Genomic DNA, 46,279 nt, shown 5'->3' on the forward strand with positions numbered 1-46,279 from the left:
TTGGGTGGGGTGAGAGTTCCTCCAGCCCACCCAACGCAGTCGGCAGAGACAAGGAAGACACCCGTGAGCGACGTCCGTAACGTGATCATCATCGGCTCCGGGCCTGCGGGCTACACCGCCGCGCTCTACACCGCCCGTGCCTCGCTGAAGCCGCTGGTGTTCGAGGGCGCCGTCACCGCCGGTGGCGCACTGATGAACACCACCGATGTCGAGAACTTCCCCGGCTTCCGTGACGGCATCATGGGTCCGGACCTGATGGACAACATGCGGGCCCAGGCCGAGCGCTTCGGCGCCGAGCTGGTGCCCGACGATGTCACGGCCGTGGACCTCTCGGAGCCCATCAAGACCGTCACGGACTCCGCGGGCACCGTCCACCGGGCCCGCGCCGTCATCGTCACCACCGGCTCGCAGCACCGCAAGCTGGGGCTGCCCCGCGAGGACGAGCTCTCCGGCCGCGGTGTGTCGTGGTGCGCCACGTGCGACGGCTTCTTCTTCAAGGACCAGGACATCGCCGTCATCGGCGGCGGCGACACGGCCATGGAGGAGGCGACCTTCCTCTCCCGGTTCGCCAAGTCCGTCACCATCGTGCACCGCCGCGACACCCTGCGTGCCTCGAAGGCCATGCAGGAGCGCGCCTTCGCCGACCCGAAGATCAAGTTCGTGTGGGACAGCGAGGTCGCCGAGATCCACGGCGACAACAAGCTCTCCGGCCTGACCCTGCGCAACGTCAAGACCGGCGAGACCTCCGAGCTCCCGGTCACCGGCCTGTTCATCGCGATCGGCCACGACCCGCGCACCGAACTGTTCAAGGGCCAGCTGAAGCTGGACGACGAGGGCTACCTCAAGGTCGACGCGCCCAGCACGCACACCAATATCCAGGGCGTCTTCGCCGCGGGCGACGTCGTGGACCACACTTACCGCCAGGCGATCACCGCTGCCGGTACGGGCTGCTCCGCCGCCCTGGACGCCGAGCGCTTCCTCGCCTCGCTGTCCGACAGCGAGCCGGCCGAGCCCGAGCAGACCCCGGCCGAGCCGGAGCAGACCCCGACCGCCTGAGTCCGAACGTCAGCAGTTCACACCCACCCAGTAAGGAGAACGCCATGGCCGGTGCCACGGTGACCGTCACGGACGACAACTTCGAAGAGGTCGTCCTCAAGAGCGACAAGCCTGTACTCGTCGACTTCTGGGCCACCTGGTGCGGCCCGTGCCGCCAGGTTGCCCCCTCCCTGGAGGCCATTGCCGCGGAGCACGACGAGATCGTGATCGCCAAGCTGAACACCGACGAGAACCCCGCGACCACCGCCAAGTACGGCGTCATGTCGATCCCGACCATGAACGTCTACCAGGACGGCGAGGTCGTGAAGACCATCGTCGGCGCCAAGCCGAAGGCCGCGATCGAGCGGGACCTGGCGGACTACCTCGCCTGACCCCTCGCATGTTTCACGTGAAACGGGCCCTCCCTCCGGGACGGGCCCGTTTCGCTGTCCGGCTACAGGGGCCGGAGCACCGGCTCCTTCTGGACGGCACCCAGCAGCCGGTCCAGCGCGAGTTCCACGTCTTCCTTCCACGACAGGGTCGTGCGGAGCTCCAGCCGCAGCCGCGGATAGCGCGGGTGCGGCCGTACGGTCTTGAAGCCCACCGCGAGCAGATGGTCGGCGGGCAGCACGCACGCCGGCTCCGTCCACTGGGCATCGCCGAACGCCTCGATCGACTTGAAGCCCCGGCGCAGCAGATCCTTCGCCACCGTCTGGACCATGACCCTGCCCAGCCCCTGTCCCTGGTAGCCGGGGATGAGCCAGGCGGTCATCAGCTGCACGGCGTCGGGGGAGACGGGGCTCGTCGGAAAGGCCGTGGAACGCGGCACGTAGGCCGGAGGCGCGTACAGCACGAAGCCGACCGGGACCTCGTCCACATAGACCACGCGGCCGCAGGAGCCCCACTCCAGCAGCACCGCCGAGATCCAGGCTTCCTTCTCCAGCTCGGGCCGGCCGCTCTTTACCGCGGCTTCGCCGCTGACGGGGTCGAGCTCCCAGAAGACGCACGATCGGCAGCGCTTGGGGATGTCCGGAAGGTTGTCCAGCGTGAGCGGTACGAGCCGACGCCCCATGAAGCCAGGTCCTCACTTCCCTCGCCCACCGCACTTCCCGGCATGGTCCGCGGGACGCGCTCGCGGAGCAGTCCACCGACGAAACCGCCGACTGCGCCCAGGCCGAACCCCGCTGCCATCAATCCGGTGCGGCTCACCGATCGCATGGCCTCTCCTCGTCGTGAGGTGACTCCGAGTGGATGTGTGCCATACCCGAACGCATCGTAACCGGGACAACATGAACCGGGGTACCGCGGAAGGCAAAGGGCGGGCCGCATTCCGGTCACTGGACCGGAACACGACCCGCCCCAGGGGGACGGCGCGTCACTCACGCCTCGTCGCCGTCCTCCTCCTGGTGCTTGTCCAGCACCCGGCCCTCGCCGGGGGCCAGCGTGCCGAGGATGCGCTCAAGATCGTCTATCGAGGCGAACTCCACGACGATCTTGCCCTTCTTCTGGCCGAGGTCGACCTTCACCCGCGTCTCGAAGCGGTCCGAGAGCCGGGAGGCGAGATCGTTCAGCGCGGGCGAGACACGGGTACCGGCCCGCGGCCCCTTCGCCCGCGACGTGCTCTTGGGCTCGGACCCCATCAGGGTCACGATCTCCTCGACCGCGCGGACCGAGAGGCCCTCGGCCACGATGCGGTGCGCCAGCCGGTCCTGCTCCTCGGAGTCCTCCACGGACAGCAGCGCCCGCGCATGACCGGCCGACAGCACGCCCGCCGCGACCCGCCGCTGCACCGACGGCGACAGCTTCAGCAGCCGCAGCGTGTTGGAGACCTGCGGACGCGACCGCCCGATCCGGTCCGCCAGCTCGTCATGCGTGCAGTTGAAGTCCTTCAGCAGCTGGTCGTAGGCCGCCGCCTCCTCCAGGGGATTCAACTGCGCCCGGTGGAGGTTCTCCAGCAGCGCGTCCAGGAGGAGCTTCTCGTCGTCCGTCGCCCGGATGATCGCCGGGATCTTCTCCAGCCCGGCTTCCCGGCAAGCCCGCCAGCGGCGCTCGCCCATGATGAGCTCGTACCGCTCCGGGCCGATTCGCCGTACGACGACGGGCTGGAGCAGGCCCACCTCCTGGATGGAGGTGATCAGCTCCGCCAGGGCGTCCTCGTCGAAGACCTCGCGCGGCTGCCGCGGATTGGGCGTGATCGAGTCCAGCGGAAGTTCGGCGAAGTGCGCTCCAGCGACCTCGTTCTCCTGGGGGGCCGCTGCCGGCTCGGCCGGCGCCTCTGTTTCACGTGAAACAGGCGCGTCCGGGATGGCCGCCACCTTGGCCGCGGCCACGCCCCGCTCCGGCGACATGACCGGCACCGCCGACGGCGACGTCGTCCCCCGGCCCACCGCGGGGCCGGCATTGTCCGAACCCTGCGGTGCCGCGGGGATCAGCGCACCGAGCCCGCGGCCCAGCCCTCTACGTCGTTCGCTCACTGATTCCCCTCCGACATGCTGTGCTGTGATTCATAGGTCACGCTGAGCCCCTGACCCGCCGTCCCGGACACCCCGCGCAGCGCGATCTCCCGCGCCGCTTCGAGGTAGGACAGCGATCCGCTGGAGCCCGGATCATAGGTGAGCACCGTCTGCCCGTAGCTCGGCGCCTCGGAAATACGGACCGAGCGGGGAATGCTGGTTCTCAGCACCTCGCTGCCGAAGTGGCTGCGCACCTCGTCGGCGACCTGCGAGGCGAGCCGGGTCCGGCCGTCGTACATGGTCAGCAGGATCGTCGACACATGCAGCTTGGGGTTCAGATGGCCACGGACCAGATCGACGTTGCGCAGCAGCTGGCCCAGACCCTCCAGCGCGTAGTACTCGCACTGAATGGGGATGAGCACCTCGGCGCCGGCCACCAGGGCGTTGACCGTCAGCAGGCCGAGCGAGGGCGGGCAGTCGATGAGGATGTAGTCCAGCGGCTGTTCATAGGCCTTGATGGCCCGGTCCAGCCGGCTCTCGCGGGCCACCAGCGAGACCAGTTCGATCTCCGCGCCGGCGAGGTCGATCGTGGCGGGCGCACAGAACAGCCCCTCCACGTCCGGCACCGGCTGCACCACGTCGGAGAGCGGCTTGCTCTCCACGAGGACGTCGTAGATGGAAGGGACCTCGGAGTGGTGGTCGATCCCCAGGGCCGTGGAGGCATTGCCCTGCGGGTCCAGGTCGACCACCAGCACCCGTGCCCCGTGCAGGGCCAGTGAGGCGGCCAGGTTCACGGTGGTCGTGGTCTTGCCGACCCCGCCCTTCTGGTTGGCCACCACCATGACCCGGGTCTGCTCGGGGCGCGGAAGCCCCTCTCCCGCACGGCCCAGCGCCTGGACTGCCAACTGAGCAGCACGACCGATCGGGGTGTCGTCCATCGGGGACGGCGTTTCACGTGAAACGTCTTCCCCGAGCGACTCGCTACGGGGACCGGGGACCGGATCGGTCATCGGTCCCGCGATGTTGGCGTCGGACCGCAAGGATTCACTCTCCTCGACTTCAGGCTCGCAATGCTCAGAGCCTGCCATGGTTTCGGTGCCGCGAACCAGGGAGGCCCTGTCTCCTGTGGATGAATCCTCCTCTGTGGATACATCCGTGACCCGACCGGGTCGGTGGCCACGCTGTGCGGCAGCCGCACGACCTCGGCTGATGATTCCATGCAGCAGGGAGCGACGTTTCACGTGAAACACGATGCCAGCGCCGTGTCCCATTCCCCCGCGACACTCCGGCTTATGTCGTTTTGGTGGGTTGTATGGAGCATGGACCTGGTCGGTTCGGGCGACGCCCCAGCCGCACACGACAGGAGCGCTCCCCGTCGGCGGACGGAAAGCGCTCCTGTCTGCGTCTGGTTTTGTACTGCGGGAAGCTAGCGGCGCCGCCCCCTGGGCGCCCGGTTGGCGCGGTTCGCCTTGGCGCGCTTGGCCGCGAAGCGGACACCGCCCGGGCTCTCGCCCACCTCGACGCGGACGACCGTGGACATCGGGTCCACCACGCCCTCGCCGACGTGCACCACCGAGGTCTCCACCACGCCGAGCTTGCTGAGCGCCGCCCGGGCGCCCTTCAGCTCCTCCTCCGCGGTGTCCCCCTTGAGCGCCAGCATCTCGCCGTACGGCCGCAGCAGCGGCACGCCCCAGCCGGCCAGCCGGTCCAGCGGCGCCACCGCACGCGCGGTCACCACGTGAACCTGGGGAATCTTGCCCATCACCTCTTCGGCCCGGCCCCGCACCACGGTCACATGGTCCAGGCCCAGCAGCTCCACGACCTCCTGCAGGAAGTTCGTGCGCCGCAGCAGCGGCTCCAGCAGGGTGATCTTCAGATCCGGCCGGACCAGCGCCAGCGGAATGCCGGGCAGGCCGGCGCCGGAGCCCACGTCGCACACCGAGACGCCCTCGGGAACCACCTCGGAGAGCACCGCGCAATTCAGCAGGTGCCGCTCCCACAGCCGCGGCACCTCACGCGGACCGATCAGCCCGCGCCGCACACCCGCGTCGGCGAGCAGCTCGCCGTACCGTACGGCCTCCGGGAAGCGCTCACCGAACATCTCCCGCGCCGCCTCGGGCGCCGGGGGAAGCTCCGCCGCTGACTCCGTCACGGTTACCGCCCTTCCTCTGAACTGCTGATACTGCCGGTGCCCGGTCGGATGCCGGTCCACGCGGAAGGCTGACAAGACATGGCCCCGCCTGCGAACAGACGGGGCCAAGGGACACGCGCGAGCGCCGGGGGTCAGGCCGGGAGCACGACGACCCGGCGCTGGGGCTCCTCGCCCTCGGACTCGCTGCGCAGCCCGGCCGCCGCGACGGCGTCGTGCACGACCTTGCGCTCGAACGGCGTCATCGGCTTCAGCTTCACCGGCTCGCCCGAGGTCTTCGCTTCCTGGGCCGCCTTGGCGCCCAGCTCCGCGAGCTCCTCGCGCTTGCGTGCGCGGTAGCCGGCGATGTCCAGCATCAGACGGCTGCGGTCGCCGGTCTCCCGGTGCACCGCCAGCCGGGTCAGCTCCTGGAGCGCCTCCAGCACCTCACCGTCGCGGCCCACCAGCTTCTGCAGGTCACGGCTGGTGGAGTCGCTGATGATCGACACCGCGGCGCGGTCGGCCTCGACGTCCATGTCGATGTCGCCGTCGAGGTCCGCGATGTCCAGCAGGCCCTCGAGGTAGTCGGCCGCGATCTCGCCCTCCTGCTCCAGCCGGGACAGGGTGTCGGTGCCCTCGGCGGCAGGGGTCGTGTCCGTCACGAAGAACTCCTTCTACTTCTTGGACGGGTGCTTGGGCCGCTGCTGGCCCTTGCGCTGTCCGGACTTGGCGTTACGGGAGGAACCGGCGGCGGAGCTGCCCTTGCCCTTGCCGCCCTGCGACTTCTGCGCGGCGTTCTTCTTCGCCGCGTCCGCCTTCTGGCCCGAGTCCTTCTGCAGCGACTGCTTCGCCTCGCCGTCCGTGGCCGTGGAGCCCGTCCCCTGCGTACCGGCACGGGCCCGGGCGCGGGCCTGCGTGCCGCCGGCGGCCGGGGCCGCGGTCTGGCGCTGGGACTTGCTCTGGCGCTTGGGCTGCTGGCGGTTCTGGCGCGCCTCCTCGACGGCCTTCTTCGCCTCGACCTCCGCCGGGTCCTCCTTGAGCTTGCCCTTGGCGCGCAGGCGCTCCTGGCGCTCCTTGTAGGCCCGGCTGCCCGGAGTGGGGTTACGGCGGATGACGAACATCTGCTGGCCCATGGTCCACACGTTGGTGGTCAGCCAGTAGACGAGGACACCGACGGGGAAGTTGATGCCGAAGACGGCGAACATGATCGGGAAGACGTACATCAGCATCTTCTGCTGCTGCATGAACGGCGTCTTCACCGTGAGGTCGACGTTCTTGGTCATCAGCTGGCGCTGCGTGTAGAACTGCGACGCCGACATCAGGACGATCATGATGATGGTCACGACGCGGACGTCGGTCAGCGAGGCGCCGAGCGCCTCCACCTTCGAGGCCGAGTCCATGAACTTCACGGACAGCGGGGCACCGAAGATGTGCGCCTTCTGGGCGCTCGCCAGCAGCGGTGCGTCGATGAAGCCGACGGTCTGGTTCTTCGCGATGTGGCTGAGGACCTGGTACAGCGAGATGAAGAACGGCGACTGCGCCAGAATCGGGAGACAGCTCGAGAGCGGGTTGGTGCCCGTCTCCTTGTAGAGCTTCATCATCTCTTCGGACTGGCGCTGCTTGTCGCTCTTGTAGCGCTCCTGGATCGCCTTCATCTTCGGCTGGAGCGCCTGCATGTTCCGCGTCGACTTGATCTGCTTCACGAAGAGCGGGATCAGGCAGATCCGGATCAGCACCACCAGCGACACGATGGACAGACCCCACGCCGCGCCACTGTTCTTGTCGAAGATCAGGCTGAAGAACGAGTGGAACTGGACGATGATCCAGGAAACTGCGTAATAGAGAGGCTTCAGGATCGTGTCCACGAATCAAGCTCCTTGGGCGTTGGGCTGAGTCTCGGGCTGTGCGGCGGGCTCATCATGGACGGCGGGCCCGCTCAAGCGGCTCCTCAGCCGCTGGTGCCAGACCGGATGTTTCCGGGGCGGTACATGGTCGACACCACCGAGCGACCACGGGTTGCAACGCAGGATGCGCCAAGCGGTCAGCGCGGTCCCTTTTACCGCGCCGTGCCGGTCGATGGCCGTGTAGCCATAGTGCGAGCACGACGGGTAGTACTTGCAGACCGGACCCAGCAAGGGGCTGATGGTCCACTGGTACAACTTGATCAACAGCAGCAGCGGGTACTTCACGGAGCGCCCCCTCCTGGGTCCCGCCGGGGGGTCCTCAGCAGGCGCTGCAGCGCGGCGTCGAGATCGTGGGCGAGTGCTTCGTACTCCGCCTGGCCGGCGCCGGGCAGCGCGCGTACGACCACCAGGCTACCGGCGGGCAGCCGGTCCAGGCGGTCGCGCACGAGGTGCCGGAGACGGCGCTGGACCTTGTTCCGGACCACGGCGTTGCCGATGGCCTTGCTCACGACGAAACCCGCACGCGCCGGGGGAACCATTTCCCCCGGTACGTGCGGGTCCGTTGCACCGCTGCGTAGGTGGACGACGAGGAGCGGGCGCCCGGCCCTGCGTCCTCGGCGTACCGCGGCCGCGAAGTCCTCGCGCCGCCTCAGCCGATGCTCGGTAGGCAGCACGACATGGACCTAGACCGGGCCGTCAGGCCGACAGGCGGGCGCGACCCTTGCCGCGGCGGGACGCGAGGATCGCGCGGCCGGCACGCGTGCGCATGCGCAGGCGGAAACCGTGGGTCTTGGCGCGGCGACGGTTGTTCGGCTGGAAGGTGCGCTTGCTCACTCGGGGGCTCCAGGAAAGATTGTTGCCTCTTGCGAGACAGGTGTGGGGCGTCGACTGGCTGTCACCGTGCGCCCACGAGTAGCTCGCATACGCCCGAGTGCACCGCTACACGATCGCTGGGCGCGATCTTTGCCCATCGGAGGCAGGCGGCAGCAGCCATCGACAACTCGACCTGGTCACGGTACGCGGGGCCGCATCATCCGGTCAAACCGGCTCCATGACGGGACACGCTGTACACAGGCTGTGGACAACAACTTGAACACGCGCGGGTCAGCTGACTACCGTGGCTGAACTCCGATTCCTTCCCGCCCGTCCTGAGAATCACACATTCGTGGGACCTGTGAGAGAGCGTGCTCTGTGGCTGACGTCCCTGCAGATCTTGCCGCAGTGTGGCCGCGGGTACTCGACCACCTGCTCCGGGCGGAGAGCGACAGCCTCAAGCCCAAGGACCAGGACTGGCTCAAGCGGACCCAGCCGCTCGCCCTGGTCGCCGACACCGCGCTGCTCGCCGTCCCCAATGAGTTCGCGAAGGGCGTCCTCGAGGGCCGGCTCGCGCCCCTCATCGGGGAGGCGCTGAGCCACGAATGCGGCCGCCCGATCCGTATCGCGATCACCGTCGACGACACCTCCGAGGCGCCGCAGCCCCCCGCCCCGCCGCAGCAGCACCTGCCTTCGCAGCAGCCGCAGCTCTCGCACGACGCGTACGACGGCTACGACAACCGCCAGGGCTACGGTCGGCAGAACGGCCATGAAACCGGTCCCCAGGGCGTACCGCAGGGTGGACACGGCGGCCATCAGAACGACGAGCTGCCCACGGTGCGGCCCGCGTACCCCGAGTACCAGCAGCAGCACCAGCAGCCGCGGCCCGCGCCCGGCGCCTGGCCGCAGCACACGGAGGACCGGCGTTCCGGCCTGCCCGACGACTCCGGGCGGCGCGAGGACTACGGCTGGCAGCAGCAGCGGCTCGGCGGTTTCCCCGAGCGCGACCCCTATGCCACGCCCTCCCACCTCCAGCAGCACGGCAGGCCGGGTCCCGGCGACTATCGGTCGCAGAACGACGACTACCGGTCACAGAGTGACGACTACCGCTCGCAGAGCGATGACTACCGCTCGCAGAGCGGTGAGGACTACCGCCGGCAGGGCACCGACCGCCCGCACTCCGATGCTCCGCGTCCGTACGAGCAGTCCCCGCAGCACCGTGACACCGAGGGGCACCAGCCGGGCGGCCACGGCCGGCACGCGGCACCCGGCGGCCCCGGCAGCAGCCTGCCCGCGCCCAGCGGCGCGCCGGGCCCGCTCGCCGCGCAGCCCGCGCCGGCCACCGGCCCCGGAGAGCCCACCGCGCGGCTGAACCCGAAGTACCTCTTCGACACCTTCGTCATCGGCGCGTCCAACCGCTTCGCGCACGCCGCTGCGGTCGCCGTCGCCGAGGCCCCGGCCAAGGCGTACAACCCGCTGTTCATCTACGGCGAGTCCGGGCTCGGCAAGACGCACCTGCTGCACGCGATCGGCCACTACGCCCGCAGCCTGTACCCGGGCACCCGGGTCAGATACGTGAGCTCGGAGGAGTTCACCAACGAGTTCATCAACTCCATCCGCGACGGCAAGGCGGACGCGTTCCGCAAGCGCTACCGCGACATGGACATCCTGCTGGTCGACGACATCCAGTTCCTGGCGAGCAAGGAGTCGACGCAGGAGGAGTTCTTCCACACCTTCAACACGCTGCACAACGCCAACAAGCAGATCGTGCTCTCCAGTGACCGGCCGCCCAAGCAGCTGGTGACCCTGGAGGACCGGCTGCGCAACCGCTTCGAGTGGGGCCTGATCACGGACGTCCAGCCGCCCGAGCTGGAGACCCGTATCGCGATCCTCCGCAAGAAGGCGGTGCAGGAGCAGCTGAACGCGCCGCCGGAGGTGCTGGAGTTCATCGCCTCCCGGATCTCGCGGAACATCCGCGAGCTGGAGGGCGCGCTGATCCGGGTCACCGCCTTCGCCTCGCTCAACCGGCAGCCGGTGGACCTCGGCCTCACCGAGATCGTGCTGAAGGACCTGATCCCCGGCGGCGAGGACGCGGCCCCCGAGATCACCGCCACGGCGATCATGGCGGCCACCGCCGACTACTTCGGGCTGACGGTGGAGGACCTGTGCGGCTCCTCACGCAGCCGGGTGCTGGTGACCGCGCGGCAGATCGCCATGTACCTGTGCCGTGAGCTGACCGACCTGTCGCTGCCGAAGATCGGCGGCCACTTCGGCGGCCGCGACCACACCACCGTCATGCACGCGGACCGGAAGATCCGCGCGCTGATGGCCGAGCGCCGCTCCATCTACAACCAGGTGACCGAGCTGACGAACCGCATCAAGAACGGCTGAGGCGCGCGGCGCCGGCCGCAGGCGCGCCCAGGGCGCTCCGGGACGAACTCCCGGGGCGCCCTTCTTCTTTGAGCGGCCCTCAGGCGGTCCTGAACGGCTCTCAGAAGGTCCCGTGACCGCGGCCGGCTTGTGTGAGCGGCTCTCAGAGGGATCTCGTGGCCGCCGCCGACAGGACGTCAGGAGGCCGTACCGCGCGTCCCCCGAGCCCCTGAAAGGTGTCCCCACGCTGTGGAACGGACCGGCCGGCCGCTCATGAACTCCCCGCCGCTGTTCGATTTCTGACGAGGACACGGCTTCCCTCCACAGATTGGGCGAGAATCTTCCTTCCACACCCTGGGGACTGGAGAGTTATCCCGACCGCGTCCACAAGCAGTCCGCCCACCAGTAGATCACCCCAGGTCAGCGGGGTGTGGATTTGCGGACAACTCTTATCCACAGGGTGTGGACGAGGTGGTCTTCCCCAGGCTGCGCACACGACTGTCCACCGGCCGCCCACAGGGAAAGCGATGTTGTGCACACCCCGTCCACACCGCTGTCCACTGTTCGGCAAGGCGACACCACCGCTCACCGGCTCGAGTGAAAGCGGTCACACCAAAGTGCCGGGTTGGGCTGTGGGGAACCTGGGTAAAACTGGGGATGGCACTGGGGAGAAACCGCCCTCCCCTGTGCATCGGGTGTGCACAACCCGCGGTGGTCCACAGAGACGCCCCGTTGTCCACGGCTGCGCCCACAGCCGCCCGTGGACAAAAAACCGGCTTTGACCTGCGCGAAAGCAGTTGTCCACGGTTTCCACAGGGCCTACTACTACGACCACGGATATCTAGCGGGGAACTCGTTTCGAATCGGGTGCTGTGCACAACTTGGGGACCGGACCTCTCCGAGCTCTCGTCCCGACTTGACCCCGAGCCGCACGGGCTGTCGGTGGCGTGCGTCAGACTGGTCTCCGGCAACCCAGCCGACGACGAAGGCCAGCAGGGCGAGAGCCAGCAACAGCAGGAGGCGGTTTCCGGTGAAGATCCGGGTGGAGCGCGATGTACTCGCGGAGGCAGTGGCCTGGGCGGCCAAGAGCCTCCCGGCCCGTCCGCCGGTGCCCGTCCTCGCGGGCCTCCTCCTGAAGGCGGAGGACGGCTCCCTGAGCCTCTCCGGCTTCGACTACGAGGTCTCGGCGCGGGTCTCGGTGGAGGCGGAGACCGAGGAGGAGGGCACGGTCCTCGTCTCCGGCCGGCTGCTCGCCGACATCTGCCGCGCCCTGCCGAACCGCCCGGTGGAGATCTCCACAGACGGTGTACGCGTGACCGTCGTCTGCGGCTCCTCGCGGTTCACCCTCCACACCCTTCCTGTGGAGGAGTACCCGGCGCTGCCCCAGATGCCCACCGCCACCGGCACCGTGCCCGGTGAGGTCTTCGCCGCCGCGGCCGCCCAGGTCGCCATCGCCGCCGGCCGTGACGACACCCTCCCGGTGCTCACCGGTGTCCGCATCGAGATCGAGGGCGACACCGTCACGCTCGCCTCGACCGACCGTTACCGCTTCGCGGTCCGCGAGTTCCTGTGGAAGCCGGAGAGCCCGGACGCGTCCGCGGTCGCGCTGGTGCCCGCCAAGACGCTGCTGGACACCGCCAAGTCGCTGAGCAGCGGCGACACCGTCACGCTGGCGCTCTCGGGCTCCGGCGCCGGTGAGGGCCTGATCGGCTTCGAGGGCGCGGGCCGCCGTACGACGACCCGCCTGCTGGAAGGCGACCTGCCGAAGTACCGCACGCTCTTCCCGACCGAGTTCAACTCCGTCGCGGTGATCGAGACGGCCCCCTTCGTCGAGGCCGTCAAGCGTGTGGCGCTGGTCGCTGAGCGGAACACCCCGGTGCGGCTCAGCTTCGAGCAGGGCGTGCTGATCCTGGAGGCCGGCTCCAGCGACGATGCACAGGCTGTGGAGCGCGTCGACGCGCAGCTCGACGGCGACGACATCTCGATCGCCTTCAACCCCGGCTTCCTGCTGGAGGGCCTGTCCGCGATCGACTCGCCGGTGGCCCAGCTGTCGTTCACGACGTCCACCAAGCCCGCGCTGCTGAGCGGCAAGCCCGCCGCCGACGCCGAGGCGGACGACGCGTACAAGTACCTGATCATGCCGGTGCGCCTGTCGGGCTGAGCTGCGCGGCGCACCGGCCGGGAGCGCGAGGGTCGCCCCTCGCAGGACCGCGGTATGCCGGTGCGCCTGTCGGGCTGAGCCCGTCTCGCCGGTGCCCCCGGGCCGTGCCGCGCGGCCGTGCGGACCCGCTCCGTACGGCCGCCCGGATGACGCGGTTGACCTGCGGCTTATGAGCGGCTGAGCCCACAGCTGTGCACGCAGCTTCGGGCGTAGGCTCGTTGTAGGTCAGGTACAAGGGCAACGACTATGTGCAAAGAGGGTCTCTGATGGAGCTCGGTCTCGTCGGTCTCGGCAAGATGGGCGGCAACATGCGCGAGCGCATCCGCCGCGCCGGCCACACGGTCATCGGTTACGACCGCAATCCCGACCTCGCGGATGTGTCCAGTCTCAAGGAGATGGTGGACCGGCTGCAGGGTCCGCGGGTCGTGTGGGTCATGGTGCCGGCCGGCGCCGCCACCCAGGCGACGATCGATGAGCTCGGTGAGCTGCTGTCCGAGGGCGACATCGTCGTCGACGGCGGCAACAGCCGGTGGACGGACGACGAGAAGCACGCCGAGGAGCTGCGCGCCAAGGGCATCGGCTTCGTCGACTGCGGCGTCTCCGGTGGTGTCTGGGGCCTGGAGAACGGCTACGCGCTGATGTACGGCGGCGACGCCGAGGACGTGGCGAAGGTCCAGCCGATCTTCGACGCGCTGAAGCCGGAGGGCGACTTCGGTTCGGTGCACGCCGGCAAGGTCGGCGCGGGCCACTTCGCGAAGATGGTCCACAACGGCATCGAGTACGCGATGATGCAGGCCTACGCCGAGGGCTGGGAGCTGCTGGAGAAGGTCGACTCCGTCACGGACGTGCGCGAGGTCTTCCGCTCCTGGCAGGAGGGCACGGTCATCCGCTCCTGGCTGCTGGACCTGGCGGTCAACGCGCTGGACGACGACGAGCACCTGGAGAAGCTGCGCGGTTACGCGGCCGACTCCGGTGAGGGCCGCTGGACGGTCGAGGCCGCGATCGACAACGCGGTGCCGCTGCCGGCGATCACCGCGTCGCTGTTCGCGCGGTTCTCCTCGCGTCAGGACGACTCGCCGCAGATGAAGATGATCGCCGCGCTGCGGAACCAGTTCGGCGGCCACGCGGTCGAGAACAAGAAGTAAGCAGACCGGGCTTCCGGGGCAGGCGTCCCGGAAGCCCGCAGCAGTACCACGCCGGGGGAGGTCGGCGCCCGTCATGCATGTCGCGCATCTGTCGCTCGCCGACTTCCGCTCGTACGCCCGGGTCGAGGTCCCGCTCGATCCGGGCGTCACCGCCTTCGTCGGACCCAACGGCCAGGGCAAGACCAACCTCGTCGAGGCGGTCGGCTACCTCGCCACCCTCGGCAGCCACCGGGTCTCCTCCGACGCGCCGCTGGTCCGCATGGGCGCGGAGCGGGCGATCGTACGGGCCCAGGTGGTGCAGGGCGACCGGCAGCAGCTGATCGAGCTGGAGCTGAACCCGGGCAAGGCCAACCGGGCCAGGATCAACAGGTCGTCGCAGGTCAGGCCGCGTGACGTGCTCGGCATCGTGCGTACGGTCCTGTTCGCTCCGGAGGACCTGGCCCTGGTGAAGGGCGACCCGGGCGAGCGGCGGCGCTTCCTCGACGAGCTGATCACCGCGCGATCGCCGCGGATGGCGGGCGTGCGTTCCGACTACGACCGCGTGCTGAAGCAGCGGAACACCCTGCTCAAGAGCGCGGCGCTGGCGCGCCGGCACGGCGGCCGGAAGATGGACCTCTCCACGCTGGACGTGTGGGACCAGCACCTGGCGCGCGCGGGTGCCGAGCTGCTGGCACAGCGGCTGGACCTGATCGCGACGCTCGAGCCGCTGGCGGACAAGGCGTACGAGCAGCTGGCGCCGGGCGGCGGCCCGGTCGCGCTGGAGTACCGGGGCTCGGTAGGTGAGCGGCTGGCCGAGGCGTCGAACCGCGAGGAGCTGTACGGGCTGCTCATGGAGGCGCTGGGCGAGGCCCGGAAGAACGAGATCGAGCGGGGCGTGACCCTGGTCGGCCCGCACCGCGACGACCTGGTCCTCAAGCTGGGGCGGCTGCCCGCGAAGGGGTACGCGAGCCACGGCGAGTCCTGGTCGTACGCGCTGGCGCTGCGGCTGGCCTCGTACGACCTGCTCAGGGCCGAGGGCAATGAGCCGGTCCTCGTACTGGACGACGTCTTCGCCGAGCTGGACGCGCGCCGGCGGGAGCGGCTGGCGGAGCTGGTGGCGCCGGGCGAGCAGGTGCTGGTGACGGCGGCGGTGGACGACGATGTGCCGGGCGTGCTGGCGGGGGCGCGGTTCGCGGTCTCCGAGGGCGTCGCGGAGAAGGTGTCGTAAGTGAGCGAGCAATCCGGTCCACAGGACGCGCCGGGGCCCGAGCAGCCCCGGCCGCCGGAGCTGTCCGGCATCGACCTGGCGCGGCAGGCGCTGGTGGCCGCCAAGGAGCAGGCCCGGGCGCGTGGCGCTGCGGCGCAGCAGAAGAAGCAGGCCAGACGGGGCGGCGGCCTGAGGTCCGGGGCCCGTGCCGACGGGCGGGACCCGCTGCCGCTGGGTGCGGCGATCAACCGTCTGATCACCGAGCGCGGCTGGGAGACGCCCGCCGCGGTCGGCGGGGTGATGGGGCGCTGGCCGCAGCTGGTGGGCCAGGAGGTGGCGCAGCACTGCGAGCCTCAGAAGTACGACGAGGACGCGCGGGTGCTGACGGTGCAGTGCGACTCGACGGCATGGGCGACGCAGCTGCGGCTGCTGGCGCCGACGCTCGTGGCCCGGCTGAACGAGGACCTGGGGCACGGGTCCGTGAAAATGATCAAGGTACTGGGTCCGGGCGGCCCGCCCCGGCGGTACGGCTCGCTGCGGGCTCCGGGCAGCAGGGGCCCGGGGGACACCTACGGCTGATCCGCGCATGCGGGGCCGAAGTCGTCTGTTTCACGTGAAACCAGGGTCCTGGCCGGGGGCTGGTTCGGGCGTGAATGTCCGGGATGCTCGGGTGTGACAGAAGAGACTCCGCTCACGGTAGTCGGAGGTTGACAGCCCGAAGCGCTGAGGGCCGGTGTGAGCGCCCTGGGGGCCCGCTCCAGATATGGGGAGTCGGCGGACGTCAGTTCAGGGCGGCACGTGAGGACTCAGGCGCCCGCAAACCCCCATGAGTGTCGGCGCTACCGGTAGACTGGTAGCAATCCCGCCCACTCGCGGAACATGTCGAACGACGCAGCCGCTCCTGACCGGCACGGGGCCTCCCCGCCGGCGGCAGGAGAAGGCTCGTGCCTGTGCCAGAAAGGGCGCTTCGTGGCCGACTCCGGCGACCTCAACGAGAACATCACGGCTTCTACCGAAGAGGGGGTTTCTTCTGCCGGCGCCAGTGGCGGCTCCTCGGAAGAGAAGTCGTACGACGCCAGTGCGATCACTGTCCTTGAGGGCCTGGACGCGGTTCGCAAGCGACCGGGTATGTACATCGGCTCCACCGGTGAACGCGGCCTGCACCACCTGGTGCAGGAGGTCGTCGACAACTCCGTCGACGAAGCGATGGCCGGCCACGCCGACACCATCGACGTGACGATCCTGCCCGACGGCGGGGTCCGCGTGGTGGACAACGGCCGCGGTATCCCGGTGGGCATCATCCCCTCGGAGGGGAAGCCGGCCGTCGAGGTCGTGCTCACCGTCCTGCACGCGGGCGGCAAGTTCGGCGGCGGCGGTTACGCGGTCTCCGGTGGTCTGCACGGCGTCGGCGTCTCCGTCGTCAACGCGCTGTCCACGAAGGTCGCCGTCGAGGTCAAGACGGACGGCTACCGCTGGACGCAGGACTACAAGCAGGGTGTGCCGACCGCGCCGCTGGCCCGTAACGAGGCCACGGACGAGACCGGCACGTCGGTGACCTTCTGGGCCGACGGCGACATCTTCGAGACGACCGAGTACAGCTTCGAGACGCTGTCCCGGCGCTTCCAGGAGATGGCCTTCCTCAACAAGGGCCTCACCATCCGGCTCACCGACGAGCGCGAGGCGCACGTCGACGAGGACGGTAAGCCGCTCTCCGTCACGTACCACTACGAAGGCGGCCTCGTCGACTTCGTGAAGTACCTGAACTCCCGCAAGGGCGAGACGGTCCACCCCACGGTCATCGACATCGAGGCCGAGGACAAGGAGCGGATGCTCTCGGTGGAGATCGCGATGCAGTGGAACACCCAGTACACCGAGGGTGTCTACAGCTTCGCGAACACCATCCACACCCACGAGGGCGGTACCCACGAAGAGGGCTTCCGCGCCGCGCTGACGGGCCTGATCAACCGGTACGCGCGCGACCGCAAGCTGCTGCGCGAGAAGGACGACAACCTCACCGGTGAGGACATCCGCGAGGGCCTGACGGCGATCATCTCCGTCAAGCTCGGCGAGCCGCAGTTCGAGGGCCAGACCAAGACCAAGCTGGGCAACACCGAGGCCAAGACCTTCGTGCAGAAGGTCGTCCACGAGCACCTCACGGACTGGCTGGACCGGAACCCCAACGAGGCAGCGGACATCATCCGCAAGGGCATCCAGGCCGCCACGGCCCGCGTCGCAGCCCGCAAGGCGCGCGACCTGACCCGCCGCAAGGGCCTGCTGGAGACCGCGTCGCTGCCGGGCAAGCTCAGCGACTGCCAGTCCAACGACCCCACCAAGTGCGAGATCTTCATCGTCGAGGGTGACTCCGCGGGCGGCTCGGCCAAGTCCGGCCGTAACCCCGAGTACCAGGCGATCCTCCCGATCCGCGGCAAGATCCTGAACGTCGAGAAGGCCAGGGTCGACAAGATCCTGCAGAACCAGGAAGTCCAGGCGCTCATCTCGGCCTTCGGCACGGGCGTGCACGAGGACTTCGACATCGAGAAGCTCCGCTATCACAAGATCATCCTGATGGCGGACGCCGACGTCGACGGCCAGCACATCAACACCCTGCTGCTCACCTTCCTCTTCCGCTTCATGCGGCCGCTGGTGGAGGCCGGGCACGTCTACCTCTCGCGCCCCCCGCTGTACAAGATCAAGTGGGGCCGGGACGACTTCGAGTACGCCTACTCCGACCGCGAGCGCGACGCCCTCATCGAGATGGGCAAGCAGGCCGGCAAGCGCATCAAGGACGACTCGGTCCAGCGCTTCAAGGGTCTGGGCGAGATGAACGCCGAAGAGCTGCGCGTGACGACCATGGACACCGACCACCGGGTGCTCGGACAGGTGTCGCTGGACGACGCCGCCCGCGCCGACGACCTGTTCTCCGTGCTCATGGGCGAGGACGTCGAAGCCCGTCGCTCCTTCATCCAGCGCAACGCCAAGGACGTCCGCTTCCTCGACATCTGAGCCCGTCGGCCCGTAACGCAGCCGCAGCTCGAAAGGACTTTGAACAGCAATGGCCGACGAGAACCCCCCTGTGACCCCGGACGGCGTGACCGCCGAGGGCGCGCCCGCCGCCATCGAGGGCGTGGGCATGCGCGTCGAGCCCGTCGGGCTCGAGACGGAGATGCAGCGCTCCTACCTCGACTACGCGATGTCCGTCATCGTCTCGCGTGCCCTGCCCGACGTCCGGGACGGCCTCAAGCCGGTGCACCGCCGCGTCCTGTACGCGATGTACGACGGCGGCTACCGCCCCGAGAAGGGCTTCTACAAGTGCGCCCGTGTCGTCGGTGACGTCATGGGTAACTACCACCCGCACGGCGACTCCTCGATCTACGACGCGCTGGTCCGCCTCGCGCAGCCGTGGTCGATGCGGATGCCGCTGGTGGACTCCAACGGCAACTTCGGTTCTCCGGGCAACGACCCGGCCGCGGCCATGCGGTACACCGAGTGCAAGATGGCGCCGCTGTCCATGGAGATGGTCCGGGACATCGACGAGGAGACCGTCGACTTCCAGGACAACTACGACGGCCGCAGCCAGGAGCCGACGGTCCTGCCGTCCCGCTTCCCGAACCTGCTGATCAACGGCTCGGCCGGCATCGCGGTCGGCATGGCGACCAACATCCCGCCGCACAACCTCCGCGAGGTCGCGGCCGGCGCCCAGTGGCACCTGGAGCACCCCGAGGCCTCCAACGAGGAGCTGCTGGAAGCCCTGATCGAGCGGATCAAGGGCCCGGACTTCCCGACCGGCGCGCTGGTCGTGGGCCGCAAGGGCATCGAGGAGGCGTACCGCACCGGGCGCGGCTCCATCACGATGCGCGCGGTGGTCGAGGTCGAGGAGATCCAGAACCGCCAGTGCCTGGTGGTCACGGAACTGCCGTACCAGGTCAACCCCGACAACCTCGCGCAGAAGATCGCCGACCTGGTGAAGGACGGCAAGATCGGCGGCATCGCCGACGTCCGCGACGAGACCTCCTCGCGGACCGGCCAGCGCCTGGTCATCGTGCTCAAGCGGGACGCCGTCGCCAAGGTCGTCCTGAACAACCTCTACAAGCACACCGACCTGCAGACGAACTTCGGCGCCAACATGCTGGCGCTGGTCGACGGCGTGCCGCGCACGCTGTCCCTGGACGCGTTCATCCGCCACTGGGTGACGCACCAGATCGAGGTCATCGTCCGCCGGACGAAGTTCCGGCTGCGCAAGGCCGAGGAGCGCGCGCACATCCTGCGCGGTCTGCTCAAGGCCCTGGACGCGATCGACGAGGTCATCGCGCTGATCCGGCGCAGCGACACGGTCGACGTGGCGCGCGAGGGCCTGATGGGCCTGCTGGACATCGACGAGATCCAGGCGAACGCGATCCTGGAGATGCAGCTGCGGCGCCTGGCGGCCCTGGAGCGGCAGAAGATCACCGCCGAGCACGACGAGCTGCAGGCCAAGATCCGCGAGTACAACGCGATCCTGGCCTCCCCCGAGAAGCAGCGGCAGATCGTCAGCGAGGAGCTGACCGCGCTCGTCGAGAAGTACGGCGACGACCGCCGCTCCAAGCTGGTGCCCTTCGAGGGCGACATGTCCATCGAGGACCTGATCGCCGAGGAGGACATCGTCGTCACGATCACCCGTGGCGGCTACGTCAAGCGCACCAAGACCGACGACTACCGCTCGCAGAAGCGCGGCGGCAAGGGCGTCCGCGGCACGAAGCTGAAGGAAGACGACATCGTCGCCCACTTCTTCGTGACCACCACCCACCACTGGCTGCTGTTCTTCACGAACAAGGGCCGGGTCTACCGCGCCAAGGCGTACGAGCTGCCCGACGCGGGCCGGGACGCCCGCGGCCAGCACGTCGCGAACCTCCTCGCCTTCCAGCCGGACGAGCAGATCGCCCAGGTCATGGCGATCCGGGACTACGAGGCCGCGCCGTACCTGGTCCTCGCGACCAAGGCGGGCCTGGTGAAGAAGACTCCGCTGAAGGACTACGACTCGCCGCGCTCCGGCGGTGTCATCGCCATCAACCTGCGCGAGCAGGAGGACGGCTCGGACGACGAGCTGATCGGCGCCCAGATGGTCTCCGGCGAGGACGACCTGTTGCTGATCTCCAAGAAGGCGCAGTCGATCCGCTTCACCGCGACGGACGAGGCGCTGCGCCCGATGGGCCGTGCCACCTCCGGCGTGAAGGGGATGAGCTTCCGCGAGGGCGACGAGCTGCTCTCCATGAACGTGGTGCGGGCGGGGACGTTCGTCTTCACCGCCACCGACGGCGGTTACGCCAAGCGTACGAACGTGGACGAGTACCGGGTCCAGGGCCGCGGCGGCCTGGGTATCAAGGCTGCCAAGATCGTGGAGGATCGGGGTGAGCTGGTCGGCGCGCTGGTGGTCGAGGCGAGCGACGAGATCCTCGCCATCACCCTCAGCGGTGGGGTGATCCGCACGCGGGTCGACGAGGTCAGGGAGACGGGCCGTGACACCATGGGCGTCCAACTGATCAACCTGGGCAAGCGCGATGCCGTCGTCGGTATCGCTCGGAACGCCGAGGCCGGTCGCGAGGCCGAAGAGGTCGACGGGCCGGCGGAGGACGAGCCGGCCGATGACGCGGCGCAGGACCAGGCCCCGGCGGCCGGGGGCGAGGAGCCCGCGGCGGAGTAGCGCGAGGAGTAGGTCGTGAGTGGAGCCACGGGTGCGCAGGCGGACGGACCGGACGACGGGCGGAAGTCCGGGTCCGCGACCGTGACGGACAGCGCCCGTGGCTCCGATACTGGTGACGGGCCCCGCGAGAAGGAGGCCGCCGCCGAGGGGGGAACCGTGACCGACACCAGGCAGCCGCAGCCGGCGGCCCAGCCGCAGCCCGAGCCGCGCCCGCAGGGCGCCGAGGGCCAGCCGTACCGCCCGCCGTCCGCGTACGCCACCGGCGGCGGCAAGCAGGGCCTGCGGGTGCCCCGGCCGGGCGTCCGGACCACCCCGCGTACGCGCAAGGCGCGGCTGCGCGTGGCCCGGGCCGATCCCTGGTCGGTGATGAAGGTCAGCTTCCTGCTGTCCATCGCGCTGGGGCTGTGCACGCTCGTGGCCGTGTCGGTGCTGTGGATGGTGATGGACGCGATGGGCGTCTTCTCCACGGTCGGCGGCACGATCAGCCAGGCCACCAGCTCCGACGGTGGTTCGGGCTTCGACCTGGAGAGCTTCCTGTCGCTGCCGCGGGTGCTGCTGTTCACCGGTGTCATCGCGGCCATCGACGTGGTGCTGGCGACCGCGCTGGCCACGCTCGGCGCCTTCATCTACAACCTCTCGGCCGGCTTCGTGGGCGGTGTGGAGCTCACCCTGGCCGAGGACGAATGACCTGGTGCGGCCCGCCGCCGAGGGGCTTTCGGACCCCGCCCGGTCATCGATTTGGGTCATGGCTCTGAAGTGCGCTAATCTTTCGGTGCAGCCAGCGAGGCGGCAACAAGCCAGGGGCTATAGCTCAGACGGTTAGAGCGCTTCCCTGATAAGGAAGAGGCCACAGGTTCAAGTCCTGTTAGCCCCACCGGCAAGGATCGGCCCGGACGGAGAGTTCTCCGCCCGGGCCGATCCGTTTGTGTTTCTCCGGAGTTGGGGCCGGGCGAGGTCACCGATTGATATCGACCGGTGTGTATCATCGGCCCCCGAAGGTCCCCTACGTCAACGAAAGACGAGGTCGCGCGGTGAAGAAGCTTCTCCTGGTCGCACTGGCCGCCATCGGCGGGCTCCTCGTGTACCGCCAGATCCAGGCGGATCGCGCCGAGCAGGATCTGTGGACGGAGGCGACCGACTCCGTGCCCGCAGGTTCGGGCGTGTGAGCCCCAGTTCCGTACGTACGTGACCCCGGTCGCCGCGCTCGTCGGTGACCGGGGTTTCGTCTGTCCTGGGCCGTTGCGGGACTGTGACCTCCACGGGTTGAGTTTGCTTTAGCACATCACTAGGTTGCTATGGCAAATAGGCCGGGTCGCGGAGGGGAAACGGCACGATGGCACGACGACGCCGCAGGACGGTGGCCGCGCTGACCGGAGGGCTGCTCCTCGCCCTCCCCGGCGCACCGCAGGCCGCCGCCGCACCGCCCGCCACCAGCGGCGGAATGGTCATGGTGCTGGACTCCTCCGGCTCGATGGCCGGGCCGGACGGCGCCGGGCGCACCCGGATCGCCGCGGCCCGCACGGCGGTCGGCACCCTCGCGGACGCGCTGCCCGACGGATTCCCCACCGGCCTGCGCGTCTACGGCGCCGGCAAGGACAGCGGCTGCGACGACACCCGTCTCGTGCGGCCGGTACGCCCGCTGGACCGGGCCGGTCTGAAGAAGGCCGTGGCCGGCGTCGAACCCAAGGGCGACACCCCGATCGGCCTGTCGCTGCGGAAGGCCGCCGCCGACCTCCCGCGGGACGGCGGCCGCCGCACCATCGTGCTCCTCTCCGACGGCGAGGACACCTGCCGGACGCCGCCGCCGTGCGAGGTCGCCGAACAGCTCGGCAGGTCAGGCACCGACCTGCGGATCGACACCATCGGCTTCCAGGTCCGCGGCAGGGCCAGGCAGCAGCTGGAATGCGTCGCGAAGGCGGGCAACGGCCGCTACTACGACGCCCCGGACGCCAGGGCGCTGGCCCGTCAGATGCAGCGCGCGGGCCGGATCTCCGCCGAGGGTTACCACTTGAGGGGGAAGCAGGTGCGGGGCACGCCCGCCCGCTCCGGCGCACCCGCCCTCGCGCCGGGCCAGTACCGGGACACCATCGGCCCCGGCGAGAAGCGCTTCTACGCGGTCCGCCTGGACGGCCGCGCCACCGCCGACTTCTCCGCCACCGCCGTCCCGCACCCCGGCGCCGCCGTCGACACCACCACCGTGCTGCGCACCCAGCTCGCGTACGGCACCGACAGCGTCTGCGAGTCCAGCACCGAGGTGTTCGGCCAGAACGAGGGCGCCACGCCGCTGACTTCGGGCGTCAGCCGCGTCCCGGCGGAGGACGGCAACGGCACCTGCGACAAGGCCGGCCGCTACTGGTTCGTGGTCGAACGGGAGGCCGCCGACGGCTCCGATGCCGCCCGCTGGCCCCTGGAGCTGACGTACCGCAGCGAGCGGCCGCTCGCGAAGGGCGTGACGCCCGCCCGCCCCGCGCCCGCGTACGGCGCGGGCGGCAAGGACGCCCGGCTGCCCGCCGGCGCCCCGAAGGACGTCACCGGAGGCACCGGCTTCAACGACGCCATGGCGATCGGCGAGGGCGTCTGGCGCGACAAGGTCCTGCCCTCGCAGACACTCTGGTACAAGGTCCCGGTCGGCTGGGGCCAGCAGCTGCGCTACGACGTGGAGTTCGCCGACGAGCCCACCGTGACGGGGTACGGCGCGCGGACCTCCTACGGCGCCACCCAGGTCTACACCCCGGCGCGGCAGCCCGTCGGCGGCGGGACGGGTGAGTTCACCCCGCAGACGCCCTACAACGGGCGGCCCGCCTCGCTGCACATGGGGACCGTGCCGGTCAGCTGGGCCAACCGCTACGAGACCAACCCCAACGTCGTGCCCGTGCACCGGAACGGCGACTTCTACCTCGCCGTCACCCTCGGTGCCAAGGCTGCGGAGATCGCGGACAATCCGCGGATCGGCGTGGTCCTGCGGGTGGCCGTGCTGGGCCGCGCCAGGAGCGGCCCGCAGGCGCACGCGGCCGTACCGAACGATTCCGCGTCCCCGGCGGACAGCGGCCGGGCCGCCGGTGGAGGATGGACCGCGCGCCCCGTGATCGCGTCCGCCGGCCTCGGTGTGGGAGCCCTCCTCCTGGCCGGCCTCGCGGTGGCGTACGTCAGGGGCCGTGCCAGGCAGCGCGGTACCGGTTCGGGATCGGGACGATGAGGGGGAGTACGTGGTGACGCGGCGCACGATCAGGAGGGGGCTGGCCGGCCCGCTGGCCTTCGGCGTACTGGCGCTGTTCCCGGGGGCGGCCGGGGCCGCCACGCCGCCCACGTACGCGCCCGCTCCGGATGCCGAGGAGGTCAAGGGCACGTCCAGCACGTTCGACGCCCCGAAGATCGCCCCCGGGCTCTACACCGACTCGCTCGAACGCGGCGAGGAGAAGCGCTACCAGCTCACCCTGGACGGCAGGACCACCGCGTACGTCTCGGCGGTGGCCGCGCCCCCGCCCGGCACGGAGGTCGAGGACTACACCGACGGGCTGACCGTGTCCGTCCAGGACAGCAGCGGCACGACCTGCGGCAGCGACGGTGACGTGCGGTACCGGGGCGGCAGGACGGCGTACCCGCTCGCCGCCTACGCCGCCCGCCGGATCGGCAACGACCTGTCGGAGTGCCAGCACGCCGGCCCGTACTACGTGGTGGTGAAGCGCTCCGGGCAGGCCACGGCGGCGTCCGACCGCTGGCCGGTCGAGCTGCGCTACATGACCGAGCCCGCCCTCAAGGGCCCCGCGCCCGGAGAGCCGGGAGAGGGCAGCTGGAGCAGCGCCACGCCCGCGGCCCCCACGGGCGGCGCGAAGAAGTCCGTCCGGGGCGGCACCGGCTTCAACGACGCTGCCTCCGTGGGCAAGGGGCAGTGGACGGACCGCATCCTGCCCGGCGAGACCCGCTTCTACCGGGTGCCGGTGGACTGGGGGCAGCAGCTGAACGTGAGCGCCGAACTCCCCAGCAGCCGGCGGAAGGAGGGCGTGGGCGTCTCCACCTTCGTGGCGAACGCCTTCGGCCTGACCGCGTACAACCCGGCGCGCGGCCTGGTCAGCGCCGGGGACTTCGTGTCGTACGAGGGCAAGCAGACGGAGGCGCGGCTCTTCACCGCGCCGGTGAACTACGGCAACCGCCTCAGCGACGACGAGGCCGTCAGTCCGATGCGCTTCGCCGGCTGGTACTACCTGGAGGTCTCGCTCAACCCGGACGCCGCGAAGTTCTTCAAGAAGGGCGCCGACCTCACGCTGCGGGTGGACCTCAAGGGCGCGGCGAAGCCCGGCCCCCAGTACGCGCAGCCGGCCGCTGACTTCTCCGTCACGCCCGAGGACCGGGAGCTGGCCGCGACGGGCCGCACGGCCACCGAGGCGGAGCACGCGGGGCACCTGCGGACGGTCGGGTTCACCGGCATCGGCGTCGGCGCGCTGCTGCTCGCCGGGCTCGGCGGCTGGACGGTGGCCGCGCGGCGCAGGGCCGCGGCGGGCGCCACGGCGGTCACCGGGCCGGCCGCCGGCGCTCCGGCCGGTCGGGGCGGCCGGGCAGCCGGTCAACAGCCGTACGACGGCCGGAGCGGCTCTCAGAACGCCGGACAGGAGTTCGGGCGGCCCCGGTAGCCCCGGCGGGCTCCGGAGGCCCTGGCGGGCCTTCTGCGGCCTTCCAGGGCCCGGCTGCGGTCTTCCGGGCGAGCCGGGGTGCCTGGCGGGCCGTGTTCTCCCAGACCCGGCACGGGCCGTGCACAGGGCGTCAGCCGGCGGTCAGCGCCCAGACCCCCACGGCGATGCACAGCAGCGCGACGACCAGCACCGGCACCGCGACCTTGGCGGGCGGCCCGGGGCGCACCGGCCCGGCGGCAGGCGTGTCCGGTTCCGCGGGCGCCGGCGCCTGAGCGGGCACCCGCGGCCCGTCCACCGTGTACGGGCGGGTCAGGGGCAGGTCCCCGCCCACCGCCGCGGTCGGCTCGTACGGCCTCTGGTGCGGCGCGGGCGGCGGCGTACCGGGTGACGGCTGCGCGTCCCCCGTAGCGGCGGGGAAGCCGTACCCCGAGGGCGACGCGCCCGGCGCACCACCGGGGAAGCCGGGGCCGGACGGGGCCGGGCCGGGCGCCGGCGCCGCGTGCGGCACCGGGGCGGACGGCGTCGGAGGGCCCTGCGGGACGGGCGGCGCCGGCGGGAAGCCGCCCGTGCCCGGCGCCGGGGGGCCGGTGAGGTCGCCGCCGCGCGGGCCGCCGGTCGGTCCGTCGGGCCCGTATCCGGCCGGCAGCGGCCCGATGTGGTCGAAGACCTCGACGATCTCGTCCTCGACCGTCTCCTCGGGCAGCAGCTCCACGGCCGACAGCAGCGCCTTGCGTGCCCCGTTGGCCGTCTTGAACCGGCTCTCCGGGTCCGGCTGCAGCAGCGCGGCCAGCACCTGCCACAGCGGCTCGGGCACGTCCTCGGGCGCACCGGGCACCCCGTACTGCACGAAGCGGTCGACCAGCGCCTGCGCGTCCGGCTTGCTGCCGGTCAGCAGGAACAGGGCCAGCAGGCCGACCGCGAACAGGTCGGCGGGGAAGTCCGGCTCCGCGCCGAGCAGTTGCTCCGGCGCGAAGTAACCGGGCGTCCCGACCACGTAATTGGTGTCGGTCAGCCGCGGCTCGCCCTTGCGCATCGCGATGCCGAAGTCGGACACCCGCACGTGCGGACGGCCGGTGCCGGTGGCCTCCAGCAGGATGTTCGCGGGCTTGATGTCCCGGTGGACTACGCCCTCGGCGTGCACGGCGTCCAGCCCCGAGAGCACCTGGTCCAGCAGCAGGCACGCGTAGCGCGGCGGCAGCGGGCCGTAGTCGCCGACCAGGTGGGCCAGCGAACCGCCGTTGACCAGGTCCATGGTGAACAGGACCTTGTCGTCGTCGGCGGCCCAGCTGGCCGGCGCGAGCACGTGCGGATGGTCGATGCGCAGCGCCTGTTCGCGCACGAAGCGCAGCAGCGTGTGCGCGTCGCTCTGCTGCAGCACCTTGGCCGCGACGTACCGCCGGCGCCGCTGGTCCCAGGCGCGCCACACGGCGCCCACCCCGCCCCGCCCGATCGGGTCGATGAGCTCGTACCTGCCGGCGAAGACCTCACCCATGGCGCCGCGTCCGCTCCCTCACCGCATGTGTGGCTAGTTCTGGTGCGCTTCGTAATGGGCCACCGCGTCCGCGGTCCGGCCCGCTCCGTAGACCCGCAGGAACTCTGCCAGTTCGGGATGGCTGACGGCGAGGGAGTCGGCCGCCTCGATGATGTCGCCGGCCGCGGCCACCGACCGCAGCAGCGACTGGATCTCGCGCACGACACGCCGGACGGTGGTGGCGCCCGTCGTGGAGGTCTGAGTGGTGTTGTTCAGCACCGAGCCGCCCGCCGTCTTCTTGATCTCGTCCATCCGGTCGGTGGCCTCGGCGGCGCTGACGCTGCCGTCGGCGACCTGGCTCGCCAGCTCCTGCAGGGCCTGGACGCGCTGCACCACGGCAGGGTTGCCGATCTTCGCGCGCTGGCCGCTCATCAGCTGCGACAGCATGGGGGCCGAGAGTCCGAGCACGGCGGCGAGACGGGCCTGATTGAGGCCGAGATCGTCGATGAGACGGCGGAAGAGCGCCCCGAGGGGCTCCCCGTACCAACTGCGCTGCAGCTCCCGAGCGCGCGCGGTGGCTTCCTGCTGTGCTGCGTCCATTGCGTCTCCCCTTCGCTTCGCTGCCGCGAATCTCGCGAAGCATCCTACGGAGAGCGACCGTCCGGAGCGATACCCGGTCGGGAAAGCGGTCGGGTACCGGGTACTCTGGTGCCCGACGGGGCCTTAGCTCAGTTGGTAGAGCGCTGTCTTTGCATGGCAGATGTCAGGGGTTCGACTCCCCTAGGCTCCACAGAAGAAGCCCTCCGAACTGCGGAAACGCGTTCGGAGGGCTTTCTGCTGCGGCGACGGTGCCGCGATCCTGCGCCGCTTACGGGCGGCCGTGGCGCTCGTCCGCCTCGGATTCCGCCTGCTTCGCCTGGACCTCGGGGTCCAGGACCGCGCCGGGGCTGCCGTCCACGGCACTCAGCGAGGTGCGCTCGCCGACCTCGGTCGCGGCGGGCGGCTCGACCAGCCAGTCGGGGTTGGCCTGCTTGTCCCACCACTTCCACGCGGCGTAGGCGCCGCCGGCGAGCAGGCCGAGCAGGGTGAGCCGCTTGACGGCCTTGCCGGTCCGCGCCCGGCGGCGGTGCTTCTTGGCGAGCTTCTCGATCTCGGCCGCCGTGACCTGCCCGCGCAGCGCCGCCAGCGCGGCGGCACCACGCAGCACGGCTTCCTCGCGCGCCGGCTCGGCCGCCGCGCGGGCGCTGCGCACGGCCTTCTCCACACGCGGCGCGGTGTAGTCGGTGGCCTGCCGGGCCGCCTTGCGGGTGCGGGCGGCGGCCTTGGTCGCGGCGGCGTCCACCTTCGGGGGCAGCGCGCCGCGCGCGTGCTCCAGGCGGGGCTGCAGCCGCACGTCGTACTGGTGCCGGGCCTGCTGGGCGGCCTCGGTCACCTTGGGGGCCAGTTTGGTACGCGCCTCGTGCGTGAGGTGCACGGCGGTGTCCTTGGCCGTACCGGCATACGGAGCCACCACCTCCGCGGCGTGCCGCACGCTCTCCTTGGCCGTGCCGGTCGCGGCGCGCACGCTGTCCTTGCGGGTCACGGGATCCTCCTCATCGGTGGCGTGTCCGGGCTCGGGGGCGCTTGCCCACGTCTGCTGTCTGTCGCCTCTCCGCCCGCTTGCAGATCATGCCTGCGCAGCGGACGTACGGCATGCGCTGGCGGGCATCCGGGTCAATGCGGACTTGGGCGCCTTGGGATGACAATGCCACGGTTCGGCGCGGCGCGCGCCGCTTAGACGGCTTCCGGCCGCGCCATCGCGATTCGGCGGTTTCTCGCCCCCTGTCTGGTTTTGCTTCTCGTCCGGCCGGTTCCGCCGGATGACCGGCGTCCGACCGGAATGTACGGGTCCCCGCTGACGGGCGCGGGAAACGTCGGGAAGGGGGGAAATCAGTGCGAAGACCGGTCGTCAGGTGGCGCGCGGGGGACGGGCGCGGCCGTTCGTGCGAGGATCGGGAACCGTCAGTGAAGACTTATGGAAGGTAGATCGTGGCTGAGCAGCTCTACGCCACCCTGAAGACCAACCAGGGCGACATCGAACTTCGGCTCCTGCCGAACCACGCCCCGAAGACGGTCAAGAACTTCGTCGAGCTCGCCAAGGGCGAGCGCGAGTGGATCAACCCGGCGACCGGCCAGAAGTCGACGGACAAGCTGTACGACGGCACCATCTTCCACCGGGTGATCAGCGGCTTCATGCTCCAGGGCGGCGACCCGCTGGGCAACGGCACCGGCGGTCCGGGCTACGAGTTCGCCGACGAGTTCCACCCCGACCTGGTGTTCGACCGTCCGTACCTGCTGGCCATGGCCAACGCCGGCCCGGGCACCAACGGCTCGCAGTTCTTCATCACGGTGGCGCCGACCGCGTGGCTGACCGGCAAGCACACCATCTTCGGCGAGGTCTCCAACGAGGAGAGCAAGAAGGTCGTGGACGCCATCGCCACCACCCAGACGAACCCGCGCACCGACCGTCCGGTGAACGACATCGTCATCGAGCAGGTCGTCGTCGAGACCCGCTGAGCCCGCGCAGCGCCGGCCCCGCCGGTCACCCCTGCCCGCGGCGGACCGCGGGCGGCGTGGAACCATGACGCCCCGCCCGGTCGTAGACCAGGCGGGGCGCGCAGCGTGCGGGAGCCGCGGGCCAGGAGAACGAGGGGTAGCGATGGAGCAGGCGCCAGGCAGTCCGCAGGAACCGCGGGAGGCCCGCGGCGGAAACGGTTCGCCGGACGGCGGGGCCGTCGCGCCCGGCTGTTACCGCCACCCCGACCGGTCCACCGGCATCACCTGCACCCGCTGCGAACGCCCGATCTGCCCGGAGTGCATGGTCAGCGCCTCGGTCGGCTTCCACTGCCCGGAGTGCGTACGCGGCGGCAGCGGCACCGGCCACGCGCCCGGCGCGAACCGGCCGCGCACGGTCGCCGGCGGCACGCTGACCGCCGACCCGCGGCTGCTCACCAAGATCCTCATTGGCGTCAACGTCGCGGTCTTCGTCGCCGCGATGGTGGTCGGCGACCGGTTCGTGAACGCCCTCGACCTGGTCGGCTGGGCCTTCGACCCCGGTGCGCTGCACGTGGTCGGCGTCGCGCACGGCGAGTGGTACCGCCTGGTCACCGCCATGTTCCTGCATCAGCAGGTCATGCACATCGGCTTCAACATGCTGTCGCTGTGGTGGCTGGGGCCGCCGCTGGAGGCGGCGCTCGGCCGGGTCCGCTTCCTGGCGCTGTACTTCCTCGCCGGGCTGGGCGGCAGCGCCCTGTCGTACCTGCTCGCCGCGCAGAACCAGCCCTCGCTGGGCGCCTCCGGCGCGATCTTCGGCCTGCTGGGCGCCACGGCGGTGCTGCTGCGCCGGCTGAACTACGACATGAAGCCGGTGCTGATCCTGCTCGGCCTCAACCTCGCCTTCACGTTCCTGTGGCCGAACATCGCCTGGCAGGCCCATGTGGGCGGCCTGGTGATGGGCGCGGGGGTGACGTACGCGATGGTGCACGCGCCCCGCGGCCGCCGGACGCTCGTCCAGGCCGGTGCCTGCGTGGTGGCGCTGCTGGTGATCGTCGCGGTGGTGTGGTTCCGCACGTCCCAGCTCACCGGCTGACGCCCGCCCGGTCCGCCCCCGGATCTTCGAGTCGCACGCACACCAGGGGGCACCAGTATCCCCACAGGCCGCGCCGGAGCGGGCCGGGGAGTGACCGACCGTTCACTTGTCCACAGCTTGTGTCGGCCCCTGTGCGCACGGTGCAGGATCCCGGCAAGGGGGGCCGCTGCAGGGACGTTTTCGCAGTACAGACAAGGGAAGCCGGCCCACCGGAGGTCCTCGCCCCCGGTGTGACCGGTGTCAACCCCACAGGGGTTATCCACAGATCTTCTGAAGTTTTCCCCGGCTGTGGATAACCGTGTGGATGGTCTTGGGCACAGCTTGCGTTCAGCGGGGGACATCAGGCCGGAAAATCCGTCCGGATCACCGGCCCGGGAGCGCCGCCCCGGCTACTTCCACTGCGTGGAGACGCCGAAGCCCACCGCGATGAAGCCGAAGCCGGCCACGATGTTCCAGTTCCCCATCGCCTTGACCGGCAGATCGCCCTCGGTCACGTAGAAGCACACGATCCAGGCCAGCCCGATCATGAACATCGCCAGCATCAGCGGCGCCACCCAGCCCCGACCGGAGTTCAGCTTGATCGAACTGCTCTGCTTCGCCGGCGGCGGCGTGAAGTCGTCCTTCTTGCGGATCCGTGACTTCGGCACGAGGAACTCTCCTGTCGATGCGCTGCGTGACCGCGCGGTGTACAAGGCTGGCGCCGGGCGGACGTCGGGGATCCAGTGCTCCCCCCGGGCGTCCGTTAGCGTAGTGCTTCCGCGGCGTCGTAAGGAGTAAGGGTACGTTGAGCACATCCGCTGACTCCCGCGGCCGCCTCTCGCGTTTGCGGCTGCGCCCCGTACGCCTGTTGACGCTGGCCGTCTTCGCGCTCGCCGGGCTGCTCTTCTGGATCAGCTTCGACACCGCACGCGGCACCAACCTGCGCTCCGACGACTCGATGCTGCGGCTCTCGGACCTCATCCAGGACCACAGCCAGAAGAACAAGATCCAGGACGAGCGCAACGCCACCCTGCGCTCCGACGTCGACCGCCTCGCCGACGAGGACAACGGCAGTACCGAGGCCGACAAGGCCCGGGTGCAGGCGCTGGAGAAGAACGCCGGCACCAAGAAGGTGTCGGGCCAGGGCCTGTCCGTCACCCTCACCGACGCCCCGCCCAACGCCACCGCCAAGATCCCCGGCGTTCCCGAGCCGCAGCCCAACGACCTGGTCATCCACCAGCAGGACCTGCAGGCCGTGGTCAACGCCCTGTGGCAGGGCGGCGCCAAGGGCATCAAGGTCATGGACCAGCGGCTGATCTCCACCAGCGCGGTCCGCTGCGTCGGCAACACCCTGATCCTCCAGGGCCGCGTCTACTCCCCGCCCTACACCGTCACCGCCGTGGGCGACCGGGCGAAGCTGACCAACGCGCTCAACGCCTCCCCCGCCATCCAGAACTACCTCCAGTACGTCGACGCCTACGGACTCGGCTGGAAAGTCGAACCGCACGGGGCGATGACTCTGCCCGGCTACTCCGGCACAGTGGATCTCCACTACGCACAGCCCGTGCAGCCGTAGCGCGCCGGAGCGCCGGTGCGCCGAGGGAGGGGCGCGCAGCTCCTTCAGGGGCGGTGGCCGGGTGACGGGAGGGGCGGCATGACCGTGCGGTGGATCGTGAGGACCTTCAGCGAGCTGTGCCTCACCGTCGGCAGCCTGATCGTCCTCTTCGTCGTCTACGTGCTCTTCTGGACGGGCGTACGGGCCGACAGCGCCATGGACGGCGAGCTCGGCAAGCTCCAGGAACGCTGGTCGACGGGCCCGGTCGCGACCGCCTCGCCCGCTCCCGGCGGCCGGGCGGGGCACGGGCGCACACAGGACGAGGGCCCGCCGCCGCGGCCTGCCTACCGGAACGGCCGCGCCTTCGCCGTCATGTACATCCCGCGCTTCGGCCGCGACTGGGCCAAGCCCGTCCTGGAGGGCACCGCCACCGGCACCCTGCAGCGCGGCCTCGGCCACTACGCCGGCACCGCCCGGCTCGGCGCCACCGGCAACTTCGCCGTCGCCGGCCACCGCCGCACCTACGGCGATCCGTTCAAGGACTTCCCGCGGCTGCGGCCCGGTGACGCGGTCGTCCTCAGCGACGGCACGACGTGGTTCACGTACCGCATCGACAGGCGCCCCTACCGGACCGTCCCCGGCGACATCGGGGTCATCGACCCCGTACCGCACAAATCCGGCTACGACGGGCCCGGCCGTTACCTCACCCTTACGACCTGCGAGCCAGAGTGGGGGCACAGTCACCGGCTGATCGCCTGGGCGCACCTGGACGCGACCCGGCCCGTGGCCGAGGGCCGTCCGTCCGCATTGCGCAGCTGAGCCACACCGCCGGGACTCGCCCCTTACTCTGGTGGGGCAAATGACCATTGGCATCGGCAAGTAGGGACAGCATGTACGGCTGGATCTGGCGGCATCTGCCGGGCAACGCATGGGTGAAGGCACTGATCTCGCTCGTGCTCGTGCTGGCGATCGTCTTCCTGCTCTTCCAGTACGTCTTTCCATGGGCGGAGCCGCTGCTCCCCTTCGGGGATGTCACGGTGGACCAGGGAATGGGGGCCGTCCGATGAGCGCGAAGATCCTCGTCGTCGACAACTACGACAGCTTCGTCTTCAACCTCGTGCAGTACCTCTACCAGCTCGGTGCCGAGTGCGAGGTGCGGCGGAACGACGAGGTGGAGCCGGGGCACGCCCAGGACGGCTTCGACGGCGTCCTGCTGTCGCCCGGCCCGGGCGCGCCCGAGCAGGCCGGTGTCTGCATCGACATGGTGCGGCACTGCGCGGACACCGGCGTGCCGGTCTTCGGCGTCTGCCTGGGCATGCAGTCCATGGCGGTGGCGTACGGCGGCGTCGTCGGCCGCGCCCCGGAGCTGCTGCACGGCAAGACGTCCCTGGTGACGCACGAGCACAAGGGCGTCTTCCAGGGCCTGCCCTCGCCGTTCACGGCCACCCGGTACCACTCGCTGTCGGTGGAGCGGGACACCCTGCCCGCCGAGCTGGAGGTCACCGCCTGGACGGAGACCGGCCTGGTGATGGGCGTACGGCACCGCGAACTGCCCGTCGAGGGCGTGCAGTTCCACCCCGAGTCGGTGCTGACCGAGTGGGGCCACGGAATGCTCGCCAACTGGCTGGTCGAGTGCGGTGACGAGGGAGCTGTGGAGCGTTCGACGGGGCTCGCCCCGGTGGTCGGCAAGGCCGGCGCGTGACCGCGCTCCGCCCCGAGCGCGAAGGCACGTCGTCGTACGGTCCGCACGATCCGTACGACGACACTGCCGCGTTCGAGGCGGCAGTCGGCCGGCTCGGCGATCCCCTCAACGATCCGCTGCCCGGCCGGCACGGGGGGCAGGGCCCGGAGGAGAGACCGGCGGGGCCGGCCGAGTACGGCGAGGCGGCCCGCCCCTACGAACCGCCCGCCGGGTACGAGCCGACGGCCGTCTTCGAGCGGCTCACCGACCACGACGGCCCGGCGGCCCACAGCCAGGGCCCGGCGTACGGCCGGACGGGGGCGACGGGGACCTACGGCGGGGCCGGGGCGTACGACACGGCCAGCACGTACGACCCCACGGAGACGTACGGCTCGTACCCCGCCGCCGACGCGTACGGTGCGACCACGGAAACAGCGGCGTACGGCGCCACGGAAACGGCGGGCTACCGCGCCTCGGAACCTGCCGCGTACGGTGACGCCGCCCTGGCCGCTGCCGAGACCGTGATCGCGCCGGTCGTCCCGGCCGCGCCCGTCGCGCCTGTGCCCGCCCCGGCCCCGCCCGCCGACGACGAGACCATGACGCTGCGGCAGGCGGACCGCAAGGCCGTGAAACCGCGCGAGGACGCTGTTTCACGTGAAACAGCGACTCCGGTGACCGGCGGCCGTGCCGAGCGCCGCAGAGCCGCGCAGGCAGCCGCCAAACGGGGCGGACGACGCGGCCGCCGCGCCGCTCCCGCCGCGCCGGCCGCCCAGGAGCCCGCGCCGACCTCGCGGGTCGCCGCACGGCGGGCGGCACGCGCCCGCAAGGAGAGCGCCGGCGTCATCGCCAGCCGGATCACGGGCGAGGCGTTCATCACGCTCGGCGTGCTGATGCTGCTGTTCGTCGCGTACCAGCTGTGGTGGACCAATGTCCTGGCGCTCAACGAGGCGGGCGGCGCCGCCAACAACCTCCAGCAGGAGTGGGACAAGGGCGGCGAGGACGACAAGCGCGCGGCGGGCGTGTTCTCGCCCGGCCAGGGCTTCGCGATCATGTACATCCCGAAGCTGGACGTGAAGGTCCCGATCGCCGAGGGCATCAGCAAGCACGAGGTCCTGGACCGCGGCATGGTCGGCCACTACGGCGAGGGCAAGCTGAAGACGGCGATGCCCTGGGACAAGCGCGGCAACTTCGCGGTCGCGGGCCACCGCAACACCCACGGGGAGCCGTTCCGCTACATCAACCGGCTGGTGCAGGGCGACAAGATCGTCGTCGAGACCCGCAGCCGCTTCTACACGTACGAGATGGAGAGCATCCTCCCGCAGACCTCGCCCTCCAACGTCGGGGTGCTCGGCCCCGTCCCGCCCGGCTCCGGATTCACCAAGCCCGGCCGGTACATCACGCTGACCACGTGCACCCCGGAGTTCACCAGTACCTACCGGATGATCGTGTGGGGCAAGATGGTCGAGGAGCGGCCGCGGAGCAAGGGCAAGCCGGATGCGCTCGTCAGCTGAGCACCATCAGGGGGTACCACGCGGTGACTGCCACCGGACCGGACGCGGACGTCGAGGGCGTCGAGAACATTGATGACGCCGGGGCACCGGTGACGTCCGCCACGACGGCGCCGCCGCGTGCGCCGCGAAGGGTGCGGCGCGGGATAGCCGCCGTCGTGAGCTTCATCGGCGAGCTGCTGATCACGGCCGGTGTGGTGATGGGCCTCTTCGTCGCCTACTCGCTGTGGTGGACCAACGTCCTCGCCGACCGCGAGGCGCACCACCAGGGCGACCGGGTGCGCCAGCACTGGGCCGAGTCCAAGGGCCCGGAGCAGAAGGAGCTGGACACCAAGGACGGCATCGGCTTCCTGCACGTCCCGGCCATGAAGAACGGTGAGGTGCTGGTCAAGAAGGGCACCGACAGCAAGGTCCTCAACGACGGGGTGGCCGGCTACTACACCGAGCCGGTCAAGTCGGCACTGCCGCAGGACAAGACGGGCAACTTCACGCTCGCCGCGCACCGGGACGGGCACGGCGCCAAGTTCCACAACATCGACAAGCTCAAGGACGGCGACCCGATCGTCTACGAGTCGCAGAACCGCTGGTACGTGTACAAGGTCTTCGCGATCCTGCCGCAGACCACGAAGTACGACGTGGGCGTGCTGAACAAGGTCCCCAAGAAGTCCGGCAGGACGAAGCCGGGCCGCTACATCACCCTCACGACCTGCACGCCGGTCTACACCTCGAACTACCGCTACATCGTCTGGGGCGAGCTGGTCCGCACCGAGAAGGTCGACGCCGACCGCACCCCGCCGAAGGAACTGCGCTAGCCGCCACCGCCGTACGCGAGAGGGCCCGGGGCAGTCGCCCCGGGCCCTCTCTCCGTGTGCCGGCCGCTGCCGGTCCCGGATCAGTGCTTGTTGCGGCCCCAGTCGCCGACCCCGCCGAACCAGCCGCCGCCGTCGTCGTTCCCGCCACCGCCGTTGCCGTTGTTGCCGGGCATCGTGGTGATGTTCACGGACGTGCCCTTGGCGACCTCGGAGCCCGCGATCGGGTCGGAGACCACGACGGTGGAGTCGTCGTCCTGCGGACCGGTGATGTTGCCGACCGCGAGGCCCATGTCGGTGAGGGTCTTCTTGGCGTCCTTGAGCTTCTGGTTGGCCAGGTCGGGGACCTGGACCTTCTCGGCCGCCTTGGCGACGGTCAGGGTGATCGTGGAGCCGTTCTCGGCCTGGCTGCCGCCGACCGGGTCCTGCGACAGCACGGTGTCGGCCGGCTTGTCGGACTCCTCATCGGTGCGGGCCACCTTGAAGCCCAGGTCGGTCAGCTGCTTCTGCGCCTGGTCGAAGGGCTTGTTGGTGACGTCGGGCACCGAGGTCTTCGGCTTCTCGGCCGCGACGGTCAGGACGATCGTCTTGTCCTTGGCCGCCTCGGTCTGGCTGTCGGGGTTCTGCCGGATGACCTTGCCCGGGGTCTGGTCGGACTGTTCCGTCGTCTGCTGGATGTCCGTGAAGCCCTTGTTCTCCAGGATCGACTTGGCCTTGTCGAAGGTGTAGCCGAGCACGTCCGGGACCGTGATCTTGGCGGCGCCGGTGCACATCGTCACCGTGACCGTGTCGTCCTTCTGGATGTCCGTGCCGGCCGCCGGGTTCTGCTTGGTGACCTGCCCCTTCTTGACGTTGTCGCAGGTCTTGCTGCCGCCCTTCTCGACCTTGAAGCCGCCGTTCCGGCCGGCTTCGCGTGCCTGGTCGAGGGTCTTGCCGACCAGGCTGGGCGCCGCGAAGCTGCCGTCGGTCTTGCCGCCGCCGAACATGGCCTTGCCGATGAAGATCGCACCGATCAGCACCAGGATCGCCGCCAGGATCAGCAGGATCGTGGAGGTGCGGTTCTTCTTCTGGCCGCCGCGGCGCCGGTCGGGGCGCTCGTCGTAGCCGTAACCGCCGTCGTCGGGGTTGACCGGCGGCAGCATCGAGGTGGCGCCCGCCGGGTCCTGCGGCCGCAGCATCGCGGTGGGCTGGTCCTGGTCGTAGCCGACGGCACCGAGCGCCGCGGTGGCCGCGACCGGCTGCCCGTCCAGCGCCGCCTCGATGTCGGCACGCATCTCGTCCGCCGACTGGTAGCGGTAGTCCGGGTCCTTGACCAGGGCCTTCAGCACGATCGCGTCCATCTCGGGCGTGATCTCGGGGTCGAAGGCGCTCGGCGGCTGCGGCTCCTCCCGTACGTGCTGGTAGGCGACCGCGACCGGCGAGTCGCCGACGAACGGCGGCCGCACCGTCAGCAGCTCGTACAGCAGACAGCCGGTGGAGTACAGGTCGGAGCGGGCGTCGACGGTCTCGCCCTTGGCCTGCTCCGGGGAGAGGTACTGCGCCGTGCCGATCACCGCTGCGGTCTGCGTCATCGTCATGCCGGCGTCACCCATCGCACGGGCGATGCCGAAGTCCATGACCTTCACCTGGCCGGTGCGGGTCAGCATGACGTTCGCGGGCTTGATGTCGCGGTGGACGATGCCGGCCCGGTGCGAGTACTCCAGCGCCTGGAGCACGCCGATGGTCATCTCCAGCGAGCGCTCGGGCAGCAGCTTGCGGCCGGAATGCAGCAGCTCGCGCAGGGTGGAACCGTCGACGTACTCCATCACGATGTACGGGATGGACACACCGTCGACGTAGTCCTCGCCGGTGTCGTAGACGGCGACGATGGACGGATGGTTCAGCGAGGCGGCCGACTGGGCCTCGCGGCGGAACCGGGCCTGGAAAGACGGGTCGCGGGCGAGGTCCACCCGCAGCGTCTTCACGGCGACGGTGCGCCCCAGGCGGGTGTCATGGGCGAGGTAGACCTCGGCCATGCCGCCGCGGCCGAGCACCGAGCCCAGCTCGTACCGGCCGCCGAGGCGACGCGGCTCTTCCATAGCTACTCCAGCCCTCTCCGTCGATCCCGACCGCACCTGTGTGTGGTCCGGCGGTGTGCTGTTCGCGCATACCGTACCCGGCACGCCTGACGTGGCCCGCCCGCGGCCGTCACCTGATATGTGACCGGTACGGTCGTGACCGAGGTCACTTGTTGCCGTCGATTACCGCCTCCATGACCGCCTTGGCGACGGGAGCGGCGAGCTTGCCGCCCGCGATGTCACCGCGCAGGGTGTCGGACCCCTCGATGACCACGGCGACGGCGACCGGGGTGCCCTTGTCGGTCTTGGCGTAGGAGATGAACCAGGCGTACGGGTTGTCCTTGTTGTCCTCGCCGTGCTGCGCCGTACCGGTCTTGCCGCCGACCGTGACGCCCGGGATCTGCGCGGTGGTGCCGGTACCGTTCTTGACGACCGTCTCCATCATGTCCTGCAGCTTCTGCGCGTTCTCCGGCTTCAGCGGCTCGCTGAGCTTCTCCGGCTGCGTCTGCTGGATGACGTTGAGGTTCGGGGCGACCAGCTTGTCGACCATGTACGGCTTCATCAGCGTGCCGCCGTTGGCGACCGCCGCGGCGACCATGGCCATCTGCAGCGGCGTGGCGCGGTTGGACGCCTGCCCGATGCCGGCCATGGCGTTCTGCGGCCGGTTGTCCTTGGGGTAGACGCTGGCGTCCGCGCGGACCGGGGTGAAGTGCTCCTTGTTGAAGCCGAACTGGTTGGCTTCCTCGATCATCTTCTTGTTGCCCAGGTCGGCGCTGATCTTGCCGAAGACGCTGTTGCAGGAAACCCGCAGCGCCTCACGCAGGCTGGCGTCCTTGCAGGGGATGTTGCCCTCGTTGTTCAGCGGCTGGTGCGCGGTGTCCGGCAGGTAGTAGGGCAGCGGCGAGTTCGTCTTCGCGTCGATGTCCGTGTACAGGCCGTTCTCCAGCGCCGCCGCCGCGGTGACGACCTTAAAGGTCGAGCCCGGCGGGTAGGTCTGGCGCAGCGCCCGGTTCAGCATCGGATCGTCGGGGTTGTTCGCCTTCAGCAGCCCGTTGTACGCCTTGGCGTCGTCGTCGCTCATGCCGGCGAAGCTGGACGGGTCGTAGGACGGCGCGGAGGACAGCGCGAGGATCGCGCCGGTCTCGGGGTTGATGGCCGCGACGGCGCCCTTCTTGCCCTTCAGACCCTCGTACGCGGCCTTCTGCGCCTTGGCGTTGAGCGTGGTGACGACGTCGCCGCCCTGCTGCTTCTCGCCGGTGAACATGTCCACCGTGCGGCTGAAGAAGAGCTTGTCGTCGGTGCCGGTGAGGACCGGGTCGTACAGCTTCTCCAGCTGGTTGGCGTCGAACGCCTGCGAGGCGTACCCGGTGACCGGCGCCCACATGGGGCCGTCCTTGTACGTCCGCTTGTACTTGAAGTCGCCGCTGTCGGTGGTGGTCGAGCCGGTCACGGCCTTGTCGCCGACGATGATGTTGCCGCGCGGGATGCTGTACCGCTCGATGGCCACCCGGCGGTTGTGCTTGTCGTTCTTGAGTTCGTCGGCCTGGACGAACTGCACCCAGTTGACGCGCACGAGCAGGGCGAGGACGAGCAGGCCGCAGAAGATCGCGACCCGGCGCAGGGGCTTGTTCACGGTCGGACCACCTGGGTCATCTCGGCATCGGTGGAGGGGGCGGGGGCCGGGGCCGGCCGGCGCGCGGTGTCGCTGATGCGGAGCAGGATCGCGACCAGCGCCCAGTTCGCGATGACGGACGAACCGCCCTGGGCCAGGAACGGCATCGTCATACCGGTCAGCGGGATCAGGCCGGTGACACCGCCGGCGACGACGAAGACCTGCAGCGCGAAAGCGCCGGACAGGCCGACGGCCAGCAGCTTGCCGAACGGGTCACGGGCGGCCAGCGCCGTCCGGATGCCGCGCTCGATCAGCAGGCCGTACAGCAGCAGGATCGCCATCAGACCGGCCAGGCCGATCTCCTCGCCGACGGTGGCCAGGATGTAGTCGCTCTTCGGCGCGATACCGCCGATGAGCCGCGAGTAGCCCTGCCCGAGGCCGGACCCGAGGATGCCGCCGGAGCCGAAGGAGTACATGGCCTGCGCGGTCTCGGTGACGCCGCCGTTCAGCAGCTCCAGGGGGTTGAGCCAGTTGTGCACACGCGTCTTCACGTGGGACTCGAAGGAGGCCACGGCGACCGCGCCGGCGGCGCTGAGCAGCAGACCGAAGACGATCCAGCTGGTCCGCTCCGTCGCCACGTACAGCATGATCACGAAGAGGCCGAAGAACAGCAGCGACGTACCCAGGTCGGTCTCGAAGACCAGGATCATCAGGCTCAGCGCCCAGATCACCAGGATCGGCCCGAGGTCACGGCCGCGCGGCAGGTACAGCCCCATGAAGCGGCGGCTGGCCAGGGCCAGCGCGTCCCGCTTCACCATCAGGTAACCGGCGAAGAAGATCGCGATGATGATCTTCGCGAACTCACCCGGCTGCAGCGAACCCACACCCGGGATCGTGATCCAGATGCGGGCACCGAAGCGGGCCGGGAAGAACACCGGAAGGATCAGCAGGACCAGCGCCACCACCATCGAGATGTAGGTGTAGCGCTGCAGGACACGGTGGTCCTTCAGGAAGATCAGTACGCCCAGGAACAGGGCCACGCCCAGCGTCGACCACATCAGCTGCCCCGGCGCCATCGCCCCGCCCAGCTGCGGCGTGGTGATCTGCGGCTCCTGGTCCAGGCGCCAGATGAACACCAGACCCAGGCCGTTCAGCAGCGTCGCGATGGGCAGCATCAGCGGGTCCGCGTACGGCGCCCACTTGCGCACGACCAGGTGCGCGACGCCGGCCAGCAGGCCGAGGCCCAGCGCGTAGCCGAGCACGCCGGCCGGGACCGTGTCCTCCTTGGCCAGCCCGACGTTGATGTAGGCGAACACCGGGATGATCACGGCGAAGACGAGCAGCGCCAGTTCGGTGTTCCGGCGGCTCGGGGCTCCGATCGTCCCGATGGTCGTGGTGTTGCTGGTACTGCTCATGAGATCAACTGCCCCCTACGCCCTCACTGCTGGGTGCTGCAATTCTTTTCCAGCCGCTGCTGCTCCGCGGAGGGGGAGTTGCTGGTGGACGGCGTGGGAGTGGGGCTCGCGTCGCGCGTCGCGCTGCTCGGCGTGGCCGTGGAGCCCGGCTTGGTGGTCGTGCCCGGCTTCGTACCGGCGGTCCCGCCGGCCTGGCCCTCGCTCTTCTTGCGGGCCGCCTCGCGCTCCGCGGCCTCCCGCTGCTGCAGGGACTTGCACGCGCCGGCCTGCTTGCCGAGCTCACCGACCTTGGCCAGTGCCTGCGTCCGGCTGTCGACCGCGATCGTCTCCTCGACCTGCTTCCGCTGGTAGGCGGGCAGGTACTTGAGTTCGATCTCGGGGTGGTCCTGGTCGATCTTGTTCATGGAGAACCACGCCAGGTCCTGGCTGATGCCCTGGTACAGGGCCACGTGCCCGTCCTTGGCACCCACGAAGTACTGCGACTGCGTCCAGCGGTACCCCGCGTACAGACCGCCGCCGACCACGGCCAGGCACAGCGCGATGATCAGCGTCGGCTTGATCCACCGGCCGCGCCGCCGCGGCTGCGCGTAGTCCTCGTCGACGAAGGCGCCGTACGCGCCCTGCGGCGGAACCGCCTCGGCACCCCCGCCGCTCCCGGGCGGGCCGAACCCGCCGGCCGCCTGCTGGGGCACGTCACCGCGCCCGCCGCGCCCCAGCTCGGCCGCGCGGCCCGCCGGGGTCTGCATGGCACCGTCACCGAACTGGTGCTGGTTCTCCGCGACCGCGCCCACGATCACCGGGGTGTCGTTCAGCTGCCCGGCGAGCGTGTCCGTGTCGTCGACGTTCAGCACGTCGGCCACGATGCAGGTGATGTTGTCCGGGCCGCCGCCGCGCAGCGCGAGCTGGATCAGCTCCTGCACCGTCTCGTGCGGGCCCTGGTAGCTGGCGAGGGTGTCCTCCAGCGTCTGGTGGCTCACCACCCCCGACAGACCGTCCGAGCAGATCAGGTACCGGTCCCCGGCGCGCACCTCTCTGATGGAGAGGTCCGGCTCCACGTGGTCACCGCTGCCGAGCGCCCGCATCAGCAGCGAGCGCTGCGGATGCGTGGTGGCCTCCTCCTCGGTGATCCGGCCCTCGTCGACCAGCCGCTGCACCCACGTGTGGTCCTGGGTGATCTGGGTCAGCACGCCGTCGCGCAGCAGGTAAGCGCGCGAGTCGCCGACGTGCACGAGGCCGAGCCGCTGACCGGTCCACAGCAGGGCGGTCAGGGTCGTGCCCATCCCCTCCAGCTGCGGGTCCTCCTCGACCATGACGCGCAGCTGCTCGTTGGCGCGCTGCACGGCCGAGCCGAGCGAGGTGAGGATGTCGGAACCGGGCACGTCGTCGTCGAGCTGGACGAGGGTGGAGATCACCTCCGAGGAGGCCACCTCACCGGCGGCCTGGCCGCCCATGCCGTCGGCGATGGCGAGCAGCCGCGGGCCGGCGTAACCGGAGTCCTCGTTGCCCTCCCGGATCATGCCCTTGTGGGAACCCGCGGCGAAGCGCAGTGACAGACTCATGCGCACCTCGCCCGTCGGCTCGGGGTACAGCCGGTCTCGCGCCACACTGCCCACCCTCCGGTCGGGAGCGCGCACGGGCCGGCCGAGTGGACCGCCGCGGCTCGCTCGCTCCGCTCGCTCATTGTCGTACTACTTCCGCAGCTCGATGACGGTCTTGCCGATGCGGATCGGCGCTCCCAGCGGAATCGGCGTCGGAGTCGTCAGCCGGGTCCGGTCGAGATACGTGCCGTTGGTGGACCCGAGGTCCTCGACGATCCACTGCCCGTCACGGTCCGGGTAGATCCTGGCATGCCGGCTGGAGGCGTAGTCGTCGTCCAGCACGATCGTGGAGTCGTGCGCCCGGCCCAGGGTGATGGTCTGGCCCTGCAGGGCGACCGTCGTGCCCGTGAGGGTTCCCTCGGAGACCACCAGCTTGGTGGGGGCGCCGCGGCGCTGGCGGTTGTTGCCGCCGCGGCCGCTCTCCTGACGGCGCTGCGGCTGCGGCGGTGCCGCCTGCCGCTGCGCGCCCCGCGGCTCCTGGCCCCCGCGGCGGGCGGCGCCGCGCTGCGTGACGCGCGTGCCGAACAGATCGCTGCGGATGACCTGTACGGCCACGATGACGAACAGCCACAGTACGGCGAGGAAACCCAACCGCATGACCGTGAGGGTCAGCTCTGACATTGCCCCCGCTTCACCCTTCGGCTTGCCGGTAAACGATGGTGGTGCTGCCCACGACGATCCGCGAGCCGTCGCGGAGCGTAGCGCGGGTGGTGTGCTGCCCGTCCACCACGATGCCGTTCGTCGACCCCAGATCCTGGATCGAGGACGGCGATCCGGTACGGATCTCGCAGTGGCGGCGCGAGACCCCCGGATCGTCGATGCGTACATCGGCGTCGGTGCTGCGGCCGAGGACCAGCGTCGGACGCGAGATCTGGTGGCGCGTGCCGTTGATCTCGATCCAGCGCCGGGTCTGGGCCTGCGGCTGGGGTCCTGCGCCGGTGCGCGCGGCCTGCGGCGCGCCGGGCGGCGGGGACGAGGGCATGGGGGGCGGGCCCACGTGTCCGCCGCCGGGCCGGCCGGCCCGGGCCGCGCCTGCCCCCTGCGGGGCGGCGCCTCCCTGCTGTGACGTACTGGCGGCGAGGGTACGGCTGCGCACGCGGTACAGGCCGGTGTCGAGGTCCTCCGCCTTCTCCAGGTGGACCTTGATCGCGCCCATGAACGTGTAGCGCTGCTGCTTCGCGTAGTCCCGCACCATGCTGGACAGCTCGTCGCCGAGCTGGCCGCTGTAGGGGCTGAGGCGCTCGTAGTCCGGGGCGCTCAGCTCCACGATGAAGTCGTTGGGGACGACCGTCCGGTCGCGGTTCCAGATCGTGGCGTTGTTGTCGCACTCACGCTGGAGCGCACCCGCGATCTCGACGGGCTGTACCTCGGACTTGAACACCTTGGCGAAGGTGCCGTTGACGAGGCCCTCGAGACGCTGCTCGAAGCGTTTCAGTACTCCCACGGGGCACCTCCTTCCTCAGTCTTCTTCAGGGTCGTCCCTGTACTGCTTACTGATCGTATCCACGCGTCGGGAAAACAGCTGGTTCCCCTTTCCCGCCTAGAGGACGAGTGTCGCCTCTCACAAGGTTGCCCACGCTCGCCGTCCGATGCTGACTGCGATCGTAGATGCGGCCGCACGACAGTGTCCCGCAACTGCCGGTCTCCCCGGGCGGGCGGGGCCGTTGAGGGCGTACGGGGTGCACGGATGGACCTTTGTGGCGGGCGCCGTACTGACGCGACGGGGAGGATTGGATGCCCGCGGCGGGGCCGGGCGGGTGACAGGCGCACGGCTTCCGGTACGAGCCGGGGCACGCGGCGTTCGAGCGCGGGGCGGGGAGCCGTCCCGGCCGGCGGCCGGGAGGGGGTCGGCGGACGGCCGTGAGGTGGCCGGCGGGGAACGGGTGTGAGAGCACCCCCTGCAGCGTGCTAATGTTTTCCATGTCGAAAGGCGCTCCCGCCGAAGACCCGGACCGAACGGCCCGGATCACCGGTGAGAGAATCGAACGACAACACCCATGCGCGGGTGGCGGAATAGGCAGACGCGCTGGATTCAGGTTCCAGTGCCCGAAAGGGCGTGGGGGTTCAACTCCCCCCTCGCGCACAGAGGACCCCCGGTCCCGGAGAGATCCGGACCGGGGGTTTTTCGTTGTCCGGAGGTATCGGGGGCGTCGGACGCATCGGACCGGCTGCGGGTCCGGGCCTGTGGACATGGTCTGCGGGCATGGGGCTGTGGGCCGACGGGGCGCGGCGATGCGGGCCGGCGGTCCGGGTTCTTGGGCCGGGCCTCTTGGGTCCGGCTTTTGCGGCGGTCCGGGACGCGCGGAGTGCCGGAAACCGCACGAGGGATGTGAGGCGTACCTCACATCCCTCGCTCCATCGGTCCGCTCCGCTCAGGCGGCGACGCGCTTCGCGAGCTCCTTGGCCTTGGTGACGGCCTCCTCCTGGGCCTTCTCGCGGGAGGCCTCGAAGAGCGGGATCAGCTCGGCCATCGCCGGGTTCACCGGTGCCATCGTCAGCTCGGGCACGATGAAGTCCACCTCGAAGCCGAACCCGCCGGCGAGCACGGACTCCAGGTAGTTCTGCACGTACTCGAAGCCCTCGCGCGGGGTGCCCGGCGCGTAGCTGCCGCCGCGGCTCGCCACGACGACGACCGGGGTGCCCTTGGCGGACGGGTTCTCACCGCTCGTACGGCCCATGATGATCGCCTGGTCGAGCCACGCCTTCAGGGTCGACGGAATCGTGAAGTTGTACATCGGGGCGGCGATGACGATCGCGTCCGCCTGCTCGATCTCCTCGGCGAGCTTCGTCCGCAGCGCGAACGCCGCCTGCTGCTCCGGGGTGTGCGTGGCCGGGTCGCTGAAGCCGGCCGAGGCGGCGACGCCGTCGAGGTGCGGCAGCGGGTCGACGGCCAGGTCGCGGTGGATCACCGTGCCGCCGGGGTGCTGCTCCTCCCAGGTCTTGCGGAAGGCGGAGGTCACCGCGCGGGAGGCGGAGACGCCCTCGGGGGAGACGGACGTGTCGATCAGCAGCAGCGTGGCCATGGTGGGCTCCTGGTGGCTATGGCCGGTAGGGGCCGGGGCCGGTGGGCCGGCGTCCCCTTCCTCGGCAGTAAGTGGAAAACCGTATGTACCTATGAATAGCACAGTAGCTTACTTTTCTGCAGTCCCCAACGGGAAAGCAGTACCCTGGTCCCATGGCGGATCGCGGCGGAGAGGCATGCAAGCAGGTCGACAGCGGTATGACCCGCGTCTTCGGGCTGCTCGGAAAGCGCTGGACGGGCCTGATCGTGGCCACCCTGATGTCCGGCCCGGTGCACTTTGCCGACCTGCGCCGGGCCATCCCCGGCATCAGTGAGCGCATGCTCTCCGACCGGCTCGTGGAGCTCGGCTCGGCGGGCCTGGTGGTCCGCGAGGTCGACGCGGGCCCGCCGCTCCGCGTCGCCTACCGGCTCTCCGCGGCTGGTCTCGCCCTGGAGCCGGCGCTC

Annotated in this window: 42 protein-coding genes and 3 tRNA genes; 25 read left to right on the top strand and 20 right to left on the bottom strand. The window is 70.2% G+C overall.

The genetic code is table 11. From position 1 onward, the window contains the following. Nucleotides 1–63 precede the first annotated feature (63 nt). Together trxB and trxA are read left to right on the top strand one after the other, a co-directional pair. A complete protein-coding gene (trxB, locus tag C3486_RS11330; protein WP_103832495.1) occupies nucleotides 64–1,056 on the top strand; it encodes a thioredoxin-disulfide reductase in 993 nt (330 codons plus the stop codon). Between the two features lie 44 nt (nucleotides 1,057–1,100). Further along, nucleotides 1,101–1,427, top strand: a complete 327-nt coding sequence (gene trxA / locus C3486_RS11335; RefSeq protein WP_103832496.1) for a thioredoxin — start codon at nucleotides 1,101–1,103, stop codon at nucleotides 1,425–1,427. A gap of 62 nt (nucleotides 1,428–1,489) precedes the next feature. Here the strand turns inward: trxA and C3486_RS11340 are convergent, their stop codons facing one another. The 9 genes from C3486_RS11340 to rpmH all read right to left on the bottom strand — a co-directional run bounded on the left by C3486_RS11340 (nucleotide 1,490) and on the right by rpmH (nucleotide 8,354). Further along, complete coding sequence (locus C3486_RS11340; RefSeq protein WP_103832497.1) at nucleotides 1,490–2,107, bottom strand: GNAT family N-acetyltransferase; 618 nt, start codon at nucleotides 2,105–2,107, stop codon at nucleotides 1,490–1,492. 307 nt (nucleotides 2,108–2,414) lie between these two features. Further along, entirely contained in the window at nucleotides 2,415–3,509 is a 1,095-nt protein-coding gene (locus tag C3486_RS11345) for a ParB/RepB/Spo0J family partition protein (protein ID WP_103832498.1), read from the bottom strand. After that, a complete protein-coding gene (locus C3486_RS11350) occupies nucleotides 3,506–4,576 on the bottom strand; it encodes an AAA family ATPase (protein WP_308461234.1) in 1,071 nt (356 codons plus the stop codon). Before C3486_RS11350 ends, C3486_RS11345 begins: the two co-directional genes overlap by 4 nt. Nucleotides 4,577–4,914: 338 nt before the next feature. Continuing rightward, a complete protein-coding gene (gene rsmG, locus C3486_RS11355) occupies nucleotides 4,915–5,640 on the bottom strand; it encodes a 16S rRNA (guanine(527)-N(7))-methyltransferase RsmG (protein WP_103832499.1) in 726 nt (241 codons plus the stop codon). Nucleotides 5,641–5,771: 131 nt separating this feature from the next. Beyond that, on the bottom strand, nucleotides 5,772–6,278 hold the full coding sequence (locus C3486_RS11360) for a R3H domain-containing nucleic acid-binding protein (protein ID WP_031049992.1): 507 nt from the start codon (nucleotides 6,276–6,278) through the stop codon (nucleotides 5,772–5,774). Between the two features lie 12 nt (nucleotides 6,279–6,290). Continuing rightward, complete coding sequence (gene yidC / locus C3486_RS11365) at nucleotides 6,291–7,481, bottom strand: membrane protein insertase YidC (RefSeq protein WP_103832500.1); 1,191 nt, start codon at nucleotides 7,479–7,481, stop codon at nucleotides 6,291–6,293. A gap of 3 nt (nucleotides 7,482–7,484) precedes the next feature. Next, nucleotides 7,485–7,805 carry a membrane protein insertion efficiency factor YidD gene (gene yidD, locus C3486_RS11370; protein ID WP_103832501.1) on the bottom strand — a complete coding sequence of 107 codons (321 nt, stop codon included), beginning with the start codon at nucleotides 7,803–7,805 and terminating at the stop codon, nucleotides 7,485–7,487. Continuing rightward, entirely contained in the window at nucleotides 7,802–8,194 is a 393-nt protein-coding gene (gene rnpA / locus C3486_RS11375; protein WP_103832502.1) for a ribonuclease P protein component, read from the bottom strand. The genes yidD and rnpA overlap by 4 nt, the downstream gene beginning before the upstream one ends. A gap of 22 nt (nucleotides 8,195–8,216) precedes the next feature. Continuing rightward, nucleotides 8,217–8,354: a 50S ribosomal protein L34 gene (gene rpmH / locus C3486_RS11380; RefSeq protein ID WP_003949374.1), complete on the bottom strand. Its 138-nt coding sequence runs from the start codon at nucleotides 8,352–8,354 to the stop codon at nucleotides 8,217–8,219. A 357-nt stretch (nucleotides 8,355–8,711) separates the two neighbouring features. Here rpmH and dnaA point away from each other — a divergent pair, with 357 nt between their 5' ends. The 12 genes from dnaA (at nucleotide 8,712) to C3486_RS11445 (ending at nucleotide 25,500) form a co-directional block, all read left to right on the top strand. Continuing rightward, nucleotides 8,712–10,724: a chromosomal replication initiator protein DnaA gene (gene dnaA, locus C3486_RS11385; protein WP_103832503.1), complete on the top strand. Its 2,013-nt coding sequence runs from the start codon at nucleotides 8,712–8,714 to the stop codon at nucleotides 10,722–10,724. 1,009 nt (nucleotides 10,725–11,733) lie between these two features. Next, complete coding sequence (gene dnaN, locus C3486_RS11395) at nucleotides 11,734–12,864, top strand: DNA polymerase III subunit beta (protein WP_103832504.1); 1,131 nt, start codon at nucleotides 11,734–11,736, stop codon at nucleotides 12,862–12,864. A gap of 266 nt (nucleotides 12,865–13,130) precedes the next feature. Further along, nucleotides 13,131–14,009, top strand: a complete 879-nt coding sequence (gene gnd, locus C3486_RS11400; protein WP_103832505.1) for a phosphogluconate dehydrogenase (NAD(+)-dependent, decarboxylating) — start codon at nucleotides 13,131–13,133, stop codon at nucleotides 14,007–14,009. Nucleotides 14,010–14,082: 73 nt separating this feature from the next. Next, nucleotides 14,083–15,216: a DNA replication/repair protein RecF gene (gene recF, locus C3486_RS11405; protein ID WP_103832506.1), complete on the top strand. Its 1,134-nt coding sequence runs from the start codon at nucleotides 14,083–14,085 to the stop codon at nucleotides 15,214–15,216. Then, entirely contained in the window at nucleotides 15,217–15,774 is a 558-nt protein-coding gene (locus C3486_RS11410; RefSeq protein ID WP_103832507.1) for a DUF721 domain-containing protein, read from the top strand. Nucleotides 15,775–16,164: 390 nt separating this feature from the next. After that, on the top strand, nucleotides 16,165–18,198 hold the full coding sequence (gene gyrB, locus C3486_RS11415; protein WP_103832508.1) for a DNA topoisomerase (ATP-hydrolyzing) subunit B: 2,034 nt from the start codon (nucleotides 16,165–16,167) through the stop codon (nucleotides 18,196–18,198). Between the two features lie 49 nt (nucleotides 18,199–18,247). Further along, nucleotides 18,248–20,872 (top strand): DNA gyrase subunit A, encoded by a 2,625-nt coding sequence (gyrA, locus tag C3486_RS11420; protein ID WP_103832509.1) that lies wholly within the window; start codon nucleotides 18,248–18,250, stop codon nucleotides 20,870–20,872. Nucleotides 20,873–20,887: 15 nt separating this feature from the next. Continuing rightward, complete coding sequence (locus C3486_RS11425) at nucleotides 20,888–21,559, top strand: DUF3566 domain-containing protein (RefSeq protein ID WP_103832510.1); 672 nt, start codon at nucleotides 20,888–20,890, stop codon at nucleotides 21,557–21,559. A gap of 113 nt (nucleotides 21,560–21,672) precedes the next feature. After that, nucleotides 21,673–21,746 (top strand) — tRNA-Ile (locus C3486_RS11430). A gap of 157 nt (nucleotides 21,747–21,903) precedes the next feature. Then, the gene (locus tag C3486_RS37670) at nucleotides 21,904–22,038 is read left to right on the top strand and encodes a DLW-39 family protein (RefSeq protein ID WP_003958712.1); all 135 of its coding nucleotides are present in this window, start codon (nucleotides 21,904–21,906) and stop codon (nucleotides 22,036–22,038) included. A gap of 167 nt (nucleotides 22,039–22,205) precedes the next feature. Beyond that, a complete protein-coding gene (locus C3486_RS11440; RefSeq protein ID WP_103832512.1) occupies nucleotides 22,206–24,068 on the top strand; it encodes a VWA domain-containing protein in 1,863 nt (620 codons plus the stop codon). A gap of 13 nt (nucleotides 24,069–24,081) precedes the next feature. After that, nucleotides 24,082–25,500, top strand: coding sequence for a hypothetical protein (locus C3486_RS11445; RefSeq protein ID WP_146074985.1), 1,419 nt, complete (start codon nucleotides 24,082–24,084; stop codon nucleotides 25,498–25,500). A 130-nt stretch (nucleotides 25,501–25,630) separates the two neighbouring features. On the opposite strand, the gene C3486_RS11450 is transcribed toward C3486_RS11445, so the two are convergent. Further along, nucleotides 25,631–26,992 (bottom strand): serine/threonine-protein kinase, encoded by a 1,362-nt coding sequence (locus tag C3486_RS11450; protein ID WP_103832514.1) that lies wholly within the window; start codon nucleotides 26,990–26,992, stop codon nucleotides 25,631–25,633. Nucleotides 26,993–27,025: 33 nt separating this feature from the next. After that, nucleotides 27,026–27,571 carry a DNA-binding protein gene (locus C3486_RS11455; RefSeq protein ID WP_103832515.1) on the bottom strand — a complete coding sequence of 182 codons (546 nt, stop codon included), beginning with the start codon at nucleotides 27,569–27,571 and terminating at the stop codon, nucleotides 27,026–27,028. A gap of 117 nt (nucleotides 27,572–27,688) precedes the next feature. On the opposite strand from C3486_RS11455, the gene C3486_RS11460 reads away from it, so the two are divergent. Further along, a tRNA-Ala gene (locus C3486_RS11460) sits at nucleotides 27,689–27,761 on the top strand. 78 nt (nucleotides 27,762–27,839) lie between these two features. On the opposite strand, the gene C3486_RS11465 is transcribed toward C3486_RS11460, so the two are convergent. Beyond that, on the bottom strand, nucleotides 27,840–28,553 hold the full coding sequence (locus C3486_RS11465) for a DUF5324 family protein (protein WP_103832516.1): 714 nt from the start codon (nucleotides 28,551–28,553) through the stop codon (nucleotides 27,840–27,842). Between the two features lie 446 nt (nucleotides 28,554–28,999). Between C3486_RS11465 and C3486_RS11470 the strand changes: the two genes are divergently transcribed. Next, nucleotides 29,000–29,527 (top strand): peptidylprolyl isomerase, encoded by a 528-nt coding sequence (locus C3486_RS11470; protein ID WP_103832517.1) that lies wholly within the window; start codon nucleotides 29,000–29,002, stop codon nucleotides 29,525–29,527. 142 nt (nucleotides 29,528–29,669) lie between these two features. Further along, nucleotides 29,670–30,599, top strand: coding sequence for a rhomboid family intramembrane serine protease (locus C3486_RS11475; RefSeq protein ID WP_103832518.1), 930 nt, complete (start codon nucleotides 29,670–29,672; stop codon nucleotides 30,597–30,599). 389 nt (nucleotides 30,600–30,988) lie between these two features. On the opposite strand, the gene crgA is transcribed toward C3486_RS11475, so the two are convergent. Next, on the bottom strand, nucleotides 30,989–31,246 hold the full coding sequence (crgA, locus tag C3486_RS11480) for a cell division protein CrgA (RefSeq protein ID WP_103832519.1): 258 nt from the start codon (nucleotides 31,244–31,246) through the stop codon (nucleotides 30,989–30,991). Between the two features lie 137 nt (nucleotides 31,247–31,383). Here crgA and C3486_RS11485 point away from each other — a divergent pair, with 137 nt between their 5' ends. The 6 genes from C3486_RS11485 to C3486_RS11505 all read left to right on the top strand — a co-directional run bounded on the left by C3486_RS11485 (nucleotide 31,384) and on the right by C3486_RS11505 (nucleotide 36,134). Further along, nucleotides 31,384–32,154, top strand: a complete 771-nt coding sequence (locus C3486_RS11485; protein ID WP_103832520.1) for a DUF881 domain-containing protein — start codon at nucleotides 31,384–31,386, stop codon at nucleotides 32,152–32,154. A gap of 78 nt (nucleotides 32,155–32,232) precedes the next feature. Further along, complete coding sequence (locus C3486_RS11490) at nucleotides 32,233–32,952, top strand: class E sortase (protein ID WP_103832521.1); 720 nt, start codon at nucleotides 32,233–32,235, stop codon at nucleotides 32,950–32,952. Between the two features lie 71 nt (nucleotides 32,953–33,023). After that, on the top strand, nucleotides 33,024–33,200 hold the full coding sequence (locus C3486_RS37220; RefSeq protein ID WP_181138514.1) for a hypothetical protein: 177 nt from the start codon (nucleotides 33,024–33,026) through the stop codon (nucleotides 33,198–33,200). Beyond that, on the top strand, nucleotides 33,197–33,835 hold the full coding sequence (locus tag C3486_RS11495; RefSeq protein WP_103832522.1) for an aminodeoxychorismate/anthranilate synthase component II: 639 nt from the start codon (nucleotides 33,197–33,199) through the stop codon (nucleotides 33,833–33,835). Before C3486_RS37220 ends, C3486_RS11495 begins: the two co-directional genes overlap by 4 nt. Further along, entirely contained in the window at nucleotides 33,832–35,325 is a 1,494-nt protein-coding gene (locus C3486_RS37960; protein WP_258052710.1) for a class E sortase, read from the top strand. Before C3486_RS11495 ends, C3486_RS37960 begins: the two co-directional genes overlap by 4 nt. A gap of 68 nt (nucleotides 35,326–35,393) precedes the next feature. Continuing rightward, nucleotides 35,394–36,134, top strand: a complete 741-nt coding sequence (locus tag C3486_RS11505) for a class E sortase (RefSeq protein ID WP_103832540.1) — start codon at nucleotides 35,394–35,396, stop codon at nucleotides 36,132–36,134. An 80-nt stretch (nucleotides 36,135–36,214) separates the two neighbouring features. Here C3486_RS11505 and pknB read toward each other — a convergent pair whose 3' ends face one another. The 6 genes from pknB to C3486_RS11535 all read right to left on the bottom strand — a co-directional run bounded on the left by pknB (nucleotide 36,215) and on the right by C3486_RS11535 (nucleotide 44,257). After that, the gene (pknB, locus tag C3486_RS11510; protein ID WP_103832523.1) at nucleotides 36,215–38,209 is read right to left on the bottom strand and encodes a Stk1 family PASTA domain-containing Ser/Thr kinase; all 1,995 of its coding nucleotides are present in this window, start codon (nucleotides 38,207–38,209) and stop codon (nucleotides 36,215–36,217) included. A 145-nt stretch (nucleotides 38,210–38,354) separates the two neighbouring features. Then, on the bottom strand, nucleotides 38,355–39,821 hold the full coding sequence (locus tag C3486_RS11515; protein ID WP_103832524.1) for a penicillin-binding protein 2: 1,467 nt from the start codon (nucleotides 39,819–39,821) through the stop codon (nucleotides 38,355–38,357). Next, nucleotides 39,818–41,215 carry an FtsW/RodA/SpoVE family cell cycle protein gene (locus C3486_RS11520; RefSeq protein WP_103832525.1) on the bottom strand — a complete coding sequence of 466 codons (1,398 nt, stop codon included), beginning with the start codon at nucleotides 41,213–41,215 and terminating at the stop codon, nucleotides 39,818–39,820. The genes C3486_RS11515 and C3486_RS11520 overlap by 4 nt, the downstream gene beginning before the upstream one ends. A gap of 23 nt (nucleotides 41,216–41,238) precedes the next feature. Continuing rightward, nucleotides 41,239–42,774 (bottom strand): Stp1/IreP family PP2C-type Ser/Thr phosphatase, encoded by a 1,536-nt coding sequence (locus tag C3486_RS11525; RefSeq protein ID WP_181138515.1) that lies wholly within the window; start codon nucleotides 42,772–42,774, stop codon nucleotides 41,239–41,241. Nucleotides 42,775–42,903: 129 nt separating this feature from the next. Then, nucleotides 42,904–43,434, bottom strand: a complete 531-nt coding sequence (locus tag C3486_RS11530; protein WP_103832527.1) for an FHA domain-containing protein — start codon at nucleotides 43,432–43,434, stop codon at nucleotides 42,904–42,906. A 10-nt stretch (nucleotides 43,435–43,444) separates the two neighbouring features. Continuing rightward, nucleotides 43,445–44,257 carry a DUF3662 and FHA domain-containing protein gene (locus C3486_RS11535; RefSeq protein ID WP_103832528.1) on the bottom strand — a complete coding sequence of 271 codons (813 nt, stop codon included), beginning with the start codon at nucleotides 44,255–44,257 and terminating at the stop codon, nucleotides 43,445–43,447. Nucleotides 44,258–44,812: 555 nt separating this feature from the next. On the opposite strand from C3486_RS11535, the gene C3486_RS11540 reads away from it, so the two are divergent. Beyond that, nucleotides 44,813–44,896 (top strand) — tRNA-Leu (locus C3486_RS11540). Between the two features lie 289 nt (nucleotides 44,897–45,185). On the opposite strand, the gene C3486_RS11545 is transcribed toward C3486_RS11540, so the two are convergent. After that, the gene (locus C3486_RS11545) at nucleotides 45,186–45,836 is read right to left on the bottom strand and encodes an FMN-dependent NADH-azoreductase (protein ID WP_103832529.1); all 651 of its coding nucleotides are present in this window, start codon (nucleotides 45,834–45,836) and stop codon (nucleotides 45,186–45,188) included. A 152-nt stretch (nucleotides 45,837–45,988) separates the two neighbouring features. On the opposite strand from C3486_RS11545, the gene C3486_RS11550 reads away from it, so the two are divergent. Further along, a partial coding sequence (locus C3486_RS11550) for a helix-turn-helix domain-containing protein (protein WP_103832541.1) occupies nucleotides 45,989–46,279 on the top strand: 291 nt, incomplete at its 3' end.

This window comes from Streptomyces sp. Ru73 (genome assembly GCF_002920575.1).
Taxonomy (GTDB): Bacteria; Actinomycetota; Actinomycetes; order Streptomycetales; family Streptomycetaceae; genus Streptomyces.

Bases quoted from the DNA above. Each gene is read 5' to 3' on its own strand.
- trxA (WP_103832496.1), top strand. From the start codon at position 1,101: ATGGCCGGTGCCACGGTGACCGTCACGGACGACAACTTCGAAGAGGTC.
- C3486_RS11340 (WP_103832497.1), bottom strand. From the start codon at position 2,107: ATGGGGCGTCGGCTCGTACCGCTCACGCTGGACAACCTTCCGGACATC.
- C3486_RS11350 (WP_308461234.1), bottom strand. From the start codon at position 4,576: ATGGCAGGCTCTGAGCATTGCGAGCCTGAAGTCGAGGAGAGTGAATCC.
- gnd (WP_103832505.1), top strand. From the start codon at position 13,131: ATGGAGCTCGGTCTCGTCGGTCTCGGCAAGATGGGCGGCAACATGCGC.
- recF (WP_103832506.1), top strand. From the start codon at position 14,083: ATGCATGTCGCGCATCTGTCGCTCGCCGACTTCCGCTCGTACGCCCGG.
- gyrA (WP_103832509.1), top strand. From the start codon at position 18,248: ATGGCCGACGAGAACCCCCCTGTGACCCCGGACGGCGTGACCGCCGAG.
- C3486_RS11440 (WP_103832512.1), top strand. From the start codon at position 22,206: ATGGCACGACGACGCCGCAGGACGGTGGCCGCGCTGACCGGAGGGCTG.
- C3486_RS11450 (WP_103832514.1), bottom strand. From the start codon at position 26,992: ATGGGTGAGGTCTTCGCCGGCAGGTACGAGCTCATCGACCCGATCGGG.
- C3486_RS11455 (WP_103832515.1), bottom strand. From the start codon at position 27,571: ATGGACGCAGCACAGCAGGAAGCCACCGCGCGCGCTCGGGAGCTGCAG.
- C3486_RS11475 (WP_103832518.1), top strand. From the start codon at position 29,670: ATGGAGCAGGCGCCAGGCAGTCCGCAGGAACCGCGGGAGGCCCGCGGC.
- C3486_RS11490 (WP_103832521.1), top strand. From the start codon at position 32,233: ATGACCGTGCGGTGGATCGTGAGGACCTTCAGCGAGCTGTGCCTCACC.
- C3486_RS37220 (WP_181138514.1), top strand. From the start codon at position 33,024: ATGTACGGCTGGATCTGGCGGCATCTGCCGGGCAACGCATGGGTGAAG.
- C3486_RS11495 (WP_103832522.1), top strand. From the start codon at position 33,197: ATGAGCGCGAAGATCCTCGTCGTCGACAACTACGACAGCTTCGTCTTC.
- pknB (WP_103832523.1), bottom strand. From the start codon at position 38,209: ATGGAAGAGCCGCGTCGCCTCGGCGGCCGGTACGAGCTGGGCTCGGTG.
- C3486_RS11520 (WP_103832525.1), bottom strand. From the start codon at position 41,215: ATGAGCAGTACCAGCAACACCACGACCATCGGGACGATCGGAGCCCCG.
- C3486_RS11525 (WP_181138515.1), bottom strand. From the start codon at position 42,774: ATGAGTCTGTCACTGCGCTTCGCCGCGGGTTCCCACAAGGGCATGATC.
- C3486_RS11530 (WP_103832527.1), bottom strand. From the start codon at position 43,434: ATGTCAGAGCTGACCCTCACGGTCATGCGGTTGGGTTTCCTCGCCGTA.
- C3486_RS11545 (WP_103832529.1), bottom strand. From the start codon at position 45,836: ATGGCCACGCTGCTGCTGATCGACACGTCCGTCTCCCCCGAGGGCGTC.